Source organism: Exiguobacterium sp. Leaf187 (assembly GCF_001423925.1).
Lineage (GTDB): Bacteria > Bacillota > Bacilli > Exiguobacteriales > Exiguobacteriaceae > Exiguobacterium_A > Exiguobacterium_A indicum.
This window is the reverse complement of the sequence record NZ_LMPR01000009.1, coordinates 558658-613881: the sequence shown is the minus strand read 5'-3', so window position 1 is coordinate 613881 and position 55224 is coordinate 558658. Positions and strand designations below refer to the sequence as shown.

The 55224-nt window shown below is 49.6% G+C and carries 65 protein-coding genes and 1 riboswitch (3 of these 66 running past the window's edge); of the genes, 41 read left to right on the top strand and 24 right to left on the bottom strand.

Annotated elements, in window-relative coordinates:
* On the top strand, positions 1-374 hold the final stretch of the coding sequence (locus tag ASF99_RS07380) for an alpha/beta fold hydrolase (RefSeq protein ID WP_055968227.1). Its footprint begins 472 nt before the window's first position; 374 of the gene's 846 nt are visible here — the last part of the coding sequence; its start codon lies beyond the left edge, outside the window; its stop codon occupies positions 372-374.
* Entirely contained in the window at positions 371-1060 is a 690-nt protein-coding gene (locus ASF99_RS07375; RefSeq protein WP_055968224.1) for an alpha/beta fold hydrolase, read from the top strand. The genes ASF99_RS07380 and ASF99_RS07375 overlap by 4 nt, the downstream gene beginning before the upstream one ends.
* Here the strand turns inward: ASF99_RS07375 and ASF99_RS07370 are convergent.
* The gene (locus ASF99_RS07370) at positions 1022-1885 is read right to left on the bottom strand and encodes a sensor domain-containing diguanylate cyclase (protein WP_023468378.1); all 864 of its coding nucleotides are present in this window, start codon (positions 1883-1885) and stop codon (positions 1022-1024) included. The two genes, ASF99_RS07375 and ASF99_RS07370, sit on opposite strands and share 39 nt — an antisense overlap.
* A gap of 137 nt (positions 1886-2022) precedes the next feature.
* Positions 2023-2541, bottom strand: a complete 519-nt coding sequence (locus ASF99_RS07365; RefSeq protein ID WP_055968221.1) for a DUF4256 domain-containing protein — start codon at positions 2539-2541, stop codon at positions 2023-2025.
* 197 nt (positions 2542-2738) lie between these two features.
* Here ASF99_RS07365 and ASF99_RS07360 point away from each other — a divergent pair, with 197 nt between their 5' ends.
* From ASF99_RS07360 to ASF99_RS07350, 3 genes are all read left to right on the top strand, one after another.
* Positions 2739-3131 (top strand): hypothetical protein, encoded by a 393-nt coding sequence (locus tag ASF99_RS07360; protein ID WP_023468377.1) that lies wholly within the window; start codon positions 2739-2741, stop codon positions 3129-3131.
* 109 nt (positions 3132-3240) lie between these two features.
* A complete protein-coding gene (locus ASF99_RS07355) occupies positions 3241-3930 on the top strand; it encodes an ABC transporter ATP-binding protein (RefSeq protein ID WP_023468376.1) in 690 nt (229 codons plus the stop codon).
* 62 nt (positions 3931-3992) lie between these two features.
* On the top strand, positions 3993-4961 hold the full coding sequence (locus ASF99_RS07350) for an LLM class flavin-dependent oxidoreductase (RefSeq protein WP_055968218.1): 969 nt from the start codon (positions 3993-3995) through the stop codon (positions 4959-4961).
* A 66-nt stretch (positions 4962-5027) separates the two neighbouring features.
* Here ASF99_RS07350 and ASF99_RS07345 read toward each other — a convergent pair whose 3' ends face one another.
* The gene (locus tag ASF99_RS07345) at positions 5028-5756 is read right to left on the bottom strand and encodes an SDR family oxidoreductase (RefSeq protein WP_023468374.1); all 729 of its coding nucleotides are present in this window, start codon (positions 5754-5756) and stop codon (positions 5028-5030) included.
* Between the two features lie 85 nt (positions 5757-5841).
* Here ASF99_RS07345 and ASF99_RS07340 point away from each other — a divergent pair, with 85 nt between their 5' ends.
* The 13 genes from ASF99_RS07340 (at position 5842) to ASF99_RS07280 (ending at position 16315) form a co-directional block, all read left to right on the top strand.
* Positions 5842-6285 carry a hypothetical protein gene (locus ASF99_RS07340; protein ID WP_055968215.1) on the top strand — a complete coding sequence of 148 codons (444 nt, stop codon included), beginning with the start codon at positions 5842-5844 and terminating at the stop codon, positions 6283-6285.
* A 284-nt stretch (positions 6286-6569) separates the two neighbouring features.
* Entirely contained in the window at positions 6570-7112 is a 543-nt protein-coding gene (gene amaP / locus ASF99_RS07335) for an alkaline shock response membrane anchor protein AmaP (RefSeq protein WP_055968212.1), read from the top strand.
* 15 nt (positions 7113-7127) lie between these two features.
* Positions 7128-7334 (top strand): DUF2273 domain-containing protein, encoded by a 207-nt coding sequence (locus tag ASF99_RS07330; RefSeq protein ID WP_023468371.1) that lies wholly within the window; start codon positions 7128-7130, stop codon positions 7332-7334.
* 42 nt (positions 7335-7376) lie between these two features.
* Positions 7377-7814: an Asp23/Gls24 family envelope stress response protein gene (locus tag ASF99_RS07325; protein ID WP_023468370.1), complete on the top strand. Its 438-nt coding sequence runs from the start codon at positions 7377-7379 to the stop codon at positions 7812-7814.
* Between the two features lie 288 nt (positions 7815-8102).
* Positions 8103-8285, top strand: a complete 183-nt coding sequence (locus ASF99_RS17230) for a hypothetical protein (RefSeq protein ID WP_143013614.1) — start codon at positions 8103-8105, stop codon at positions 8283-8285.
* Between the two features lie 107 nt (positions 8286-8392).
* Positions 8393-9151 (top strand): glucose 1-dehydrogenase, encoded by a 759-nt coding sequence (locus ASF99_RS07315; protein ID WP_055968207.1) that lies wholly within the window; start codon positions 8393-8395, stop codon positions 9149-9151.
* 116 nt (positions 9152-9267) lie between these two features.
* Positions 9268-10182 (top strand): methyl-accepting chemotaxis protein, encoded by a 915-nt coding sequence (locus tag ASF99_RS07310; RefSeq protein WP_023468367.1) that lies wholly within the window; start codon positions 9268-9270, stop codon positions 10180-10182.
* Positions 10183-10345: 163 nt separating this feature from the next.
* Entirely contained in the window at positions 10346-11863 is a 1518-nt protein-coding gene (gene nikA / locus ASF99_RS07305) for a nickel ABC transporter substrate-binding protein (protein WP_055968206.1), read from the top strand.
* A complete protein-coding gene (locus ASF99_RS07300; RefSeq protein WP_082487066.1) occupies positions 11863-12798 on the top strand; it encodes an ABC transporter permease in 936 nt (311 codons plus the stop codon). Before nikA ends, ASF99_RS07300 begins: the two co-directional genes overlap by 1 nt.
* Positions 12795-13622, top strand: a complete 828-nt coding sequence (locus tag ASF99_RS07295; RefSeq protein ID WP_055968200.1) for an ABC transporter permease — start codon at positions 12795-12797, stop codon at positions 13620-13622. Before ASF99_RS07300 ends, ASF99_RS07295 begins: the two co-directional genes overlap by 4 nt.
* Positions 13570-14316, top strand: coding sequence for an ABC transporter ATP-binding protein (locus ASF99_RS07290; RefSeq protein ID WP_055968197.1), 747 nt, complete (start codon positions 13570-13572; stop codon positions 14314-14316). The genes ASF99_RS07295 and ASF99_RS07290 overlap by 53 nt, the downstream gene beginning before the upstream one ends.
* On the top strand, positions 14295-15032 hold the full coding sequence (locus tag ASF99_RS07285) for an ABC transporter ATP-binding protein (protein WP_055968194.1): 738 nt from the start codon (positions 14295-14297) through the stop codon (positions 15030-15032). Before ASF99_RS07290 ends, ASF99_RS07285 begins: the two co-directional genes overlap by 22 nt.
* Positions 15026-16315 carry an MATE family efflux transporter gene (locus ASF99_RS07280; RefSeq protein WP_055968191.1) on the top strand — a complete coding sequence of 430 codons (1290 nt, stop codon included), beginning with the start codon at positions 15026-15028 and terminating at the stop codon, positions 16313-16315. Before ASF99_RS07285 ends, ASF99_RS07280 begins: the two co-directional genes overlap by 7 nt.
* Positions 16316-16355: 40 nt before the next feature.
* Here the strand turns inward: ASF99_RS07280 and ASF99_RS07275 are convergent, their stop codons facing one another.
* Positions 16356-16955 (bottom strand): TetR/AcrR family transcriptional regulator, encoded by a 600-nt coding sequence (locus ASF99_RS07275; RefSeq protein WP_055968188.1) that lies wholly within the window; start codon positions 16953-16955, stop codon positions 16356-16358.
* 108 nt (positions 16956-17063) lie between these two features.
* On the opposite strand from ASF99_RS07275, the gene ASF99_RS07270 reads away from it, so the two are divergent.
* Positions 17064-17591 (top strand): hypothetical protein, encoded by a 528-nt coding sequence (locus ASF99_RS07270; RefSeq protein WP_035397269.1) that lies wholly within the window; start codon positions 17064-17066, stop codon positions 17589-17591.
* 18 nt (positions 17592-17609) lie between these two features.
* On the opposite strand, the gene ASF99_RS07265 is transcribed toward ASF99_RS07270, so the two are convergent.
* A complete protein-coding gene (locus tag ASF99_RS07265; RefSeq protein WP_023468358.1) occupies positions 17610-17993 on the bottom strand; it encodes a hypothetical protein in 384 nt (127 codons plus the stop codon).
* A 145-nt stretch (positions 17994-18138) separates the two neighbouring features.
* On the opposite strand from ASF99_RS07265, the gene ASF99_RS07260 reads away from it, so the two are divergent.
* Positions 18139-18546 carry a hypothetical protein gene (locus ASF99_RS07260; protein WP_023468357.1) on the top strand — a complete coding sequence of 136 codons (408 nt, stop codon included), beginning with the start codon at positions 18139-18141 and terminating at the stop codon, positions 18544-18546.
* A 24-nt stretch (positions 18547-18570) separates the two neighbouring features.
* On the opposite strand, the gene ASF99_RS07255 is transcribed toward ASF99_RS07260, so the two are convergent.
* On the bottom strand, positions 18571-19137 hold the full coding sequence (locus ASF99_RS07255) for a recombinase family protein (protein WP_023468356.1): 567 nt from the start codon (positions 19135-19137) through the stop codon (positions 18571-18573).
* 199 nt (positions 19138-19336) lie between these two features.
* Here ASF99_RS07255 and ASF99_RS07250 point away from each other — a divergent pair, with 199 nt between their 5' ends.
* Positions 19337-19810, top strand: a complete 474-nt coding sequence (locus ASF99_RS07250) for a hypothetical protein (RefSeq protein WP_029341746.1) — start codon at positions 19337-19339, stop codon at positions 19808-19810.
* Positions 19692-20519, top strand: coding sequence for a nucleotidyltransferase domain-containing protein (locus ASF99_RS07245; RefSeq protein ID WP_235515882.1), 828 nt, complete (start codon positions 19692-19694; stop codon positions 20517-20519). Before ASF99_RS07250 ends, ASF99_RS07245 begins: the two co-directional genes overlap by 119 nt.
* A 67-nt stretch (positions 20520-20586) precedes the next feature.
* Here ASF99_RS07245 and ASF99_RS07240 read toward each other — a convergent pair whose 3' ends face one another.
* Positions 20587-21372 carry a pentapeptide repeat-containing protein gene (locus ASF99_RS07240; protein ID WP_055968182.1) on the bottom strand — a complete coding sequence of 262 codons (786 nt, stop codon included), beginning with the start codon at positions 21370-21372 and terminating at the stop codon, positions 20587-20589.
* 44 nt (positions 21373-21416) lie between these two features.
* Here ASF99_RS07240 and ASF99_RS07235 point away from each other — a divergent pair, with 44 nt between their 5' ends.
* From ASF99_RS07235 to ASF99_RS07220, 4 genes are all read left to right on the top strand, one after another.
* Positions 21417-21845, top strand: a complete 429-nt coding sequence (locus ASF99_RS07235; protein WP_055968180.1) for a GNAT family N-acetyltransferase — start codon at positions 21417-21419, stop codon at positions 21843-21845.
* Positions 21845-22468, top strand: coding sequence for a hypothetical protein (locus ASF99_RS07230; RefSeq protein ID WP_055968177.1), 624 nt, complete (start codon positions 21845-21847; stop codon positions 22466-22468). Before ASF99_RS07235 ends, ASF99_RS07230 begins: the two co-directional genes overlap by 1 nt.
* A gap of 32 nt (positions 22469-22500) precedes the next feature.
* Entirely contained in the window at positions 22501-22830 is a 330-nt protein-coding gene (locus ASF99_RS07225) for an antibiotic biosynthesis monooxygenase (RefSeq protein ID WP_055968174.1), read from the top strand.
* Between the two features lie 118 nt (positions 22831-22948).
* The gene (locus ASF99_RS07220; RefSeq protein WP_055968171.1) at positions 22949-23185 is read left to right on the top strand and encodes a hypothetical protein; all 237 of its coding nucleotides are present in this window, start codon (positions 22949-22951) and stop codon (positions 23183-23185) included.
* 1 nt (position 23186) lies between these two features.
* Here ASF99_RS07220 and ASF99_RS07215 read toward each other — a convergent pair whose 3' ends face one another.
* Together ASF99_RS07215 and ASF99_RS07210 are read right to left on the bottom strand one after the other, a co-directional pair.
* Positions 23187-24455 carry a hypothetical protein gene (locus tag ASF99_RS07215; RefSeq protein ID WP_055968168.1) on the bottom strand — a complete coding sequence of 423 codons (1269 nt, stop codon included), beginning with the start codon at positions 24453-24455 and terminating at the stop codon, positions 23187-23189.
* Entirely contained in the window at positions 24452-25720 is a 1269-nt protein-coding gene (locus ASF99_RS07210; protein ID WP_055968165.1) for a hypothetical protein, read from the bottom strand. Before ASF99_RS07210 ends, ASF99_RS07215 begins: the two co-directional genes overlap by 4 nt.
* Positions 25721-25874: 154 nt before the next feature.
* Here ASF99_RS07210 and ASF99_RS07205 point away from each other — a divergent pair, with 154 nt between their 5' ends.
* Positions 25875-26693: an alpha/beta fold hydrolase gene (locus ASF99_RS07205; RefSeq protein ID WP_055968162.1), complete on the top strand. Its 819-nt coding sequence runs from the start codon at positions 25875-25877 to the stop codon at positions 26691-26693.
* A gap of 72 nt (positions 26694-26765) precedes the next feature.
* Here ASF99_RS07205 and ASF99_RS07200 read toward each other — a convergent pair whose 3' ends face one another.
* From ASF99_RS07200 to ASF99_RS07160, 9 genes are all read right to left on the bottom strand, one after another.
* The gene (locus tag ASF99_RS07200) at positions 26766-27797 is read right to left on the bottom strand and encodes an NAD(P)/FAD-dependent oxidoreductase (RefSeq protein ID WP_055968159.1); all 1032 of its coding nucleotides are present in this window, start codon (positions 27795-27797) and stop codon (positions 26766-26768) included.
* A 55-nt stretch (positions 27798-27852) separates the two neighbouring features.
* Positions 27853-28575, bottom strand: a complete 723-nt coding sequence (locus tag ASF99_RS07195; RefSeq protein ID WP_082487063.1) for an energy-coupling factor transporter transmembrane component T family protein — start codon at positions 28573-28575, stop codon at positions 27853-27855.
* Positions 28547-30076, bottom strand: coding sequence for an ABC transporter ATP-binding protein (locus ASF99_RS07190; RefSeq protein WP_055968156.1), 1530 nt, complete (start codon positions 30074-30076; stop codon positions 28547-28549). The genes ASF99_RS07195 and ASF99_RS07190 overlap by 29 nt, the downstream gene beginning before the upstream one ends.
* Positions 30073-30645: an ECF transporter S component gene (locus tag ASF99_RS07185; protein ID WP_055968153.1), complete on the bottom strand. Its 573-nt coding sequence runs from the start codon at positions 30643-30645 to the stop codon at positions 30073-30075. The genes ASF99_RS07190 and ASF99_RS07185 overlap by 4 nt, the downstream gene beginning before the upstream one ends.
* Positions 30646-30745: 100 nt before the next feature.
* A riboswitch (TPP riboswitch) is annotated at positions 30746-30845 on the bottom strand.
* A gap of 95 nt (positions 30846-30940) precedes the next feature.
* Positions 30941-31618: a 50S ribosomal protein L25/general stress protein Ctc gene (locus tag ASF99_RS07180; RefSeq protein WP_055968151.1), complete on the bottom strand. Its 678-nt coding sequence runs from the start codon at positions 31616-31618 to the stop codon at positions 30941-30943.
* Positions 31619-31910: 292 nt separating this feature from the next.
* Positions 31911-33461: a GNAT family N-acetyltransferase gene (locus ASF99_RS07175; protein WP_055968148.1), complete on the bottom strand. Its 1551-nt coding sequence runs from the start codon at positions 33459-33461 to the stop codon at positions 31911-31913.
* 12 nt (positions 33462-33473) lie between these two features.
* Positions 33474-34004: a glycerol-3-phosphate acyltransferase gene (locus ASF99_RS07170; RefSeq protein ID WP_055968144.1), complete on the bottom strand. Its 531-nt coding sequence runs from the start codon at positions 34002-34004 to the stop codon at positions 33474-33476.
* A complete protein-coding gene (locus tag ASF99_RS07165) occupies positions 34001-36610 on the bottom strand; it encodes a DEAD/DEAH box helicase (RefSeq protein ID WP_055968142.1) in 2610 nt (869 codons plus the stop codon). Before ASF99_RS07165 ends, ASF99_RS07170 begins: the two co-directional genes overlap by 4 nt.
* 30 nt (positions 36611-36640) lie before the next feature.
* On the bottom strand, positions 36641-37681 hold the full coding sequence (locus ASF99_RS07160; protein WP_055968139.1) for a tyrosine-type recombinase/integrase: 1041 nt from the start codon (positions 37679-37681) through the stop codon (positions 36641-36643).
* Between the two features lie 429 nt (positions 37682-38110).
* Here ASF99_RS07160 and ASF99_RS07155 point away from each other — a divergent pair, with 429 nt between their 5' ends.
* From ASF99_RS07155 to ASF99_RS07115, 9 genes are all read left to right on the top strand, one after another.
* Positions 38111-38512, top strand: a complete 402-nt coding sequence (locus ASF99_RS07155) for a CoA-binding protein (RefSeq protein ID WP_023468336.1) — start codon at positions 38111-38113, stop codon at positions 38510-38512.
* Positions 38513-38690: 178 nt separating this feature from the next.
* On the top strand, positions 38691-40661 hold the full coding sequence (gene parE, locus ASF99_RS07150; protein WP_023468335.1) for a DNA topoisomerase IV subunit B: 1971 nt from the start codon (positions 38691-38693) through the stop codon (positions 40659-40661).
* Positions 40654-43059: a DNA topoisomerase IV subunit A gene (gene parC, locus ASF99_RS07145; RefSeq protein ID WP_055968136.1), complete on the top strand. Its 2406-nt coding sequence runs from the start codon at positions 40654-40656 to the stop codon at positions 43057-43059. Before parE ends, parC begins: the two co-directional genes overlap by 8 nt.
* A gap of 299 nt (positions 43060-43358) precedes the next feature.
* Positions 43359-43829 carry an NUDIX domain-containing protein gene (locus ASF99_RS07140; protein ID WP_231681758.1) on the top strand — a complete coding sequence of 157 codons (471 nt, stop codon included), beginning with the start codon at positions 43359-43361 and terminating at the stop codon, positions 43827-43829.
* A gap of 286 nt (positions 43830-44115) precedes the next feature.
* Entirely contained in the window at positions 44116-44763 is a 648-nt protein-coding gene (locus ASF99_RS07135; RefSeq protein WP_035397351.1) for a hypothetical protein, read from the top strand.
* Entirely contained in the window at positions 44760-45554 is a 795-nt protein-coding gene (locus ASF99_RS07130) for a DUF3307 domain-containing protein (RefSeq protein ID WP_055968134.1), read from the top strand. The genes ASF99_RS07135 and ASF99_RS07130 overlap by 4 nt, the downstream gene beginning before the upstream one ends.
* 28 nt (positions 45555-45582) lie before the next feature.
* Positions 45583-46152 carry a histidine phosphatase family protein gene (locus ASF99_RS07125; protein WP_023468330.1) on the top strand — a complete coding sequence of 190 codons (570 nt, stop codon included), beginning with the start codon at positions 45583-45585 and terminating at the stop codon, positions 46150-46152.
* Positions 46149-47009, top strand: a complete 861-nt coding sequence (locus ASF99_RS07120; protein WP_055969481.1) for a ComEC/Rec2 family competence protein — start codon at positions 46149-46151, stop codon at positions 47007-47009. Before ASF99_RS07125 ends, ASF99_RS07120 begins: the two co-directional genes overlap by 4 nt.
* A gap of 21 nt (positions 47010-47030) precedes the next feature.
* Positions 47031-47246 (top strand): DUF3006 domain-containing protein, encoded by a 216-nt coding sequence (locus tag ASF99_RS07115; RefSeq protein WP_023468328.1) that lies wholly within the window; start codon positions 47031-47033, stop codon positions 47244-47246.
* Positions 47247-47279: 33 nt separating this feature from the next.
* Here ASF99_RS07115 and ASF99_RS07110 read toward each other — a convergent pair whose 3' ends face one another.
* Positions 47280-47507, bottom strand: coding sequence for a hypothetical protein (locus ASF99_RS07110; RefSeq protein WP_023468327.1), 228 nt, complete (start codon positions 47505-47507; stop codon positions 47280-47282).
* Positions 47508-47729: 222 nt separating this feature from the next.
* Here ASF99_RS07110 and ASF99_RS07105 point away from each other — a divergent pair, with 222 nt between their 5' ends.
* Genes ASF99_RS07105 through ASF99_RS07095 form a run of 3 tightly spaced genes read left to right on the top strand, consistent with a single transcriptional unit; the run spans position 47730 to position 50658 of the window.
* Positions 47730-48638, top strand: coding sequence for an AAA family ATPase (locus tag ASF99_RS07105; RefSeq protein WP_023468326.1), 909 nt, complete (start codon positions 47730-47732; stop codon positions 48636-48638).
* A gap of 2 nt (positions 48639-48640) precedes the next feature.
* Complete coding sequence (locus ASF99_RS07100) at positions 48641-49687, top strand: DUF58 domain-containing protein (RefSeq protein WP_055968130.1); 1047 nt, start codon at positions 48641-48643, stop codon at positions 49685-49687.
* Entirely contained in the window at positions 49684-50658 is a 975-nt protein-coding gene (locus tag ASF99_RS07095) for a hypothetical protein (protein ID WP_023468324.1), read from the top strand. Before ASF99_RS07100 ends, ASF99_RS07095 begins: the two co-directional genes overlap by 4 nt.
* A 14-nt stretch (positions 50659-50672) precedes the next feature.
* Here the strand turns inward: ASF99_RS07095 and ASF99_RS07090 are convergent, their stop codons facing one another.
* Positions 50673-51026, bottom strand: coding sequence for a winged helix-turn-helix transcriptional regulator (locus ASF99_RS07090; protein ID WP_023468323.1), 354 nt, complete (start codon positions 51024-51026; stop codon positions 50673-50675).
* A gap of 111 nt (positions 51027-51137) precedes the next feature.
* Between ASF99_RS07090 and ASF99_RS07085 the strand changes: the two genes are divergently transcribed.
* Complete coding sequence (locus tag ASF99_RS07085; RefSeq protein WP_055968128.1) at positions 51138-51860, top strand: SDR family oxidoreductase; 723 nt, start codon at positions 51138-51140, stop codon at positions 51858-51860.
* 69 nt (positions 51861-51929) lie between these two features.
* Here the strand turns inward: ASF99_RS07085 and ASF99_RS07080 are convergent, their stop codons facing one another.
* From ASF99_RS07080 to ASF99_RS07070, 3 genes are all read right to left on the bottom strand, one after another.
* Positions 51930-52448, bottom strand: a complete 519-nt coding sequence (locus ASF99_RS07080; protein WP_162236802.1) for a hypothetical protein — start codon at positions 52446-52448, stop codon at positions 51930-51932.
* A gap of 326 nt (positions 52449-52774) precedes the next feature.
* Positions 52775-53101 (bottom strand): hypothetical protein, encoded by a 327-nt coding sequence (locus ASF99_RS07075; RefSeq protein WP_055968121.1) that lies wholly within the window; start codon positions 53099-53101, stop codon positions 52775-52777.
* A gap of 159 nt (positions 53102-53260) precedes the next feature.
* Positions 53261-54265, bottom strand: coding sequence for a helix-turn-helix transcriptional regulator (locus ASF99_RS07070; RefSeq protein ID WP_035397361.1), 1005 nt, complete (start codon positions 54263-54265; stop codon positions 53261-53263).
* 113 nt (positions 54266-54378) lie between these two features.
* Here ASF99_RS07070 and ASF99_RS07065 point away from each other — a divergent pair, with 113 nt between their 5' ends.
* Positions 54379-55224 carry the 5' portion of an alpha/beta fold hydrolase gene (locus tag ASF99_RS07065; protein ID WP_055968118.1) on the top strand. Its footprint extends 6 nt past the window's final position, so the window shows 846 of its 852 coding nt (coding positions 1-846); the start codon lies at positions 54379-54381; its stop codon lies beyond the right edge, outside the window.
* Positions 55218-55224, bottom strand: partial view of a hypothetical protein gene (locus ASF99_RS07060; RefSeq protein ID WP_023468317.1) — the 3' portion only. Its footprint extends 662 nt past the window's final position; the window shows 7 of its 669 coding nt (coding positions 663-669); its start codon lies off the right edge, out of view; the stop codon is at positions 55218-55220. The genes ASF99_RS07065 and ASF99_RS07060 overlap by 13 nt on opposite strands.

Sequence of the window (55224 nt, the reverse complement as noted above, 5' to 3'; positions counted from 1 at the left end):
GTTTCCCGGACGGGGATGACCGCACGGATTGGAACCCGGCGTATTACCGGTCGATGCATGCGATCATCTCGCAGTGGAAAGCTGATGCGAAAGATCTTCAACCACGCATGCGCGATCTCGGTGTTCCGTTGACCGTTCTTGGACGGGACAAAGCGCAGTCGATCGAAACGATGAGCGCTGCTGGTTTTCCAAAAGACGAACTGGAGCGGATGGAAGGAAAATGGCAGGAATTGATTCAGCGACAGGCGAATCTATCCGATCAGGCGAACGTGACGTTCGTTCCGGGAACATCACACCTGATGCATCGCGATCGTCCGGACGTCATCGTAGACGCGATATTGACACTACATCAATTTAAGGAGTTTACCGTATGACACGTATGTATGTACTACATGGTTTAATGGGAACGGCAGCAACACACTTTGCACCACAGCTATCCGCTTTAGCGGATGATTTTACGTTCATTCCGATTGATCTGCCTGGTCACGGAATGACGACGGGACCGGCAACGGAAGATTACTTATCACAAGCAACACGTGCCATCCGCGAACGGATGGCACAGGAAGGTCCAGGATGGATTCTCGGGTTGTCGCTTGGCGCAACGCTTGCGATGCAACTGGCACTCGATCCACCGGACGAACTCGAAGGGGTATGTATCACGGGTTTTTCACCATTCATTCCTAAAGCGATGGAGCCGCTGATGCGCAAGCAACGAGAGTTCTTCCTCGACCTCGAACAACAAGCACCGGAAATTGCCGACCAGTTCGAACAGTTGCATGGTCCTGCCTGGAAAACGACGGCGCGGGCAGTCCTTGATTTGATGACATTCCGTTTCCCGGCACTGACGGAAACGATGCTGCGGTCGATCACCTTACCGGTCGTCATCCTAAACGGAACGAATGAAACATACGAAGTCGACGCAACCGCGTTCGTTGCGGAACATGTGCCAAACGTCATCGTTTTACCAGTCGAGGGAGCCGGGCATACGGCGAATCTCGATCAACCGGAACGCTTCAACGCCTTATTGCTTCAAGCGCATCAATCCATGCTGACGACTTAAGCGATCATTCATCTTTTCTTGATACATCTGCTCATCTGCCTCATGCAGGACGTCGTCGACACGGCGTCCTGTTGTCGTATGAACGGCGCCGATTGCGAGTCCGATTTCGTGTGTCGCGAACGTCGAGCGAACGTGTTCGACGAATCCCTCGAACAGCTCAATCGACGGACTCTCGTCGATCAAGACGAATTCATCACCACCGATCCGGTAGCCATGGTCTGTCAAGCGGCGGATGCAAAGTCCTGTTTGTTCAAGCAAGGCATCACCGACCGCGTGACCGAACCGGTCGTTGAGCTCTTTTAGTTCATTCAAGTCAAGCAGAATCACCCCATACGCCGTCTTCTCTTGATCGAGTGTGTGGACAGCCTCGTTGAAGGCATGGCGATTCCCTAGACCAGTCAAGGCATCGATCCGGTATTGATCGAGCAATGCCTGTTGTGATTTCAACTGTTCGTCAATGTTACGGATCACCCCTTGGATGGCAACGATCTGCCCATTTTCGCAAATGGGTGTCGCATATTCTTCGAACCAGACGTACGTTCCGTCATTCGTCCGCCAGCGTTGCCGAAACGGCTGATCGTAGTCACAGTCGCCCGAAATCTTCGACATCAAGACTTCGATGTCTTCCGGATGAATCCGCGCGAAACACTCGTCCGGATCCATGTAGCTGGCTGCTGCCACGCCTTTCCCCATATGGTCATCGAGGGAAGGACTGATATAACGAAACCGATATTCCGGCTGCACTTCGAACACGTAGAAGATATCTTTACACAATGCGATTGTATCCGGCTGTTGCTGGCGGAATAACCGGAAACTGATCAACATGATAAGACCACCTACAATCAATCCCAATACAAATATGACGTCCACCTCCTCTATTCATCGACCATCATATCATAATTGGGTTTTATTACCTATAATTTACAAAAAACACTCTACTTCAATCGTAGAGTGTTTTTTGATTAGTCTAGCTCAATGCAGACACGAAATCCTCGGCTCGCATAATAGGAATCCGCTCCGTTGTGATAGATGAATGTCGTCTCATAACGACGATCTCCGAATAAGGCGCCACCTTTTTGACGGATCACGTCCGGCGTCTTAAGCCAGCTGGACGTTTTTTCGTCAAACGAAAACTGCGTCTGTAGTTCTTGATACTGTTCTGGTGTTAAGAGGTGCACCTCTAGCGTCTCAATCATCGACTCGACACTTGCTGCGGACGCATTTTTCTTTCGACCAAGTCGAGCGGATTCGTCCAAACAGACACTTCGACGACCAGCTGGACTCTCTTTGGCAGTGTCGACGATGACGAGTCGTCCAGCAAGGGTTACGACATTCGGCTCGCCGCCTGTTTGTTCCATCCAAGCGAGGGCTGTTCGTTTGGATGACGTCAGGCGAGACTCGACCTCGTCATACGAAAGACCATCGTGGTAATTAGTAGTAGATTCAAAGCGATCACGAAATGTCGTGAGTTGTTCCTCCATCGGTAAAACCTCACTTTCCTAGTTCCTTTTTTCCATTATTCAATGAATATGTTTCCAGTGCAATCGTTTAGTGACTGAATAAGTCAATCTGAAGACAATTGACAAATGAAATCGGACTGCCTACACTAATTGTACATATCCGGTTTCTGTTGCGATCGCGCGTACAGGAACGACATTTAGGAGAGGAGCCCAACCGTATGCGCTGGATCAGTTATGCGGCTGTTGTGACGATTCTTTCGTTCTTAGCGTTCACAGCATATTCGTTCTTGACGACGATCGACTTTGAGATCGTCTATCAGTTCGGAACGTTTGCGATGACGTTATCCTATTTTATCTTTGGTTTACCGATGTTATGGATCGTCCGCCATTATCCATTGACCCTTCGTTTACTCATCTACGTGACGACGAGTAGTGTCGTCCTGTTTCTTTTCATTGGTTTGTATGAAGCATGGCATGATGCATCGCTGTCTCCGCTACCACCAACCGGAAGCATGATTCAGTTCACGGCTCTTGCTTGTCTATTATTCGTTTTACCGTATGAGATCGTCTATCGTAAAAATTTCGTTTCCATTCAACCACGTGTTTCTTGACAGTATTCTTGTTCCTCAAGAGTGCTGTTTTTTATTTCCTTTCTTTTAGAAGGAATTCCCAATAAATTCTTGAATAGTACGTTATCACGAATATATGGAGGGCTTACATATGGAAGGAACATTTCAATGCAAACAGATGGGAAAATCATTTTCGGGAGACGGAGTCGAGACACATGCGTTACAAGACATCGAAGTGACGCTTGAAGCAGGTGACTTCATCTCAATCATCGGTCCATCAGGTTCTGGAAAGTCGACGTTACTCAGTCTAATCGGAACGCTCGATCGTCCGACGAGTGGGGAGTTGCATTACGACGGAAAACCAATCAACAAATTAAACAGTAAAGAACTATCCGACTTCCGTTTCGAGAACATCGGCTTCATCTTCCAGCAGTTTCATTTGATTCCGACGCTGACGGCGCTTGAGAATGTCATGGCGCCTTTGTTCGGTCGAAAAGTACCATACGATAAAAAAGAACGCGCCGAGCAGTTACTCGCACAAGTCGGTCTCGCTGATAAAGCAGGCAGTTTGCCGTCGCAACTTTCCGGTGGACAACAACAACGGGTCGCCGTTGCCCGAGCACTTGTTCATGAACCGAAATGGTTGCTTGCCGATGAGCCGACAGGGAACCTCGATACGGATACGGGAGAAATCATCTTTAATCTCTTACGGTCATTAAACGAAGAGAAGGGATGCGGCGTCTTGTTCGTCACCCACGATCCGGCACTCGCCGAACGGGCGAACCGAACGATCGAGATGCGAGATGGCGTCATCATCGAAGATCGTCTCGTCCGTGTCTGAGCCTCGTTTTTGAACTCCGTTCCTCCACGCTTTACACTGAAAGGGTAGAGGAGGAATGCGTGATGCGACTAGGAATACTGGATCAAGTGCCGTTACACGAGGGCGATACGGTCGAAGCGACGATGGAAGCGACGGAACGACTCGTCTTAGAAGCCGAGCGACTCGGTTACGAACGGTACTGGTTCGCTGAACATCATAATACGAACGGGTTGCTCAGTGCGGCACCGGAACTGTTCATCGCCCGAATGGGTGCGAAGACGTCAAAAATCAAGCTTGGTTCAGGTGGCGTGTTGTTGCCGCAGTATCATCCGCTGAAAGTCGCCGAGAGCTTTGCGACGCTCGATGCGTTTTATCCGGGACGAATCGAACTCGGGATCGGTAATTCGCCGGGCGGGAGCGAACGGACACGACTTGCGTTGACGGATGGAGAAGAAAACCGGGCGGCGGAGTTTAGTCGACTCGTCGATGAGACGGCGGGCTTTTTAACAGACAGTCTATCGAATCGACACCCGTACCGGATCGTCAAGACGACACCACGTGACCGGAAACTGTCACCGATTTCGATCCTAGGTCTGTCACCACGTAGCGCGTGGATTGCAGCTGAACAAGACCGTGGTCTCGTGTTTGGTCACTTCATCAATCCGGATCGTTGGGAAGAGACGCTCTCGACATATCGCGAGGCGGGCGGGAAGAACGTCATCGTCTGTGTTTTCGTTATCTGTGCTCCGACACAAGAAGAAGCAGAACGTCTCGCTCGAACACAGGATGCCTGGATTCAAGGCGTCCGACTCGGGAATTCGATCGTTCCGTCATTTAAGACGACAGAATCAAAGGTCTGGAATGACGTGCAAGTAGAACGGATTCGCAAAGATCGCCGGCGAGCGATTGTTGGGACACCGGATGTCGTTGAGCGTGAGCTAGAGGTATTAGCAACGCGTTATCAAACGGATCAATTTTTACTGATCAACAATGCCTTTGATCAAGAAAAACGATTACAGTCGTACCAGCTCATCGCGGAACGACTACTCTAAACAGAACAGGACCCCTCGTTAGCTGTTTGGCTAATGAGGGGTCCTGTTAATAAATTCTACATTCAATTAACGTTGAGCCGTTGGACGAATCAGGATCTCGTTAATCGCGACATCTTCTGGTTCGTTAACGGCGTAAGCGATGGCACGCGCAATCGCGCTCGCATCGATCGCTTTCAAGTCACCAATCCCTTGTTTGATCTCGTCATCCGAGATATGGTCCTTCAGTTCTGTATCGACCGCTCCCGGTGAGATGATCGTTGCACGGATGTGATTGTCGACCGATTCTTCCTTGCGGAGACCTTCCGTGATCGCGCGAACGGCGAATTTCGTACCGCTATAGACGGCGCTCGACGGCATGACTTCGTGACCTGCGACAGACGAGATGTTGATGACATGTCCGCTTTTTTGTTCGCGCATGTACGGCAAGACGGCTCCGATTCCGTGGAGAACACCTTTAATGTTGACGTCGACCATCGTATTCCATTCATCCTGTTGATTCTTGTGGAGGTGTGATAGTGGCATCAATCCAGCGTTATTGACGATGACATCAACTGAGCCAAACTTGTCTTTCGCAAGCTTAGCGAGTGCATCGACTTGTTCGCGATCCGTGACGTCCGTCACTTGGTAGACGGCTTGACCACCTTCTGCTTCAACGGCTTTGACGAGTTCTTGCAAACGATCTTCCCGGCGTGCAGCAAGAACGAGTTTTGCTCCTTGTTTTGCAAGTTCTTTAGCGGTTGCTTCCCCAATCCCGCTTGATGCTCCTGTAATGATGACGACTTTATCCTGAATCATCTGAACTCCTCCTTTTGAATAACGTACTCCTTGAAAGGTATTGCCGCTTTTATTGATTTGAAAACATTGTGTAGGAGGTTGCCTCGTGAAACAACAAACGTTTATTGGTATAGTGCTGATTAGTTTAGGGTTACTCTTCTCGCTGGATCCTTTCCGCCATCAACCACCAGCACCCGACGTGACGATTGAAAATCGTGAAGCAAAGGTGTACTTAGGAACCTATACGTGGTCGGGTCTCTTTTTAGGAGAGACGGCTGATGCAAAGATCGGACCAGTTGAACAAGTAAAAAAGAAACAAGGTGAACGCGTTGCACCGGAAGAACAGATGTCGATTCTTTTTCGAGATGGTCCGCATCCAAAAAATGTTGCCGTTGAGTTATGGTCCGTTACAAATGGAAAAAAGCTTAGAACGTTTCAGGACGTAGAAAATATCACTTTGCCAACGACCCGTGGAAAATATGTCTATCAGATTAGAGCAGGGTGGGAAGAAGGAAACGGTTATTTTGCCATTCCGATCGAAGTGGAATGATCATTTTCAAAAAACGTGTTGACGAAGTATGCGGGAAATGATAAACGGATTAGATTGTTGACCTCTTTTTAGTTGAAAGAGGTCTTTTTTCGTTAAATATAGTAAAAAATCCACTTGTTTTACTAATTATAGTCTGAAAAATCAGAATATATGAACATTTTAACGAAAGTGTATGTAAATGTTTCGGGTTCGAATGAACGGGAATAAACACACCATGCACATAATAATTCATGTGTTGAATCACCTAGGTGAAAGAAGTTAACAATCGTAAAGGAGAGGTGCAGATGAATGGGTTTAATCGATTCTTACTCGTCATCATAGGCATACTCGGACTCGTCAGTGTCGGGCTGCTTGTGCTCGGTGTGTATGATGTTCCACGGCTCAGTTCGTTAATCGAGCAGTGGCAGGATCAGCAATGGTATAGCTATACCGTTCTATCCATCGGAGGTTTTTTAGCATTCGTATTCGTCATTCTATTATTCACAGGATTGTTCAGCCGCTCGAAAGGTCAACGTCTGTTGATTCAAACGGGTGACGGAACGATTACGATTTCGAAGGAAACAATCGAACGGACGGCACTGGAGTCGATTCGTGGGATTGGTGGCGTACGGACACCGCGTGTCCATGCCGATATCCATTCGAAAAAAGAGACGATTGCTTTAAAAGTCGACTGCTCTGTCTTCGGACAAGAAGGACTGCCGACGATCGCGAAGGATATTCAAGAACGCGCTAAACAAGCCGTCGAATCCTTACTCGAGTTGCCGGTAACGAGTACGAAGGTCACAATCAGTGACACGAAAACAAAAACATCGGAACGTGTCGTCTAAGAGAGGAGAGGGAACATGAAGACAAGGGAAGCACTTTACCCGTATCGGTTCCGACTGATCGGAGGACTTGTCGGTCTAATCCTCGCCATCTTATTCTTGACGATTGGCTTTGGTCCGACAATTCTCATCGTTGCCTTCGCAGCGATCGGATTCTTGCTTGGGAAGTGGCGCGATGGTGCGCTCGATATCGAAGGGTGGATTCAGTTCTTTCAACGGGACTGATTCATATATATTTAACTACACATTCAAAAGGAGAGATTTCAAATGGCAAACGAAGTAAACACAACAACTGAAAACGAAGTGGTACGCGAGAATAAATTGACGTTCGAAGATCAAGTCATCAAAAAAATCGCAGGGATCGCGTCGAATGAAGTGACAGGCATCTTGTCAATGAGTGGTGGATTCATGAGTGGACTGACGGATCGTCTCCGGAGTTCGGAAGACATCACGAAAGGAATCGGTGCGGAAGTCGGCGAACGCCAAGTCGCACTCGATTTGAAAGTCATCGTCGAATACGGTAAAAACATTCCGTCAATCTTCCAAGAGACGGTCGCTAAAATTAAAAAATCGATCAGCGACATGACAGGACTTGAAGTCGTCGAAGTCAACATGCACGTCGAGGACGTTATGACACGCGCTGAATTTGAAGCAAAAAATAAATCGAACAACGAACAAGAAGAAAAGAGCCGCGAACTGCAATAAGCAAGTCCAAAGATCCGACGAACTCGTCGGGTCTTTTTTATGTGGTCATAACATGACTCCATCTCAAAAGTAACGATTAGATAGGGTACGATAGATATAAGAATGATCATTAGCTAAGGAGGCATCGTATCTTTGAAACCAAACGATCCGTATTATATCTGTCCTGTGTGTGGGTGCGATAAACTTGAAGATCTACCATATTATGAACACTTTGCGGGGAGTAACGAAATTTGTCCATGCTGTGGTTTTGAGTTCGGTGTAGATGATTTCGACTGCGTGGAAATAGACATGAAACAGTTGTCAGACGAAGAAATCATAAAACAAGCACACGAAATCTATCGACAAAACTGGATCAATCATCAATTTAAATTATTTGATCCGAGCAAGTTCCGAGAATCGGAGAAATCCGGAAAACGGCTCAACGTTGATGTCGCATTGAAACAATTGCAACGCATTAACTGCAGGACCTGACGAAAATCGTCGGGTCTTTTTTTCATGGAATTGACACGACGTTTGACTAAACTAGAGCCTTTTTCGGGAATAGATTAGTATCACGATAAACGAAAGGATGATTCATGATGCGACTAACAGGTAAAACGATCATCGTCACGGGAGCTGGCTCAGGAATGGGTGAAGCCATGGCCAAATTGTTTGCACAAGAAGGCGCACGGATCGTCGCAGCGGACATTCGGTTGGAAACCGTGGAACGGGTCGTCTCTGACATCAAGGAAGCAGGGGGAGAAGCGATCGCTGTTGCGAGTGATATCGCCAAACCAAAGGCAGCAACAGAACTCGTCCAACAAGCGCTTGAGGCTTACGGCAAACTGGACGTTCTCGTCAACAATGCGGGAATCATGGACGGAATGGAGGGAGTGGAAGACATCTCCGATGAAAGCTGGGATCATGTTCTCGCCGTCAATACGACGGGAACGATGCGTCTGATGCGCGAAGCGGTCAAGCATTTCAAGGAAGTAAAAGGTGGTGTCATTTTGAATAACATCTCGATTGGCGGTCTGAACGGTGCCCGAGCAGGAGCAGCCTATACCGCTTCCAAACATGCCGTCATTGGTTTGACGAAGAATACCGCCTTCTTTTACGCCGGAGAGGGGATCCGCTGTAACGGCATCGCTCCTGGAGCCGTCGAGACGAACATCGGGCAATCGATGACGAACCTGAATGAATTCGGAATGGGACGGGCGATGCTCGGCATGGGACTCAATCCACGTGCCGGTCAGCCGGATGAGGTCGCAAAATTGGCAATGTTCCTCGTGTCTGACGAGGCGAGTTTTGTTAACGGGGCAATCGTCGTCGCCGATGGTGGATGGAGTGCGTATTAAAAATCGTATATTATTTACTAGATTACAGTTTAAAATGGCAGGAACCTGTCGATATAAGGGATAATATGACAATAGGAGCATTATGACCTTGAGTTTGAATCCAGGGAGGAATCGGCATGTCGATGCAGGAACAAGCAGCACACGTCACCGACACACAAGTCATTCGAGCAATCGAGCAAAATCTGGCAATCATTCGCTTCGACGATCGACGGAAAGTCGCATATGTCAACGAGTTGTTTGCCCGGACGATGGGGTATGAAGTGGAAGAGCTAATCGGTAAATACCACCGTGATCTTTGCTTTCCAGCGTACGTCAACAGTCCGGATTATGAGTTGTTTTGGCGCAAATTGATGCAAGGCATCACCTATCAGGACAAGATTGAACGCCGGGCTGCTGATGGGCAACAGAAATGGCTCGAAGCGACCTATATGCCGATCTATTCGGATGACGGGCGCCGGGTCGTCGGTGTCTCAAAAATTGCATCGGACATTACGATTCGCCAACAGGACGTCTTACGGATGGCGGCTGAACTCAACGAGACATCCGCGTTCTTGACGGTCAAATCGGAGAGTGGTCGTCAGGATGGTCTGAACGTGCTGGCGACCGTCCAACAAGTCGAGGCGGAATCCGTCGAGAATCTGTCGAGCCTTGTTGCCTTACGAAAGGATGCGAACTCCATCACCGACATCGTCAAGACGATCCGTGATATTGCAGCGCAGACGAATCTGCTCGCCTTGAATGCGGCGATCGAGGCGGCACGTGCTGGTGAACATGGACGTGGGTTCGATGTCGTCGCGACCGAAGTCCGAAACCTGTCGAACAAAGTGTCGCACTCAATCGGAGAAATCAAGAACAACATTGAAGGGATCGTTGAGCGGATTGAAGATGTTTCACACAGCATCGAGCGGATTTCGTCTAAGGTCAAGGACAGTACGGGGCAACTCGAACATACGGTCAGTGAGTTCGATCAATTGGCTGATTCAGCGAAACAACTCGAGCGTCAGGCAAAACAATTCGTCGACGTCTTATAAGAAATACACCGCTACCGAATCACACGAGCTGTTCGCTTGTAGTTGATTCGGTATTTTTTTTGATGGCAAATTCAATATAGAGAAATAGAAAAGACGCTTGTTAAATCGGAATCGTTACGATATGATGTAAAACGTAATTATTCCGAATTAAAGGTGGAGAACAATGTCTACATATAAAACTGCTAGCCTTATCGGTAGTGTCTTCCTCGGTTTGACACTTGCCGGTTGTGCTGCTTCTGATAAGCCACAAGAGCAAAACCATTTGACGTTCGTCTATAACTTCGCGACACAATCGCTCGATCCGCATCGCGACAGCAGTTATGTTCCGCTTCGCGCAGGGGTGACGGAGACGCTCGTCCGTCTTGATGACGAACGATTGACGGTCGAGCCGTGGCTTGCGAAAAAATGGTCCTACGAAGGAAAGCGAACATGGCGGATCGTCTTACAGGAAGACGTGACGTTCCATAATGGGAAACAACTTGATGCGGCAGCCGTCAAATCGTCTCTCGAACGCTCAATCGACGAAAATCCAGGTGTCAAGAATGCCTTGAATATCGAGACGATCAAAACGGACGGACCCGATTTGCTCATTCAAACGAAGACGACATATCCAGAGTTCATCTCGGAACTCGTCAATCCGAACACAGCAATCATCGACACGAAAGCGAGCGGGGTAAAGAAGGAACCGATGGGAACCGGTCCGTTCCAAGTCGAGCGGTTCGCTCCGGGAACAAAAGTCGAGTTAAAACGTTTCAAGTCCTATTGGCAAGAACAAGCGAAACTTGATTCCGTTGATTTTGTCTTCAACGAAGATGCTGGCGCACGGACGAACGCTTTGCGTGCCGGACAGGCGGATATCGTCTATCGACCGGAAATCGAGAGTGTCAAGCAGTTGAAGTCTGAAGGATTAACAGTCCAAGCGACGGATACGTTCCGTGTCCATCAGTTGACAATGAATGTCGCGAACGGTCCGATGCAATCGCTTGAAGTCCGACAGGCAATGGATGCTTTAATCAATCGAAAGCAACTCGTCGATCACGTCCTCCAAGGATATGCGGTGCCAGCACGTGGTCCGTTCCTATCGTCATTCCCATTTGCTCCGAACTATCCGCAACAAGTGCAGAAGACGCCTGAGGAATGGCTCAAACAAGCCGGTTATACAAAACAAAACGGACGGATGCAAAAGGACGGTCGTCCTTTAAAGCTGACGTTATTGACGTATGCGGCTCGACCAGACCTGCCGTTGATCGCTCAAGTCATTCAAGATGACGCGAAAAAGATTGGTGTCGCGATCACGATTAAACAAATCGATGTCCCAGAAGAATACATGGCAAGTAACCGGGACTGGGATATCGCGACGTACAGCAATCTGACCGCTCCGCGTGGGGATGCTGGATATTATTTGAACGCGACCTATCATCCGAACGGGGGACTGAACTTCAGTCGTGTCGCGGATCCGAAGTTGACGAAACAGATCGAGACGTTAAATGAAACGATTCAGATCGAGGAGCGATCACGGCTTGCGGAGCAGATCGCGCGATATGTCGACGAGAAACGCTACAATAGCTTCTTGCTCCATCCTTCAACACTCGTCGCCTATGACAGCAAACGCGTCAAAGGATGGAAAACGGAAAAGAGTGAATACTACATGATCACGAACACGTTGCAGGTGACCGATTGATGCATTCGATCGTCAAACGACTGCTATCGCTGAGTCTATTCACTCTACTCATCACGTTCAGTTGTTTTGTCTTGTTACGGTTACTGCCGGGTGATCCGGTCTTGACGTTATTGAATATCGATGAATTATCAGCAACGCCCGAACAAATCGAGGCCGCGCGCCGTGAATTAGGATACGATCAGCCGTTGCTCGTCCAGTACGTCCGTTGGCTGCAAGACATACTCACCTTACGTCTCGGAAACTCGTTACAGACGGGGCGACCGGTCATCGAGATGTTGTTAGAGAGTTATCTCGTGACAGCGGAGCTGGCACTTGGCGGTATTTTGATTGCCTTATTGATCGCCTTACCCCTAGGAATCGGTAGCGCCTTGATGACGCGCCGAAGCGTCGTCCGTCTTGCGCACCTTGTCAGCATGAGCGGAGCGACCGTGCCTGGTTTTTGGATCGGTCTGTTTCTCGTCGACCTGTTTGCCGTCCGTCTCGGATGGTTACCTGTGATGGGGCGGGAGGGGATGACGTCACTTGTCCTCCCGGCTCTATCGCTCGGCTTTCCACTTGCGAGCGTTTATATTCCATTGATTCGGCTGAATCTACGCCGTGAATTGAACCAACCGTACATTGAGTTGGCACGGATGCGTGGTATATCCGAGCGGACGATTCTTTGGCGTTATGCGTTACGCGGCAGTTTGCCACCGGTCCTGTCCGTGTTCGGTCTGACGCTCGGCAGTCTTGCCGGGGGTGTCGTCGTCCTCGAAGTCCTGTTCGCGTATCCAGGTGTCGGAAAGTTAATGGTCGATGCGATTTTGCAACGCGATTATCCACTGATTCAAGGCTACATCTTGCTGACGACAGGCATCATTCTTGTCTTGCATCAAGGTATCCGGTCGCTAAACCGGGCGTTACGACCAGATTGGCAGAAGGGAACACACACATGAAAAAAAGATGGCTCATTTTCGGAGGATGTCTCCTATTTTTTATTTCATATACCGCATTTACAAATTCTTTTAATACAAACATAGCGAAAAGACTTGAGCCCGCTTCATTTGAACATTGGCTCGGAACAGACGGTCTAGGACGAGATTTCGCAGCTCGTCTTTTTTTAGCTGGTTTGATATCCTTAGGTTTCAGCCTGCTTACGGTGTTGCTCACAGCGTGCATCGGTACCTGTCTTGGTTGTCTAGCCGGTTTTTATGATGGACGACTCAAGCACTTGATTCATCGATTAGAAGATGGTCTCGTGATTTTCCCTGACACCGTTCTAGCACTTGTCATCGCCGGATTATTTGGTGCCAGTCCTCAAAGTTTGATCTTTGCGATTTTACTCATCAAATGGATTTCCTACGCGCGATTAAGCGAGACACTCGTGACCGAGACGATGCAAAAGCCATACATCAGCATGGCACGCATCAACGGGTTAACAGACAGTATGATCTTACGACGCCATATCTTGCCGCCCATCATCCGACAAGTCGTCGTGTTAATGAGTTTGGATGTCGGCAAAGTCATCTTATTCTTATCGGCATTCTCTTATATCGGGCTTGGTGTCCAAGCACCACTGCCAGAGTGGGGAGCAATGTTGAACGAAGGACGTCCTTATTTCAGTTCCGCACCCCGGCTCATGCTTTTGCCAGGTGCGTGCATCGTCTTGACCGTCGTCGCGACGATGGGATGGACGCGATGGATGAAGAAAAAAGGAGGACACGTAAATGATTCAGATTCGGAACATACACGTTCGGGCGAAACACGTCCTTCTGCATGACATGAATCTATCGTTACCAGCTCATCGATTCATCTGTCTCGTCGGAGCGAGCGGGAGCGGTAAGACGCTCTTGCTTAAACGATTACTGGATCGATTGCCGGACGGGATGTCGTCGAGCGGAGAAGTCATCTCGGACGAACCTCTTCGACGTGGTCTCGATATTGGTTACATACCACAGCAGTATACCGATGCGTTTCTTCCGTTTTTGACGATGCGTCAGATGTTACGGGATACATATCGCGCACATGGACGAAAGATGGATCATCCTTACATCGATGACGTCTTGCGAACGCTTGAGTTGGACCCGACCTGGTTGGACCGATATCCAGGAGAGTTGAGCGGTGGGCAATTGCAACGGTTCGCGATCCTGTTTGCCGTCACCTTAAAACCACGATTGATTTTAGCGGATGAACTAACGACGGCGCTCGATCCTGTGTTGACACGTCGTTTACTCGACTGGTTGACCGAATACCAACACCAGTACGGGGCAACGATTTTGTTCGTCACCCACGAATTAGGACCTGCCTTACATTATGGGGAGCAACTCGTCTTAATGCAGGATGGACGAATCGTCGAGACGGGAACACCACAGATGATCGAGCAAAGTCGTCATCCGTTCACGATGAGCTTGATGCAAGCGCATCGTACATCACCGGAAGAAAGGAAGAGTTCATGTACCCAGTCTTATCCGTAACAGATCTTACTTATCAAATAAAGGATCAGCCCATTTTGTCGAATATCTCCTTTCACGTGACGAAAAAGGCGTCAATTGGCATCATCGGGGAGAGTGGGAGTGGCAAGACGACACTCGGACGATTGATCCTCGGTCTGCTTAAACCCACGCATGGTCTGATTTCCTTACATGGAAAGGTATTTCCGAGTGGGCACCGAAACGAGCGACGAGCTATTCAAGCCGTCTTTCAACATCCTCTCGCTTCCTTTAATCCAGAATGGACGGTGCGGGAATCGATTCTTGAACCGTTTCGTCGGCATCGTCCGATCTTGCGGCATTTCCCAGCGACGTCAGAAGAGGAACTCACGACTGCCCTCTCGCTTGCTGTCGGGGTCGAGGAACGGTTATTCGATCAATTGCCCCATCAATTGAGTGGGGGACAAATACAGCGTGCCGCGATTGCCCGCGCGATTTCGATTGAACCCGACATCATCGTGATGGATGAGCCGACGACGGGACTTGATGTCGTCTCTCGCGCACAGATCATCGAGCTACTAGAACGCTTGCAACAGACACTCGGTGTCAGTCTTGTATTGATTTCGCACGATATCGACTTCATCCGGCGTCTCTGTTCGGAAACACTTGTCTTACGTGACGGTCGCGCTGTTGATTTGATTGATCGATTGGAATCAGGTAGCGCGTATACCCAACGATTCGTCGAGGCCGGAACATGGTGAACGCACAACCGACCCACAAAACGTACTGGTTACTCGCTTATCCGCTGATTCTCTCAAGTATTGCGACACCCTTACTTGGTGTAACCGATACCGTCGTCATCGGTCAATCCGGTGATCCGCGGGCGATCGGCGGCATCGCCGTCGGAGCCGTCTTCTTCAATACGATTTACTGGTTGTTTGGTTTCTTAAAAGTGAGTACGACAGGATTCAGCGCCCAAGCAAGTGGGGCGAATGACGTGCACGCCTTACGGACGTCACTTTACCGACCGCTGTTTCTAGCAGCTTGTATCGGTCTGCTTATCCTGTTGTTTCGACAGCCGCTCGAGCAAATCGGACTGTACTTACTTGCACCACCCGCTGACTTGCTCGGTGCGGTCAAAACGTATATTTCATACCGGATGATTGGCGCACCGTTCGTGTTGATGGGGTATGCGTTACTCGGCTGGTTGATTGGTACCGGTCAGGTCAAGCACGCCTTGTTCGTCCAATTGTTTAGTACAGGAGTCAATGTCGTTCTCGATATCGGATTCGTCTACGGATTGGATGCCGGTGTTGCTGGAATTGCGGTTGCGACCGTCATCGCGGAGATCAGCATCGTCGTCTGTAGTCTGTACCTGATTCGTGGTCATTTATCGATGACGCGTGATGAATGGCGCGCCTTGACGGCATGGCAAGCGTACCGTCAATTCTTTCAAGTCAATCGTGACTTGTTCATTCGCACGATTTTCCTTCTACTGGTCACCGGCTGGTTCACACGTGCTGGTGGACAATTCGGACCGGATGTCCTCGCAGCCAACGCGATCCTGCTACAAATCCAGTATCTGATTTCGTACTGGTTCGGTGGACTCGGTCATGCGTCAACGGTTCTCGTCGGTCGGGCGAGAGGGCATCAAGATCAGGCAGAATACCGGACGAGTGTCCGTTTGGCACGGACGTTTGGATTCTACTCGGTCGTCTTCTGGTCACTGGTGCTCCTCTTCCTTGAGACACCGCTCCTTCAGTTGTTCACTTCAGAAGAGGCAATCCTAGACGCAGCGCGCGATTATTACTTCTGGATCATCATCCTACCGCTCCTCGCCGGTTGGGCGATGATCTATGAAGGCATCTTTGCCGGGCGGGTTGAAGCAACACCCGTTCGGAATTCGATGATTCAAGCAGGAATTGGTTTTGCGGTCGTCCTCCTGCTGACACCGACTTTTGGAAATCAGGGCGTCTGGGCAGCGTTTTTGACGTTCTTCTTGATTCGCTCCTTATCGTTGATTCTCGTAGAAGCAAGACGATGAAAAACCCGCTGTTTCCCTCGCGCGCAAAGGGAACAGCGGGTTATTTGTCGTCGATCGCTAAAGGACGGACGAAGAGGGCGTTCAAGTGATGGACGAGCACATGACGCAGGCGTTCTTTTGGTAATCGTTCTGGTCGAAACAGAGCATGAAAGGCTAACCCGTCAACGAGTGCTGCGAGCCGTTCACTCTCAAGCTCAATGTCTAAGCCCGCGCGGAGTGTACCGTCCGGAATCTGTGTCAACAGTACTTGAACCATATGGTAGATATCGTCCGGATTTTCCGTCGCTTGCGATGAATACGCGGACATCATGAATTGAAACCAGACCTGCATCTCGAGCTGATGCTCGGGTGCATAAGGTAAGACCTCAAGTAAGACGTCACATAACGTTTCTTCCGGGGTTCCTCCTTTCTCGAAAATGGTTGTGATGCGTGCTTGGACCCGTTCTTGGACGAGGTCCATCGAGAAGCGGAGCAACTCGTCATGGGTCGTGAAGTAATACCGCAAGGCACCCAGCGAGAGTCCCGCTTCCTTGGCGATCGTCCGGACACTGGCTTGTTCAATACCGACTTGAGAAATCGTGCGCCACGTCGCTTCCGCGATGAGGCGTTTGCGTTCTTCGTGATTGACTTGTTTTGGCATGTCTCAAGTATATCATCTTTTTAGCACGAATGTATTAAAAAGACTAGTCAAGCTACAAAAGAGGTGTTATCTTTATGATACAGTCGTATTAAAAAGGAGAGGATTGATATGCAACTCGTCGCGTGGGCAATCGTCTGTTGTGAGATTCTATTTTGGGTATTCATCGTCGCTGGACTGATCGTGCGTTATGGATTCAGGCGCGAAAGACTCGGTTTTCGATTGATGGCGATGTCACCGGTCATTGATATTGTCTTACTGGTCTTAACGGTGTTTGACTTAAGTCGCGGCAGTACGGCGACGATCGCGCACGGACTTGCTGCGATCTATATCGGCGTCTCACTCGCCTTCGGGAAACAGATGATTGCCTGGGCGGACGGGATGTATCGCCGGTTCATCCTGAGAGAACAAGTATCACGGGAGCGCATTTCAAAGGCACGTAAAGAGCGAAACGGGTTCTATCGGCACGTGCTGGCATTTTTGATTGGTGGGACGTTACTCGGTGCGATGATTTTGTGGCTGGGAGATGCTGAGCAGACGGAGAGTCTCTTACGGACGTTACAATTGTGGGGACTCGTCCTCGTGATCGATGGGGTCATCTCGATGAGTTATACGGTCTTTCCGGCTCGATCCAAATAAAAAAACGAACCTTGTCTGTCAGCGGTCGACAGTGAAGGTTCGTTCCCGAATCGTATTCGTATGGACTTGTTTGCGGGCGTCGATCGAATCCCGAATGTGGATGATGTAGCGACGTCCTTTTTTATATCCCGTACGTGGCGGTTTAATTCGGATCTCTTTGCCGTCAAGGACTTCAATCTCCGTTTGCATCCGCTCACCGTTCGAATCCGTCACGGTGACTGTTCGGTTTGAGACTTGCTCCTTCCGTAATCCTTTCGCATATTCGATGTCGAAGGTATGGTACGAGGAGATAGAGCGGGCACGCGATTTGAAGTGTGGCTCGTCCGTCCGTTCGTCGAGGGTGCAGTAGCAACCCGTGAACAAAAGACTCGCCGAGAGGAGTATCGAAAATAGATGTTTCACGAAAACGCTCCTTTATGTATTTGGTAATTTTAGTATAAGACAAATTTTGGGTTACGACAATCCTTCTTAAGACCGAGTCGTTGACATCTATTAAATTCAAGCAGCTCCATGCTATAATCGACCGAGAGAAAGGAAGCGATACACCATGCCAGTACAACCAGACCAACGCGAGATCATCGTCTCGATCCGGACGAGTTATGATTTTAAAGCGGATACCGGTCGCGCGATCCGCGTCATCGAGTTTCACGGACGCCGGACAACGCTGTTCGATACGTTCGAAGCGTCATCACCGAAACGGATGATCTTGATCGAGATGATTCGCGCCGTCCAATCGTTCAAGGAACCGTTCCACATCATCTTCAACGTCGAATGTAACTTCGGTTTCAAGTATTTGACGGATCAGCGGAAATGGGAAAACCGGGACGTCGGGAATACGTTCCTCGACTTGATCGAACAAGGCGGTCATACGTATGAATTACGAGACAGCTCGTTCTATGAAGGCGGAAAAGCCCTCCAAAAATGGCTCGGCAACACCTTAAAGCAAAATAGCTAAAAAAAGGCTGATTCCATGATGGAGTCAGCCTTTATCTGTATCGATTGTCTCGCTTTCGAGATATCGGTACAACGTACTTTTACTAATACCGGTCTGTTCGCGGATATCAGCGAGCGAATAGTTTTTACTTTGATACATCGCGATCGCGCGGCGGACATTTTCATCCGGCTTCCGCGGTCGACCGGTCTGCTTTCCTTGTTCTTTTGCTTTTGAGAGTCCGGCACGCGTCGACATGCTAATGACGTCACTTTGCAGCTGGACCAGGTGGCGTGCCGTTTCAAGAAACGACAAGGAAGCACGCTCGCTCGTCCGAATCTGTTCGCGGAGTGACCACAGCGTCGCACCGCGTGTCTCCATGTGCTCGAGCATCTCGATCAAGTGCCTCGTCGAGTCTGCTAAGATGTAGAGATGCGTGACGATGACTTCGTCTCCCGTCTGAAGGGTCTCGAGCATCTGTTCTAATTCCGTCCGTCGTTTCGCTGAATCATGCGTCTCGATGACACGTGTCGTCACATTCATCTTGTCGGCTTCCGCTTGTTGCGTAGAACAGTCTGGATCATCCGGATAGGGTCTCATGTAGAAATATTGCATGGATGGAGCTCCTCTCTGTCGATCACGATCGACTTCAGTTCCTCATCAGTATACCGTATTCTCACCTCCGTGCCGCAGAAAACCGAAAACAAGCCTTTCTTCTCATGTTCGTATCGACTAATTTGTGGTAAATTGAGTGGAAGTAAGTTTCTCGGACTCATCCCGATACCATTCATTCTTTTTAAATGAGGTGCTCATCATGAACAAAGAAGATCATCAACTCGCCCGTCAGCTTTTGACGACCTATTTCATCGGCACACAGTTAGCGACGGTCCATGTCGCAGGCTACGTCACGCTCGAATTCATCAATTTGTTCGATACGACTGCGCCTGAACTACGACTTCGGATCGAGACGGATCGTCTGTTTTATGGCGATGTCGAGACGACACAGGACTGGGTCGTCCGCCATGCGACGAAGGAAGAGATGTTACACTTGATCGTCTCGCTTCACGCGGAACGCATCACCGGTGTCCGGATCGGAAAGACGGCACCCCACTTATTCCTAACGTTTAGCAACGGACAAACGCTCGTCCTGAACGGATCGGATACATATTATGAATCGTGGGCGATCGATATCGGTCTCGCGCCACACCGAGCCGACGCGACGATCGTTGCCGTACCGGGTGACGAACTGGCCGTCTTCTCCGGAATCGGTGAACAAGTTGAAGACTAAGACACGCATGGAGTGGTGCGACTGGATCATGCCGCTCGTTGCGTCACGGTACCCGAATCACTGTGCTGTTTTACTTGCCGGCAGCCATACGCGAGGGCAAGCGACCGCACAATCAGATGTCGATGTGATCATTTTTGAAGCAAGTCGAGGTCAGGCGTACCGGGAGTCGTTCATCCATGACGGTGTCCCGGTCGAAGCATTCGTCCATTCCTTTGAGACGATTCAGTCGTTTTTCGAGAGTGATCGGGAACGTGGTCGCCCGTCCCTGCAACGAATGATTGCTGACAGTTGGACGATCGAGGATCATCCAAACCTTGCATCTATCCGTCAAGAAGCCGTTCAACAATTGGCGGACGGACCTGTTGTGTGGACGACTTCGGAACAAGAGCGCGCACGGTATTTTTTAAGTGATGTGCTCGACGATTTCGAGAGTGTAACGAACCGCGCGGAAGGTTTAGCGATTGCGTCACGTTTATATGAACAGAGCATCGAGTTCGTTCTTCGTGCCAATCGTCGCTTCATCGGACAAGGAAAGTGGGCGATTCGTGCTCTTGCGGAGTTTGACGAAGACTATGCTAGTCGACATACGCTGGCATTCGAGTTGTATTATCAATCGGATGACCGACGAGGGGTCGTCGCGTTAGTCGATGATTATCTCGCACTATTCGGCGGGCGTTATTTTGACGGCTTTACGCTCGGTAAACGATAACAAGCAAAAGGAGGTACGCTTTCGGATCAATCGACCGAAAACGTGCCTCCTTATCGTTCACTTCCGTTTAACGCCAATGGGACGGACGGAGTAAGCGACGCGGTAACTGCGTCGCCGCATTACCGATTGCCGCATTGATTTGTGCTTGTGTCAAAAAGAGCGCGTCCGTCAGATCGGCGTCTTTGACGTTACAGTCTCGCAAATCAGCCCCAAGAAAGTTGACTCCGCGCAGGTCACTGTGCGACAAGTTCGTCGCGAGCAACCACTGGTTCTGAACACTGGCACCTGAGAAATTACGTCCTTGTAGCTGTTTTCCGACCCAGTCGCGTGGTGTCTGGTCGCGTCTTCCGCTATACTGAGCTTGAACACGCGATGCAATCATTTCAAGGAGTGGTCGGACGGTTTGACGAACCGGTATCAAGTCAAGTCGTTCAAATTGATCGGCTGGTAATGCCGCGTACCGAGTCAGTGCAGCAAGCGTCTCATCGAGTTGATTGTGGATGTCACGCGTGACATCACGTTTCCCGTCGGTTATGTACCACATCATTTCAAACAAATGAACCATCTTCGGGAAGGTAGCATAGATCGCTTGGCGTCGCTTAGGTGCATCATCGCCTTCGAATGTCCGCTGTGATAGATGCTGTCCAGCACCGAGACAATCATAGACGGTACAGCCTTTGTAGCCGCTGTCGCGTAACCGGTCATGGATGCGACAGCTGTAGTCCGCGTCAAGATTATGACACGGTGTTGCTTCCGGTTTGTCATGACCAAAATCACTGGATTTCGAAAAAGCGAGTGCGGTACAACATAAACCAAAACACTTCGTACAATCAATCTGGAACGTAGGTTCCATCGGATTCACCTCCACTACTACTATAACAAGAAAGGAGTTTGAACATGCTGCAATTTCAACTCAAGGAAAATGAGGACGGACAGGACTGGCTTAGGCAACAAGTGCGTCAATACAATGTCGAGCGTTCACCGCTTCATGCGACGAAACGCTCCGAGGGAACACAAGCCGTCACATTACTTGCGACGCGTGATGATCAACCGATCGGCGGCATCTCAGGGGAAATGTACTGGGGCTGGTTACATATTGAATGGTTCTTCGTTGCCGAAGAGGAACGGGGAAGTGGGCTCGGTACTCAGTTATTCCGTCAACTGGAGGAATGGGCACGAGCAGCGGGTGTTCAGCGAATCCGCGTCGAGACATTCTCGTTTCAAGCGCTCCCGTTTTATGAGCGACAAGGATTCGTCGAAGTCGGACGAATCGATGACTATCCACCAGGGATGAGCTATCATCTGCTCGTCAAACAGGTCGACTGATGAAACGGCGTCTTTTCCTCATCTTATTGTTCGGTCTCGTGCTCGGAACGCTGACGGGGATGCAGCCACGTCAAGAGACCGCTTCTTTTACGGCGAAGCAAGTCGCCCAGTTATATACACAGATGACGAACACGCCGATTGAAGCGCGCGACGTCTACTTCGTCGAACGACTGTCTGACCATTACGCCGTCGCGTATCTTGAAGCGAAACACGACCGCTTGTTTTTGCTCCTGCAACAAACCGATGAGGCACAACGAATCGACCGAATCATTCGTTCGAAACAGACGAGGGAGTCGGATTGGTTTGAAGGTCGTTTGTTGACGACGGACGAAGGTCGATACCTTGTCGCCTACGGCATGAACGGTTCGAAACAAATGAAATCGATCCGGTTCGAGCCGTATAAGACGACGGCTGATGGCGAAGCGCCGCTTCGTCCGATGCAACGCTCATTGTCGGTAGCAGATCAGGAACGTTTCCATACAGTCCAACCGTTACCGGATGCCTTCCCGCATTCGCTCTATTTCGAGATGATCGCGACGAGCGTAGACGGAAAAGAGACGATCCAACGATTGACGTTACCAAGCGATAACGCATCCGCGTTTTCAACCCGGAATGACTTTTAGTATACTGAAGACGAAAAAAGGGGGGGAAGAACATGTGGATCGTCATGAACCAGTTACACGTCGTCAAAGGTGCAGCAGATCAGGTCGCAGCGCGTTTTAAGACGACGAAAGGAATTGAACGAATGGAAGGGTTCCACCGGATGCAAGTCCTCGTCGATATCAGTCAGGCAGAAGAAGACATCGTCACGATCATGACGACATGGTCGAATCAAGCAGCATTTCATGCATGGCAAGAGAGTCAAGCGTACAAAGGCGTGCATCATAAGCGGGATAGCGGAACATCCGAAGTCAAACCGCTCGTGACGTCGAATACCGTCACGGAATATGCGATCGTCGCTGATCACAGTGCCGTCGTGGAATAAACAACAACACCCCTTGGGAGGATGCCTCTCAAGGGGTGTTGTCTAGTACATTAAAATAGATTGTTTTTCCGTAATCTGGGTATATTCTAACAAACTAGATGAAACGAGGTGACACCGCATGGTCTATCGTAAACCTGTCGTCTCTAGCCTGTCCGTCCTCGGTGGTATGATCCTGCTCTTTGGTTTCTTAACGAGCGGTGGCTTCATTTATCTCTACTTCTTCGTCTTGCTGTTTGCTTGCGTGTCCTTTTTACGTGAACCGTTGACGCGTAAAGAGTGGTTACGCGAGGGGATTGCTTTCATCTTCTGGTGTTCCTTGATTTATTTGCTCCAACATCTCATCTTTATGGTGTGAGTCATTTTTCGTATAGCTCAAATAAGGAGAGAATGATGTCACGACCTGTCGCCGAAAGATGAACCGACACGTCACGTTTCGGATCCTTCAAGTAAATATCGGTCTTTTTGACACGCTTATCGAGATAAACTTCGTATTGTTGTCCTTTCACTCCTTTTCGGAACGTCAAGTATTTCCACTTCGCCCGTTTTCCTCGTACGTCAGCCTGTTCACTTGACTTGATTGCTTTTTGCAATTTCCCGGACTCATCACTTGTCATCATGATCGTATCCTCGACTTTAAGACGATCTTTAGAAGAATCGCTTTGATCATAAAGATAATGCTTGAACTGCTTCTGATGGAAGAGTGTTATGTCATTGATAGTGGATAGAACATCTTCTTCCGATAAGTCCTGTCGAGCAAGCTCAGACGGACGTTCCATCGTGTGCTGAATCGACAATTCGTAGCGGAATTGGTGTCCGTTTTTTTCTGTTGCGATAAGCGTGCCGTAATGTTCCGGTGTGCCGTCACCAGGAATGAAGCGGACTTTTCCGGGCTGTTTCATCGCATGGATCGACGTCTCCATCTGCTGTCCACTGATCAATTGCGGTATGCGTACAAAGGAGTTATACGATATATCGTCATTCTCATTATATTTCTCATTGTACGTCAGATAAAGCTTCGTATCTTCAGTAAAGGGAGTAAGGGCTTCTGCATAGACGACGAATGTCTTTCGTTCGTCTTTTTTCGTTACATCAGTCGCTTTCATCACCAGGTAACCTGATCCAGGTAGCGCTAATTTTCGAACAGAACCGTTTATGATGTTATCATCACGTGAGAACCAGTCCTCTTTTTTAATGGTGTCTGGCTGTACTTCTAACTCGGTCGGATGTTCAACCAGCTTCGTTTTCGCAAAGACATCTTGTTTGGTTGATAAGAGGTGATACTCGCTGTCAGCCATATTCTGACAATACAGATATGTTTGTTCTCCGGACTGGACATAACGAGCCATTTGTCCTAAGTAATCTTCAAATGGTGCCGTCATCACGACGGAGAACGTGTCACCGTAAGAATAATTTTTTGGAGCTTTTACGGGTTTTGATCGACACTCCTCCATGATGACACTCATTTCCTTTTCCGATAACCTCTTCGGAGGTTCTTTGCCTTTAAACCGCGCTCCATCATACAATTTCGATAAGTAATCCCATTTGAAATTCGGAGCGTCACTTTGACAACCGCTTAACGCGAGCGTTGCTGCAAGTGTGAGTCCGATCCAGTAACGTTTGTTCATTTGTTAAGCACCTCACTGAGTGCTTCACTTGTCGTACCCGACAGCTTAGCACCGTTCTTTGTTCCCTTTTTGACGACATAGATTTCAAGCTTTTTGGCGCGTTTGCGTTCAAATAGCTCGAACGTTTGGCTTTTTCCTTGGCGCATCAATGTTAATTTTTTCTGATTTAGTTTCGTGCCCTGTGGCTCCATGACATCGGTCTCTTTTAATTCCTGAGCGATTTTTTTCGCTAATTTATCCGGTATTGCCGAGACAAACTTATAATCGCTCTCGACGAGCTGTTTCGGTGATTGATGGATAAAACCGACATAGCTGGTTGGCGATGTATCAAAGAATACGTATTTGTAATTCGCGGGTTTTTCGTAAGTCGGATTGAGACGCATATAAATCGATGTTTCCTGAATGATTTTGCCTTCTTCTTTCTTCCGAACAGTCGCAAAAGGAACCGTCTGTCCCACTGAAAGTGTATCAGGAAGTTGTTTTCGTTCGATTTGATACGATTGCCCCATCACATGATCTTGAATGACGGATGGAATTCCGATACGATCACCACTGGTCATTAGTTCGATTGATGTATGTTGCAAACCACTATTCGGAATGACACGAAAAGCTAAATTCAATTCGGAACCGGATAGGGATTCGGTCGTCTCAAAGAGTGTTTGTTCGTCGTCCTTACTTTTGTCTTTCATGAAAAGAACGAATTGACCTTCCGGTGGTAAGGACAGCTGGTAGGACGGGAAGAGGTAATGTCCCATCTCTTTCGATTGCTTACTTTCTTCATTTTCCTGTTTTTGCTGATCCATTACTTTTTTTGGTACAGGTTTAAAGCGGACAATCGTCGATTTAGCTTTAACCGGTTGTTTTGACCAATCGACGAATGGATAATCACTTCGCTTGATCTGATGGACCGCATAATCCGCATGGCGAATCGGCTGACACGCCAGATAGTCTTTTTTTTCGTCTGACAGGAAACGGACGTGTTGGAACTCACGCCCTTGGATACTCGGAGGCAGGAAGTATAAGTCAAATCCTTCGTGTTGCACATATCGATCAGGTAAGTGCTTCATGTCTGGTTTTTGCTGGCAAACCTTCAACAAAGCAGCGGTTTGTTTTTTCGGGAGATCCGGTATCTCTTGCCCATCAAAGGTAGTCGAAATACCGCCCCAGTAATTAACATCGTATGTAAGGTCTAAGTATTGTTCTTTACCACATCCGGCAAGTAAGACTACGCCTGCGAGAATACCCGTATGTATATAGCGTCTCATGAAAAACCTCCTTTATCCTAGTGACTATATTTTACCATAATTTCTATAATAGACAGAATTTTCTATAATGCTTTAATATTAAGATGTTTGATATCTCTTGACTCGGGAATAATAGATGCATGCACAGTCAATCTATTTTTATGGGGGTTTTATGATGGGTACATTCATTCAAGCAGTTGATGGCACGAAAATTTATGTCGAGGATGTCGGATCGGGTCAACCGGTCGTCTTTTTACACGGCTGGCCGGCAAACAACAATATGTTCGAGTATCAAAAGAATCTGCTCGTCGAAGAAGGGTACCGTTACGTCGGGATCGATTATCGCGGTTATGGCAAATCAGATGCGCCGGCAACGGGATACGATTATAAGACGATGGCGTCTGACGTCAATGAAGTCATCGAACAGCTGAAATTAACGAATGTCACGTTGCTTGGCTTCTCGATGGGAGGAGGAATCGCCTTGTCCTATCTCTTGCAATACGGAGATTCAAAAGTTAGTAAACTTGTCCTCGCAGGAGCTGCGGCACCTGTCTTTACACAGCGAGATGGCTATCCATACGGGATGACGAAAGAAGAAGTCGATGCGTTGATTGCCGACACGAAACAAGATCGTCCGTCGATGCTCAAAGGATTCGGGGAAATCTTCTTTGCGAAGGAACATCCAGAACCACTTCAACAATGGTTCCATGGTCTTAGCATCGCCGCTTCGTCCCACGGTACGATTCAGTCAGCAATCGCATTACGTGATGAAGACTTACGTGGAAAACTCGAGAACATCAAAGTCGATACGTTGATCATCCACGGTAAAAAAGACCAAGTTTGTCCGTTCGAGTTCGCGGAAGAAATGCAAAAGGGAATCCCACATGCACGACTTGAAGTCTTCGAAGAGAGTGGGCACGGTATGTTGCTTGATGAACAAGAGAAGTTCAACGAAACGTTACTCTCGTACGTTAAAGGAAATCAAACCGTCTAATCCAACAAGCCATGGACACCCGTCCATGGCTTGTTTTTGCGAACAGAAAAAAGCGTGCGCCGGCGCACGCTTTTAAGGGCGATACTTCCGCATGAACCGTTGATCGATCCAGCGCTTCAAGTACCAACCGAACGGGTGAGTCGAATACTGATTGCCATACATTGAAACTGCATGACGTGGTCCCATCGATAAAATCGTCAAATAGTTCGTTTGCGGACGATAGGTTTTCAGTGCCTCTTCCTGGACGTACCGTAAGAGATTTGCTAGTAAGATCGGTGCTTGTCGGACAGCTGTGACGCCATTCTTTGGAATATCGGGATAAGCGACGAGGGTCGCTGCGTCACCCGCAGCAAACAGACTTGGATGATTGAGCGCTTGCAACTGCTCATTGACGAGTAGGAACCCGGCTTCCGTGAAGAGCTTACTGTCTGCAAACAATACCGGTGCTTTCGCACCCGTTAAGCGGATGATGGCATCTGACTCGATTGGTGGATGATGTGAAAAGCGGAGAGGAGACGCCTCGTTCAGTGGCCGTTCTCGAATCCAATGAACATCGAGTTCTTGTAAGCGTCTCGCAATCGCTTCCGCTGCGGGGTGTCCTGAAAGTAACTCTGGATCCGTGATCAGTGTAATCGGCACATCCGCCACTTTCAAGGACGCCGCCATCTCGACGGCCGCTGCGCCGCTTCCGATCACGACCGGACGCTTTGCTTGTTGCAAACGCTTTAATGTATCCGGTAACCGGTAGTTCGGTTTGATCGATAATCGTGTCGTGTCTTCCGACCAATCGAACGAGCCGATATTCGTCGAGACGACGTCATAAGTATAGTGTCTGCCGGATGCACCGAAGACGACCTTTTCATCGGGGTCGATTTTGATGACGGTCTCTTCGATGAACTGTTTATCATTGGCGCGACACAGTGCGGCGACGTCGATACGGATCTCATCGATATCGTACGTTCCGTCAGCAAGTCCGGAGTACATGCCCGAGTAATATTGGTACGTCGAGGCATTTAAAATCAGCCACTCGACGTCTTCTGTTGGTCCATTGGTAATGCAATGCAGGTGAGCGTGTCCTGCACCAATCAAGAGGATTCGTTTCATGTCGTTCTCCTTCAATTTGTCTTGCTAGAGTGTACCCGGATACGGGTGGCGGTAATCATAACCAAAAGACAAGACTGATAAACAGGAGGATGACCCCGAGGTAGATAATATCCTGGCGCTGAACGACTGGCACTTCATAATATGTCCGTTCCGCTGAAAAATGACGGGCTTCGAAAGCGATTGCCATCCGTTCTGCCCGCTGGATTGATCGCGAGAAGAGCGGTAAGCCGATTGATAGGAACGCATCACCAGGAAAGCGACTGTGCACGTTCCGAATCATTCGGACTCGCCGTAAGACGCGGACTTCTTCGACCAGTTGTGGCAGAAAGCGGATCCCGGCAAGGAATCCATACGCGAAGCGAGGGGACACCTTTGCCTGGTGAATCAAGCTCATCACGAACCGGGTCGCATCGGTCGTCGTGACGAAAGCGAAACTTAAGCAGACGAACGTCGCCATCCGTAAGGCAAGTAACCAGCCATGTACGACACTTTCCGACGTGACATGAAACCAACCGAACGACCAGAGCGTGTTCGTACCTTTGCCAAACGCCGCCATCATCCAGAACGTCAATAAGAATAATAGACTGTAAGGTGCGAGCCGTTTCAAGAAATCGACAGGACCCCATCCGGAGAGGAGTAGCAGCGCGATAGCAAAACTCAGAAACACCAACGTCTTGACCCAGTCGTTCGTTGCAATCAAGGCAAACATGATGAAAACCAATCCGCTACCTTTGATGACAGGATTGAGTTTAGCGAACGGTGACGCGTTCGTCTGCATTGCGCTTCACCTCCTGGAATTGGTACGAAAGTGGACGTTGTAGCTGACAGCGTTCGAGTAACGGAACGTCAGCGAATAACTCGCTCGGACGCCCGTCAAAAGCAATCCGCCCTTGCTCCATGACGAGGACACGATCCGCGTATCGGGCGACGAGTTCCATGTCGTGCGTTGCCATGACGAGTGTCGTTCCGTTCTGTTGTTCCGTCAACAACTGTTTCATGAGCCGCCGCGTCGTCAATCCATCCTGTCCGAACGTTGGTTCATCGAGCAACAACAAATCCTTTGCCTGCCCGAGCATCGTCGCGACGCTGAGTCGTCGTTGTTGCCCCGTACTAAGCGCAAGCGGTGACTGCTGTTTGACGGATGCGAGTTCCAGTTGTTCGAGTAATGTTGTGCGCTCGTCACTCGTCGCTGCTCGGTGACTCCAGTCGATTTCCGCTTCGACCGTTAGCTTGAGAAACTGCAGATCCTGTTGTTGAAAGACATAGCCGACGTGCTCATAAAAGCGTCGCCGGGAGTAACGCTGAGCCGGACGTTCCTGGAACCGATATGTTCCACGATGGGGAAGCAACCGACCGAGTGTTGCAAGCAACGTACTTTTCCCGGAGCCGTTTGCCCCGAGCAGCATCACCCATTCTCCCGTCTGCAGGGAAAATGTCGCATCGGTCAGCGGATAAGGTGCTTTCGTCGATAATGCAGCGACGTGTAACAAGGCAGTGCCTGCTGTAGCGACTGAGGGAAGCACGTGAAGTCGCGCCGCTTGTGGTCCATCTATAGGTAACGTCTCTAACGTATACGGATACAAAGAGGGAACAGCGATTCCTTTCGCTTGAAGCTCCGTATACGCCTGCGGGAACAAATCCTGCGGATGTGCCGTTGCAGTCACCGATCCGTCCTCAAGTAAGACGATTTTGTCGATGTAAGGTAAACAGACATCGAGTTGGTGTTCGATCAAGACGATCGTTAAATCATGTTCTTTCTGAATCCGAAAGATCAACGCCATCAGCTCGTGTTGCCCGATCGGGTCAATCTGAGCCGTTGGTTCATCGAGTAATAAGATCGTCGGCTCGAGCGCCAGGACCGCGGCGAGCGCGAGGCGCTGTTTCATCCCCCCGGATAGACTCGCGATTGGTGTCGAGAAGGGGAGAGGGAGACCAACAAGTGTGAGTAAGCGTTCAATTCGTTCCTCCATCTCTTCGCGTGGAATCGACCGGTTTTCTAAACTAAAAGCGATTTCGCGTCCAATCGTTTCCATGCAGAACTGTTCTTCTGGGTTTTGGAATAGCACTCCGACCGAACCGGACCGGGTAACGGTACCAGTCTGTTCGACTTCAATCGTCTCCGGTGTCAGTCCGGCTAGGGCATGAAGCAGTGTCGTCTTGCCACTCCCACTGCGTCCAAGCAAAAGGGTCGTTCCTTGTTCGATCGTCAGCGATACATGATCGAGCACCGATTTCATCTGACCCGGATAGCGGATGCTGAGATCGTCGACAGTAATCATGCGACTTCCCGTTTCGCACGTCCTGCCGCAAACCCGTTCAAGACACCGGTCGCAACAAGGCGACGGACAAGAATCGCTGCAAGCAAGCCGCCGAGTAATGCACCACTAATCAATTGTAAACCTGTTGTCGCAAGCAACGTCGTCGTCGTGTAGTAACCGAATCCGTTCGCGATCAGACTATAGACGATGCTACCAATCGCGGCTCCAACACCCGATAACATCAATGTCCAGGTGTCATAACGGCGATAACGCGTCATCGCAAAGACGAGTTCCGCGCCAAGTCCTTGACAGACCCCGATGAGAAGAGCCGATAAACCAAAGTGACTACCCGTGAACAGCTCGACGGCTGCCGCGACGATTTCCGCGATGAGGGCGGCACCTGGTCTTTGAATGATTGCTGCGACGAGCGGGCTCGCGATGATCCAGATCCCAAACATCCAGTTGGCACCGACAGGTCCGAAGATCGCAGACATCGGTAACCAGAGTGTTGACCAACCAAGATAGATGACCCCGCAAGCGACGGCGAGCATCATCATGACCATGATTTCTTTCATTTTCCAGTTTTGCATTAGGTACGTCCTCCTTAGAATGGGGGAGACGCCAAAAAAGACCGCCCTCCGTAAAAAAGAGAGCGGTCCTCAGAAAAACTGCGCGCAGCAGGAGTCATTGGATGTGATCGCTCCACTTTCCTACGCTAGTATGAACTAGATCAGGTTCGAAGGGTCCGAAGTGAATCGTCTCAGCCAAATGGGCTCCCCTAGTGGATATGGTAATAGATGATACGCTGTTCACTTTAGGCAATCTTCTGTCTATTGTCAAGACACAAAAAAACGATACGCCACGAAGGGCGTATCGATAAACGACTTATTTGTTATCTTCATTCTCTTCTTTTGCTTCTTCTGAAGACTCTTCCGTAGCTTCCGCTTCGTTGTCTTCACCAGCTTCCGCTTGCGCTTCAGCTTCTGCTTCTTCGATTTCCTCAAGATCCTGCTCGAGTGTAGATTCGACGACAGCTGCGACTTGAATGTCGCCTTCTGTGACGATACGGAAATCTTTTTGTTCCGGAAGATCAGCTACAGAAATCGAATCGCCGATTTCGAGGTTCGTGACGTCGACTTCGACGTTCTCTGGTAATTTATCTGGTGTTGCTGCGACTGTTACTTTAAAGAGTGTCTGTGACAGGAATCCGCCGACTTTAGCGCCAGCTGCTTCACCGACGAGTACGACGTCTGCTTCGACTTCTGTCTCTTCATCCATTTTAACGGCGATGAATTCAACGTGATCGACAGTTGGTGTGAAGACATCCATATCACGACGGTTGATCAAGACGTTAATATTTTTACCGTCGAGTTTCAGTGAAATCAAGACGTTCTCACCGTTTTCTCGAACGATTTTAAGCAATTCTTTTTCTTCAAATGCGATTGGTGTACTTTCCACTTTGTAACCATACACGACACCAAGAGCTTTTCCTTCATGACGTAATTGTTTACGGAGTGAGCGTGGACGTACCTCGCGTTTTTCGGCTGTTAATTTAACTGACATGTTCATTTCCCCCTTGAATTTGGTATAGCCCTCAAAAGGTAATGAATGTAGGAGCAGGACAAGTCCTGAACAATATGAAACATGCTAAGACAATCGGTTTCAGACTCGCTTTGAATCTGACGCTTTCGTGACTTTGCATTTCTCTCCCAGGTCATTACGCTGATATTGAGAAACATGTGTGAGTAAGTCACCGGTTTGATGCGGTGCTAGTGAGTTTATACCCCTATGTTTTAAATCCTTAAACCTTTATTTTTTATTTTTTAAAGTCGAAAGACCTCCAAACCGCTTGAAATCAAGGGTTAAGAGGTCTTTCATTTTGTTCATTTTTTATGGTGATGCGTTGGTTTTCACGGACTAATACACGGATGAGACGTTCGATGTGCCGCATCGTCGTCTGTCCCATCGTTGAGATTTGGAGCCATTGATTGCGGACGAGATAGTCGCTTTCATATTGAACATGATAGCCCTGGATCCGGAGAGCGTCTCCTAAAGCCGTTGCCGACGGATGGACGATCGTCAGAATTCCCGGCGCTTGTGCTTCTTGAGTCGCAAGCAGGTTGAAACCAGTCGCCCGAACGGCCTGTTCGAGATAAGTCATCTTGATGGCGGCTTGATCGAGATCAAGGGCATCGAGCGCTGCCTGACAAGCCAGCAACAGATTTGAGGAACCGGAAAAAGCAACCCCTTCCGCATAGAGTCCGAGATCCAGATAACGTGGAATCCGGGAGGAAGGCAATACGCTGGACGTATGCCCGATGAACGCAAGACCCGGTAACCCCCCAATAGCCTTGCCGGAGACGGTCGTGACGAATCTGCAGCCAGCGTATGAGAAACGTCCGGTCCCGACGGCGCTGATCGCATCGACGATGAGTGCGGTTCGTTGATCTAATAGCGCTTTTACCGCATCGAGATCGTAGAGAACGCCCGTAGACGTCTCACAATGCGTCAACCAAATCCAGTCGTACTCCGTTTGATGCAGTTGGCTTGCGAGTTGTTCTAAGTCGATCGGGTGACCGGACGGAAGCAGGTGGATATCAAATGACTTTCCTGCTCGTGCCGCGTGATCGATTAAGCGTTGACCGAACTCGCCACCGTTTAGGATCAATCCATGTCCACTGAGTTGTTGTGCGACGATATCGTTCGCGAGCGTACCACTACCAACAGCCATCGAGACATGTGGCAAATCCAGCAACTGACACATTCGGTCCCGTAAATCTTGATCGAGCTGACGCATCGAGGCCGTCCGATGCGGACGCGGTGCTTGTTGCGCCGCTTGGCGGACTGTTGGTGCAACCTCGACTGGACCGGCTAGAAAATGCAGAGGACGTAAAACGTCCGCGATGACGGATCGTTCATATGTTGCGCGCGACAACAACATCGGTACGAACTGGGCATCGCCACTACCGAGCGTTGCTGCGATTGGTGTGAAGCCGAACCGCGCATATAGTTTAGCTTCCCGTGTCGTACCACTGATATAGACATGATCAATCGTTTCCCGCTCCAAGTAGACCATCAAAAAACGCATCAATTGCATGAACGTACGACTATTGCGGTATTCGGGACGAACGCTGAGTAAGCGGATTTCCGCTGGGTCCGTCAGTGTCTCATCTAGCGTCACGCCCTTTTCTTCAAGCGAAAAAGGACGATGCTTCCGAATAGCAATCATCGCGACGAGTCGATTGTCTTCCTTGCCAATCAGATAGGTGTTTTGATCATGAAACCGGTCAATCCGTTTCCTTTCGATATTCGGTTGATGTTGCGGAATCTCTTCCGTGAAGGTGAGGTAGTTCAGTTCATGGATTGCTTCCGCGTCCGAAGCGGTGGCAATGGAAAAATCGATCATGAGACGTCCTCCTTATGTAATGACTGGCTTGTGAAGTGCATCATGAGCCCACAGGACAAGTAGACTTACGGCAACGGTACACAAGATATTGATGGGTCCCGCGTCAAAGTAGACAGGTAGTAACGGGAGTAAAACGACCGGAATAAGCCCCGCTTTGACGCTATCTTTCGTTACGAGATATGACAAACCGAGTATGCCTAGTCCGGCAAGGTATGCCCACGGCGTGATGGCGAAGACGATTCCGGAAAACACAGCGTACCCTTTGCCGCCGCGTCGCGGATGAAACAACGGAAACAAGTGACCAATAAGCACGGCGAGAGCGACTGGATAAAATGCGTCTGTGATCTGTAGTGCAAGGACCGTCTTCGCGGCATCAAACAGATAAACGAATAAAAAGGCCGGGAGCCCACCGGCGCGATGGGCATTGCGAGCACCGATGTTTCCGGAGCCGACCTGTGCCAAATCGGTACGGCTGATGTACTTCCAGAGCGTACCGCCAAGAATGCTACCGATAAGGTAACCAAGCAGGAGATCAAGGATCACCGATGTTCCTCCTTTGTCGTTACGAGATGAACGAGTTCCTTGACGGTCAAGGCATCACTGTCTGGAGCCGTCAGGACGGCATCGACCATCTGGGCTTTTCGATCTTGTAATTCCGTCATCTTTTCTTCGATTGTCCCGCGTGTCAGCAGTTTGATGACCGTCACGTCAGATTGTTGTCCAAGCCGGTGGGCGCGATCCGCTGCCTGTTGTTCGACAGCCGGATTCCACCAGCTGTCAAACAGGATGACGGTATCAGCAGACGCGAGATTCAGTCCCGTTCCACCGGCTTTAAGGGAAATCAAGAAGAGATCGACTTCACCGTCATTGAACCGGTCGCATAACGCTACCCGGTCTTCAAGCGGTGTCTCACCCGTCAACAGGAAGTGGGGGAGGTGACGTTGCGCGAGATCCGAGCGAATACGCTCGAGCATTTGTGTATACTGCGAGAAAATCAAGATCCGCTTTCCGGCTGCCCGTTTTTCGGCAATCAATGAGAGCAGACGCGTTCGTTTTGTTGCTTCTCCTCTGTATCCCTCGACGAATAATCCCGGATCGTTGCAAATTTGCCGCAACCGCGTTAACCCAGCCAGTAATTTCAGACGATCTTCGCGTTTCGTCTCGTCTAAGTGTTGCAGCGTCTCGAGTTGCAGTTTGGCGAGATACGACGCATATAAGCGTTTTTGGTTTGGACCGAGCTCGACATAATGATGCTCGATCTGTTTCTTCGGTAAGTCCTGTAAGACATCTTGTTTCTCGCGCCGTAATAAGAACGGTTGGATGAACTGTTGCATGTCATCAAACGACCATTTCTCAAATGTCGCTAAATCCGGCAGTAATTCCGGAAACAGGACATGGAAGATCGACCAGATATCACGCGGACGATTCTCAAGTGGTGTTCCCGTTAAGGCGAAACGGCGTTTTGCTTGCAGATGCCGCAGCTGACTGACCGTTTGTGACTGCGGATTTTTCAAATGCTGTGCTTCATCAAAGAAGATGACGTCATATACGGGGTGGCGACGGACGTCGGTCCGAAGCGTCGTATAGGAGACGATCGTCACCGTATCGTCAGGTAAGTGCTCCAGTTCGCGGAGTCGGCTGGATTGAGAACCAGTGACGACATGAACCGGTCGACCGGGTAAAAAGCGCTTCAGTTCTGCCTCCCAGTTGCGGAGCAGTGATGCCGGTGCGACGATGAGCGCGCGGCAATCAGGGATCGTTGCCACATAACCAATTGCTTGAATCGTCTTCCCGAGCCCCATCTCATCGGCTAAAATCCCGTGACATCCTAGCGCGTCTAAATTCTTCAGAAATTGAATGCCCGTTCGTTGATATGGATAGAGTCGTGATTCTAACGAATTCGGCAAGTCGAGCTGGAATCCTTGTCCCGATTTCAATTCAAGCCATTTCTCGAGCAAATCGGCGTGCAGATGGAGGACGGAAGCGCCAATCAGATGCTTCATGTTCCGAACGGCAGGTAAGACGATCCGTCCGTCGCGTAAGTCCCGTTCACTTGCTTCCATCTGGGCGAGAACCCGTTGTAACTGCTGGAAGGCCCGTGTTTCTAGAGAAACGAACTGTCCGGATTTCAAGCGGTGATAGCGTTTTTGTAAGACGAGCGACTTGAGAACACGTTTCAGCTCGTCTTCTGGAATCCCGTCCATTGAAAAGTTGAACACGAGCCAGTCGAGGCGGTCCGTTACGTCGACTTCGATTCGCGGATGGAACGGACCTTTTGGTAACGTCGTCCGGATCGCTTGTGTTGCAAATAACTCCAGTTGACCGAGCGCAACCCGTTCGTCAAGCAGACTCCGCAGAAAGGCATACTGTGCGGCGTCACTCGTGATGATGTAGCGCGTGTCACGTGGCGTTGCTTGGAATTCACGTAAGAAGCGTAAGGTACTTTGCTCCGTTACCTGATCCCGTCCAGCGTAAATCGTCTCATCGAGCGGATTCAGCTGAATCCCTTGATAATCAAACGACACGCGGACTTCGACTTCCTGAGCCGTTCGGTCAAGATGTAACTTGACGATTGGTGTCCCGGAAACGATTCGTTCTTGTAAATCAGGACTGAACGAAACATCGGCGAGTCGCTGCAAATACTCCGTCTGTCCAAGGAGACGATCGAAGTAGGGCAGGGACAGTTGATGCTGCTGATTGTCCGTCAATCGTTTTAGCGTCACGACGGGTCCTGTCAGTTCGAAATGAATCGCCACCCGACGATCCGGTGTGAGACTGCGTAAATAATGGCGCGCGCCAGCGTCATCGACTTGAAACGCCGTGAAGGGACGGATTTGTGGTGACAGCGGCGTCGGTGTGCCGTGCGCCTGTACATGATGCATCGCGAGTAAAACGGCGACGATATGTCCACAAAACGATGTATCCATCGCAAGTGATGGACAATTACAGCCGGCGTCGACACCGTGCGCCTTGACGCGGACGGTCACCGTGAATCGTTCCTCACCGTCGACACTCGCTTCGATCAGCTCGTCGCCCATTCGATAATTATGCAACGTGACCTTTCGAGCGGCGACATACTTCTTTCCCCGTCGAAAAGCATAGGCATCAGACATCTGTTTGATTTTGCGTTCACTGAGCCCGTAATTCATGACAACTCTCCTTTAGTTAACATAATACGATTATCGTTCACCATCAAATAAATCGACGGCGCGTTTTTTCTCCGAATCGCCGATATGGGCATAGACTTGTGTCGTCGCGACGGATTCATGACCAAGTAACTGCTGGATCGTCAGGACATCGACCCCACCGGTCGCAAGACGTGTCGCAAACGTATGCCGCAATTTATGCGGTGTAATTTTTTTGCGCTCTAAAAAGGGCAGGACTGGTTTCAATCGTTCCGTGTGCCGCTGCAAAATATGCTGGACTGCCCGTGGACTGAGTGGTTTTCCGTGTTTTTGAAAGACAGGCACGGCGCCGCTCGTTGGCATCTGATAATGAATCGCGTATTTGCGCAAGGCAATCCGAGCTGGTTTCGCGAGTGGAATCAGTCGTTCTTTGTTACCTTTCCCGATGACGCGAAGCGTGTTTTCGTGAAAATCAACATCGTTCCAGACGAGTTGGGTCATCTCACTGAGGCGCATCCCGCTATAACCGAGCAGTTGGAACAACGTCACGTCGCGGACGCGGTCTCGTTCATAATGTGATGCTTCCCGGGCATTCATCTCAACGTTTGACGGTAACAACTGAATCAATTCGTCCCACTCGCGTTTCGTCAGGTAAACCGGTTCCCGTTTTGCTTGTTTCGGACGATTGACTTTGGCGACCGGATTTTCCGACAACTGCCCTGTATCGACCAAATAACGGAACAACGACTGTAATGCTGATAACTTCCGATTGATGACACTTGATGCATTTTGTTTCGTTAAGGCAAGGTACTCAGCGTAAGCTTCGATTCCTGCTGCATCGATCTCGACAAATGCTTCGAGCGGAATATCCCGCGCTGTTACTTCTTCACCTGACGCTACAGCGACAAATTGAAAGAACGCTTCGTAGTCGTAGACGTAGCGGCGCATCGTTGCTAATGAGAAGTGTTTTGCTGCCAACTGATCCAAATAGGACTGAATGAAGCGTGGCATCCGCTCATAACCCGGAATCGCTGGTGCTGTAGCCGAAACGGTCGTTTTATGTATCGTTTTTCCTAGGTTTTTAAATAAACTCATCCGACAATCACCCCTCTAGTGGTAGTATACCAAACGTTGGTACAGCAGACACTTGTTTGCGTGAAATAGTTATTTCACGCAACGTTAAATTGTCAGACAGGGAGCTCTCAGTTGCATCGACAATGCGCCAGGCGGGTCGTTGATCAACTCGATGCACGTGAGAATTTAACCTATTTTTATCGTTTTTGAGCTACAACATTCTCTTTAATGACAATAATAGTATTATGTAACCTCAGTCATTGAAAAAGAATGAATATTCAATTTCGCTCTCAGTTGCATCGAGAAGTCGTTCGACGGGTCATCGGTCGACTCATTTGATTTCAAGACGATTTCTGAAAAACGTCGAAAACGTGCTCGATTTCGCATACTTCATCTCGGTTCGGGTATAGAGTGTTAGGTAAGAGTTATTTTCATAAGGGGGAGTTCTAGATGATTACCGATCAACAAGCACGTCAATATTTGAAGGATGCGAAACGCATTGCCGTCGTCGGCGTCTCAAGTGATTCCGGAAAGACCGCGAACTGGATTGCTGACTACTTAGTCCAACACGGATACGAAGTCATTCCAGTCAATCCGACATTAAACGAGTGGAACGGTCAAAAAGTCTATCCGAGTGTCGCGAGCATTCCAGGACACATCGATATCGTCGATGTTTTCCGTCGATCTGAATTTTTAGCGGATGTCGCGAAAGATGCTGTTGCTCACGGTGATGTCGGGATGATTTGGAATCAGCTTGGTCTCTCGAGTGTCGAAGCAGAAAGTCTCGCACTCGGTGCTGGAATTCCATATATTGAGAATCGTTGCATCAAAATCGAGCATCAATATCTGTGAGTCATCGCACGATTTCAGGCATCTTCACCCGTTCGTGAAGGTGTCTTTTTTCATGCGCTTTACAGGTTATGCTTGTCAGGAAGCAAGAAGATGCCTACAATTAGAGACAGACTACTCGAAATAACGAACGAACGTTTGTAAAAACGACGTCGTACTTTCGAATTTTGAGGTGAAATGAATGGCGACAGACTTAAATAACTACAATGATGATGCCATACAGGTGCTCGAAGGACTCGAAGCAGTCCGGAAGCGCCCAGGTATGTATATCGGTTCAACCGATCACCGTGGACTTCACCATCTCGTCTACGAGATCGTCGATAACGCGATCGATGAGGCACTCGCAGGGTTCGGGGAACAAATTGACGTTACGATCCATAAAGATAATGCAATCACGGTCCGTGACCATGGACGTGGGATGCCAACGGGGATGCATGCATCGGGAAAGCCGACTGCTGAAGTCATCTTCACGGTCCTTCACGCTGGTGGTAAGTTCGGTCAAGGTGGATATAAGACGTCCGGTGGCTTACACGGCGTCGGGGCGTCGGTCGTTAACGCCTTATCAACGGATTTGAAAGTAACGATCTTCCGTGACGGGAAACAATATGAGCAAACGTTTGAAAACGGTGGGATGCCGAAGACGACGTTGCTGGAAACGGGTACGACGCGTCAAAAAGGAACGAGCGTTTACTTTAAACCAGATGGCTCGATCTTCAGTACGTTGACATACAACTACGATACGCTCGCGGAACGCTTACGCGAATCCGCTTTCTTGCTGAAAGGTCTGAAGATTACGCTGACGGACGAACGGTCTGATAAACAAGATATCTTCCAGTACCAAGACGGTGTCAGCGAATTCGTCCAGTACTTGAATGATGATAAAGATACACTGCATCCGACGGTTGCGTTCGAAGGTACGGAAAACGAGATCGAAGTCGATATCGCCTTCCAGTTCACGGATGCGTACTCGGAAAACGTCCTGTCGTTCGTCAACAACGTCCGGACACGCGACGGTGGAACACACGAAGTCGGTGCGAAGACGGCGATGACACGGGTTATGAATGAATATGCCCGAAAGAACACGCTCTTGAAGGAAAAGGATAAGAACCTTGACGGAAATGATATCCGCGAAGGGTTGACGATGATCGTCTCGATCCGGATTCCGGAAGAGTTCCTCCAGTTCGAAGGACAAACGAAGTCGAAACTCGGTTCGCCGGAAGCGCGGACGAGCTGTGACGCTGTCATCAGCCGTCGTCTCTCGACGTACTTGGAAGAGAACCCGCAAACGGCGACGCTGTTGATCAAAAAAGCGATCCGCGCAGCACAAGCGCGTGAAGCAGCACGGAAAGCCCGCGAAGAAGCACGAAACGGGAAAAAAAAGAAACGCTCGAGCATCTTGAACGGAAAACTGACGCCTGCTGCTTCGAAAAACGCAGACAAGAATGAATTGTTCCTCGTCGAGGGTGATTCTGCCGGTGGTTCTGCGAAACAAGGACGAAACCGGACGTTCCAAGCGATTCTTCCACTCCGTGGTAAGGTCTTGAACACGGAAAAAGCGAAACTCGCTGACATCATGAAAAATGAAGAGATCAACACGATCATTCACGCGATTGGTGGCGGTGTCGGAGCCGATTTCGACCTGTCGGATTGTAATTTCGACAAAGTCATTATCATGACCGATGCCGATACCGATGGCGCGCACATCCAAGTCTTGCTGTTAACGTTCTTCTTCCGCTACATGCGTCCGTTGATCGACGCTGGGAAGGTCTTTGTTGCTTTACCACCGCTTTACCGCGTCTCAAAAGGGAAAGGCAAATCGGAGAAGTTCGAATATGTCTGGGACGAAGAGACGCTCAAGAAAACGACGAAGAAGTTCGGTAAAGGTTATATGATCCAGCGTTACAAAGGACTTGGAGAGATGAATGCACCACAGCTCTGGGAAACAACGATGGATCCTGAGACACGGACGTTGATTCGGGTCACGATCGACGATGCTGCTGTTGCCGAAAAACGCGTCTCTGTCCTGATGGGCGATAACGTCGGGCACCGCCGGACGTGGATCGAGGACAATGTCGCCTTCGGTCTCGCGGAAGACCTCTCGATCATCGAGAATGAGCACGTGACGAAAGAGAGTGTGAACGAACATGTCTAATCTACAAAACATCCTGAACCTGTCGCTCGAGCAAGTCGTCGGCGACCGGTTTGGTCGTTATTCGAAATATATCATCCAAGATCGTGCCTTACCGGATGCCCGGGATGGTCTGAAACCGGTTCAACGCCGAATCTTGTATGCGATGCATACGGAAGGCAACCTGTTCGACCGGGCCTACCGGAAATCGGCGAAGACGGTCGGTGTCGTCATCGGTAACTATCACCCGCACGGTGATTCATCGGTCTATGAAGCAATGGTCCGCTTGAGCCAAGAGTGGAAACTCCGTTACCCGCTGATCGATATGCAAGGAAACAACGGGTCAATCGACGGTGATAGCGCGGCAGCAATGCGGTATACGGAAGCCCGTCTTTCGAAAGTTTCGAGTCTGATTCTCGACGGGATCAACAAACAAACCGTCGATTACACGCTGAACTTCGATGATACGACGGAAGAACCGCTCGTCTTACCGTCGCTCCTGCCGAACTTGTTGATGAACGGTTCGACGGGGATTTCCGCTGGTTACGCAACTGAGATTCCACCGCACCACGCGGGAGAAGTCCTCGATGCTGCGATTGGTCGGATTTCCGGTACGGTCCAGAACGTCGATGACTTGTTGACGCACATGCAAGGTCCTGATTTCCCGACTGGTGGTGTCGTTCAAGGGCTTGACGGCATCAAGAAGGCGTTCGAGACAGGACGCGGGAAAGTCATCATCCGCTCGCGCTCAACGATTGAGACACTGCGGGGTGGTCGTCAGCAAATCGTCATCACGGAGCTCCCGTATGAGGTCAATAAAGCGAATCTCGTTAAACGGATGGAAGAACTCCGTCTTGATAAAAAGGTCGAAGGTGTCGCTGAAGTCCGTGATGAGACCGACCGCGACGGCTTACGGGTCGTCATCGAGTTGAAGAAGGAAGCGGACGCAGAAGGTGTCTTACACTTCTACCTCAAACAGACTGACTTACAAATTGCTTATAACTACAATATGGTCGCGATCCATGAGCGGACACCGCGGCAAATGGGCGTCTTGACACTCCTCGATGCCTATCTCGCACACGTCAAAGAAGTCGTCATCCGCCGGACAGCGTTTGACCTCGAACAAGCGAAACGCCGTCAGGAAGTCGTTTCTGCCTTGATGACAGCAATCTCTGTTCTCGATGAGACGCTTGCCTTGATCCGTTCTGCGTCGAACAAAGCGGACGCGAAAGACAAGCTGATCACGCGTTTCAACTTTACGGACCGTCAAGCGGAAGCCGTCGTTATGCTTCAACTTTACCGGTTAACGAACACCGATATCTTTGAGTTGCAGGAAGAAGCAGCGAAACTCGAGAAGGAGATCGCTCGTCTCGAGAAGATCCTCAACGATGAAAAGACACGGAATCGTCTGATCATCAAGGAATTGACAGTCTTGAAGGAACAAGTCGCGGACAAACGTCGCTCGACGATCGAAGCGGAAGTTGAAGAACTGAAGCTGAAGACGGAAGTCATGATCGCTGTCGAAGAAACGATGGTCTTCCTGTCTAAAAACGGTTACGTCAAACGTTCGTCGCTACGTTCATTCGGTGCCTCGAACGACTTACCGGACTTGAAAGAACAGGATCGTCCGTTGCTCCAAGGGCAAGCGATGACGACGGATCACTTGATCGTCTGGACCGTTCGCGGGAATTACTTGCTGATTCCGGTCCATCAATTGCCGGATACGAAGTGGAAAGATGGCGGTCAACACGTCGCGAACCTCGTTCCACTCGAACCGGGTGACCGGGTTCTCTCAGCGGATCTCGTCCGCTCGTTCGACGAAGCACAGCATTGCTTGTTCGTGACTCGTCAAGGGATGGTCAAACGCTCGAAACTGAGTGACTACAACGCCCAGCGGAAGTCAAAACCACTTCAAGGTGTCCGTTTGAAGGCAGACGACGAAGTCTTGTATGCTCAGGTCTCAACGGGTCAAACGGGGCTGTTCCTTGCAACACAGAACGGTTTCGGTCTCTGGTTCACAGAAGATGACGTTCCTGTCGTTGGTGTCCGGGCTGCTGGTGTTAAAGCGATCAACCTGAAGGATCAGGATGTCGTCGCGGGTGCAATTGGCTTCAAGGAAGCACCACAGATCGTTCTCTTGACGCAACGGGGTGCCTTGAAGAAGATGCGCCTCGCGGATCAGTTCCAAGTCTCGAGCCGTGCGCTCCGTGGCTTACAGTTGCTCCGTGACTTGAAATCGAAACCACACCAAGTCGCAGCATTGATCGACGTCACACAAGCGAAAGAATTGGTCCTCAGCGGAAAAGAGCAGGAAAAAACGATCCAAATCGGTTCGTTATCGTTCCTCGACCGTTTATCGAACGGTTCATTTGCCTACGATGAAGAGAAATTCGGTCCCTTACTCGACTGGTATACACGATAAGACGAGGCTCCTCCGGATAACGGGGGAGCTTTTTTAGATCTAGCGGGGCAGGAGAGGGGGAATTTTGAGACGAATGCTCGGAATTTTGAGATTTATCGCTATAAATATCGTTTACAAATTGAAACACTGACCAATAACGGCTACAATAGAAGAAATAGTCAGGTCACGATTCGTCACGAACAAGCGTCGGGTCACGCGTCTCCGCAGCTTTGCTTATAGCGTCAATTGATCAAGCAGCTACGGGACCGTCCCTTTAGCTGCTTGTTGTGCAATCTGCCGACCTTGGAGAGGTGATGAAGATGAAATTCAGACGTCGCGAAAAAGTAGCAATCTATATCACTCGGGAAAAACCTAACGGATGGGAACTACTTGTTTTTCATCCACAATCGGCTCCTGAGAGTGATTGGCAGATCCCCGCAGGTACGATCGAAGATGCTGAAATCGCAAAAGAAGCGGCTGTCCGTGAGACGCTTGAGGAAAGTGGTCTCTCGTTAGCATCCGTCCAGTACATCGGCGAAGAAGAGATGCGCTATCCGGAGCGAATGCGGGTGCATTACACGTATTTCTACCATGCGCACATCGAATGCCAAGAGAACCGCTGGACGCATTGTGTGGCTGGTGACGGTCAGGATTGCGGTGATTTCTTTGATTTCGCGTGGTTGCCACTTGATCGGATCACGCAACTTGAACGCCGCCATCATATATTCCTGGATCGTTTGATTCATCGATTGGAACGGACACGTCCGTATGATTGTCGAAAACACGGTTAATTCCGTGTTTTTTTGTTTTGTCTCACTATCTTAAGTTTACCTTGATTATGAGACAAAATCTTATAACTATTGATAATATATGTTATGTTAACTTGAATAAAAAAATGATTTTCTGGTCAGATTCATTCATCCCCCCTGTCATCTAAAAATCGGTCTATCGTCCTGTTGGTCTTCTTCTTCATTCTTTGTTACTCTAATAACAGTAACACCGCGAATGTTACCTTTTTAACGGTAACAAATCAAATGTTTCCATGATTGTGGCAACAAATGAACAGGAGGAATCGTCATGCAAGCTGTTGCCTTGTCGTTTGATGTCAAAGGCTCCCGCGATTATCCGAGCAAAGAAGCATTACTTCAAGCGCTCCGAGAACTCGCGAACGATCTGAATACTGCATTTCCTACGAGTATCGTTCCGTTCCAAATCAAATCCGGTGATAGCTTACTGGCGGTATTTGCGGATTATCCGGTCAGTTATCCGGTCATGCTGCACTTATTGAATCAAGAATTACCAGGTTACATCGGGATCGGATTTGGTCAATATGAGACGATTTCAACGACCCAAGCTGAAGAAGCCAATGGCAGTGCGATCATTCATGCCTTTGAAGCACAGGAATTGGCGAAGACGCTTCCGTCACAGATCGCCTTTGCTGGACCGCCCTACTTACCGACCGCCCTGCTGAATGGTTATCTTGAGATGCTCTATCCGGCGTATTTCGGGAAGACGGACCGTCAAATTGAGTTGCACCGGTTGATGGATCAATATCCGGATGATACGTATGAAGAGATCGGTTTAAAGATGGGCTTTAAGGAACAAGATGCTCGCGCGAATGTCGCAAAACTCGTCTCTCGCTCGCAGCGTAAGCAACGCAAGCGACTTGAAGCTGCCTTGGCACAGGCACTGGAGCAATTCCAAGTCTGGGAGGCGATTCGGTGACTGTCTTACTTAGCCTTATCCTTGTCCACTTACTTGCTGATTTTCCATTACAGACGAGACGGATGGCGCAACTGAAACATCGACACCGACGCATCTTGTTCCAACATCTTGCCGTCCATGCGTCTCTGATGCTACTTGTCCTCGCGTTCTTCGTCATCCGAGGGCAGTTGACCCTCGACATCTCCGGATGGCTAGGAGGGAGCATTCTCGTGTTTCACGCCCTACTCGATGCTTCCCCGCTCAAACGTCGCGTCAAGCAAGCAGCGGCGTACTGGATCGATCAAGCGTTACATATCGCTGCCATCATTGCCTTGACATGGGTGTTCGTTCCGATTGATTGGTCATTGTCGTTCGCGCGACCCGAGCAGGTCCTCTGGATTCTGTGCTTTAGTTTAGTGACGACGGAGTTACTCGGTCACGGGATTGCTTTAATGCTCGCACCATTTGCTCCGCGCTTGATCGAAGCGCATTTCGAGCGAAAAGTGACACGTAAGGAGCAACTCGACGGCGTCTCACGGACCGTCACACATGAAGTCGAAGATTCTGCGCGCAGTTATACGACGGAATTAAACGGAATCGGGCGTTATATCGGTCTCGTCGAACGGGCAATCATTACCCTGCTCGTCGTCACGAACGCAACCGGAGCGATTGGCTTCATCATTGCTTTGAAGGCACTGGCCCGTTTTAAACAGTTTGAAGATCGCCGCTTTGCGGAATATTACATCATCGGGAGCTTGCTCAGTATCTTAGGTGCGATTTTATGCGGACTCGCGATTCGCGTCGCACTCTAAACGATGAATGAAAGTGAGGGAGACGGTCTTGACCGTCGCACGAAGTATGAAACAAATTGGATTAGTGAGACATCACCGGGTGACGGAAGGATACCCGACGAAAGGCTGGATCAGCGCCAGCGATATTGAAAAATGGATTGAACGGTATGATACGTCAGACATCGATATTCAACCGGTCGAGCTCGGTCAGATCGACTGGACAGTCTGTTATGCCAGTAGCATGCCACGCGCCGTCCAGACGGCGAAGAGTGTCTACGATAAAGAGATCATCGTGACGGATCTACTACGGGAAGTACCGTTTCCGACGATTCAGTCGAATCTACGGTTACCGTTTCTTGGCTGGGCGGTCCTCGGTCGACTCGCAGCCCCGTTCAGCAAACGGATTCAAGCGGAGATCAAGGAAGCGAATGAACGGATTGAGGTCCTGTTGAATCAACTGATGTTCGAGGATGATGAACGGGTCTTACTCGTCGGGCATGGCGGTATGATGATTTTGATGCGTGCTGCCTTGAAACGGCGCGGTTACCGGGGGCCACGGTTCGGTCATCCGCGTAACGGCATGCTCTATCTGTTCGAGAAAGAGGAACCGACATGTTGAAATGGGGATCAACGATTCTGTTAGCACTCTGCCTGATCGTCATCTTCTATACGACACGGGACGAAGAGCCCCCTGCCCCAACAGAGGGACAAATGGAGGTCTACGGTTTTGACGTCGGTCAAGGAGATAGCACGTTCATCCGGACGAAGGAAGACGCAATCTTGATTGACGGCGGGAATAACGGCAAAGGTGAGGATGTCGTCCGCTACCTGCAAGAATTGGGTGTCAAACGCTTAACAGCAGTCATTGCGACACATCCGGACTCCGATCATATCGGTGGACTTGATACCGTCCTCGATGCCTTTCCAGTCGATAGCGTCTATGCCCCACGTGTCACGCATACGACAGAGACATACCGCGATTTCCTCTTTGCCGTCAAACGCGAAGGGGTGACGATCAAGTCGGTTAAGGCAGGTCTTGAGATACCGAGTGAAGCTGCACGCTTTACGTTCCTTGCTCCCCTAACGGACGGAACGCAGGATCTCAACAGTTGGAGTGCCGTCCTGCGGGTCGAACATGGACAGGACCGGTTCCTCTTCATGGGCGACGCACCGATCCGGACGGAACGACAATTGCTTGAGTCAGATGTCGATCTTAGCGCCGATGTCTTGAAGCTTGGGCATCACGGAGCAGACACATCGTCCTCCCTGCCCTTCCTACAAGCCGTTGATCCGAAGCGTGCCTTGATCTCAGCAGGGCAGGATAATGCCTATCGTCACCCACGTCCCTCCGTTTTACAGGAACTGAAAGCAGAACGGATCACGATTGACCGGACCGATCAAAGTGGAACGATTCAGTATATCTCGACCGGTGACGGCATCAAGGAATCGAACCGGACCGATTTACGACCGGAATAACGAGACGTGGAGGTGCATCAGATGCGATTGACCCTAGCAGATTTTGAAGACGATCTAGCGATTTGCGAAACCGACGAACGCGAGACAATCACGTTACCGAAAAGTCGTTTACCGCGCCAGGCAACGATCGGCGACCGACTTGACTGGACCGGACGTTCGATTCGGATCTTACGCGATGAGACGAACGCACGTAAAAAAGAGATCTCCGAGTTGATGGATGATCTCTTTGAAGAATGATGAGACTCCCTCGGAATGCTGAGGGAGTCTTTTTTAACCGAGTAGACTGATGACGAGTCCAGCGAGGATGCCTGCTGTGAATAAGGAACCGATCGTATACGTCAGCAAACGTAATGCGAATGGGAGCCGACGAATCGCGGCAAAGGCTCGGCGATTCGGAGGTCCTCCAGCAACAATCCGTTGATACTCGTCGATAGGACTGTGAGCAACGTCCTGCTGCTGGTTTAGAGTAGAGTTCGATTCGGTAGTATGTAGTTTCATCTGTCCATCCCCCCTATTCTAATGACTATATCCTTCTATTCGCTAAGTAACTTCATAATCCTGTTTCAATTTTTTTGATATTTCACGAAACTTTTGGATGAAACTGGTAGTATAAAAGATAGACGTATTTCTTTATGCGTGATTCCTGGAAAATCACTAGCAGTTTTTTCTGAATTTTCGTACACTTTAGAAATACGATGCATCTTAAAGGGGGAATCATCTATGTTTCAAACGTTACGTACATCACTCAAACAATCTGTCCTTGGTCAGGACGATGTGATTGATCATTTATTGATGGGCTTGCTCGCAGAAGGTCATGTGTTGCTCGAAGACCGTCCGGGGACCGGTAAGACGACACTAGCAAAAGCACTAGCGCAGACACTCGAAGCGAAGTTCTCACGTATTCAATGTACAGCGGATACGTTACCGACCGATCTACTTGGGATGGAGCTGTTCAACCCGCTGACAGGATCGTTCGAACAACGGTTTGGTCCGCTGTTTGCGAACATCGTCCTCGTCGATGAGATTAACCGGACGACGCCACGGACACAGTCAGCATTGCTCGAGGCAATGGCGGAAGGACAAGTGACGATCGGGGATACCTCCTATACGTTACCGCAACACTTTCTTGTCATCGCGACACAAAATCCATTCGATGGACACGGCACATTCCCACTGCCGCATGCCCAACTCGACCGTTTCTTGTTCAAGTTGTCGTTCGCTCCGCTGACACGTCAGGCGGAGAAGGCATTATTACGTGGAGCACACTTAACAGCAGCCGAACTACAGATTCCGCTCGAACAACTCAATGACTGGAAAGAGGAAGTCATCGCCGTCTCGATCGAAGATAGCGTCGAAAACTACTTACTCGATGTCTGTGACGCACTCCGCGCCCATCGTGACGTTGAGATTGGACCGAGTCCACGAGCGACGCTCGCACTCTTAAAAGCCGCGAAAGCACGGGCCTGGATGCAGGAGCGGACGTACGTCACACCAGAGGACGTCAAGCACTTGGCGACGCCATTGCTTGCCCACCGTCTCGTCTTGACGCTCGAAGCGACGCTGAAGCTATCGAACGAACGTCTCGTCGAGCAAGTCCTCGATTCACTCACTGTTCCAACTGAGGTGTAATCATGCAATTGATCATACCAAAAGGCTTTAACCTCATCATTCTTACGATGACAGGTGCAAGCGGCGTCATCGTCGGTCTCTATGGTCCTGTCTGGATTGCGGCTTTATTACTCGCCTATACATTATATGGCTGGGTGATGCCGTATTATCTCGAATACGTTGCGAAGCGGATTCGCGTCCGCCTCCTTGAGACCGTTCGCGCTTTTCGAGAGGAAACGATCCAGATACCGTTCGAGTTATCGAACCCAACGAAGTTACCACTCGGTCGCATCACGATTTCTGGCTTGCTCGGGGATCAGATCAAGCTTCCTGATGCGAGTAGTCAATTTTGGCGTCAACACTTATATGTCAGCAAACAGACGATTGTGCCGTTTTCAATCGATGTCATTGCCGCTCACCGGGGAACGATTCGAATTCAGTCGTTTGACGTCATGATCTCGGATCCGTTTCATTTGATCACAATCTATGTGACGCTTAATATCCAAGAGCTGGGTCACGTCTTCCCTGACTTTGCACCAGCGTCGGTCGAGTGGAATGAACGGATGATTCCCGGTGAGACGATTGATCGCTCGAGTCCGTTCACCGATCGCTCGAGTTTCCACTCCGTCGTTCCCTACTCCGGAGATGCGAAGTCGATCTACTGGTCCGCTTATGCGAAGACGAATGAACTGTACTCGTATCAATATGACCGGAAACGTAACCATGATTATGCCGTCATCGTCGATGGCTTGTCCGCAGACGGACTCGCTCTCCGCTCGGACTTCGAGAAACTATTATCGCGTGCCGCGACGATCATCCGTGAACTCGAGAAACAAGGGGCTTCCTACAGCCTCTGGATTTCGATGGTCAACCGATCCGGGCAGTGGTACCATGTTCCGTCTGGTATGGGAAAACATCAATTCCTACGGACGATGGAATGCCTTGCTCGGATTTCCGAATACGATCTACCGCTCGAACGCCGGTACTTCACGAAACGATTGCAACGTAGTGTACCGTCGACGACGGCGGAGATCCATCTCGGTCACCGGCAGAAAGGAGTGAGCGCATGATTCTCTGGTGGATATTCCTTGCGAGTCTGTTACCGGTTCCGTTCTATCTCGCGCTCGCTCTTCCGGCACTTGCCTTCGTGCCGCATCGTTCGCTTCGCATCGGATTACAGCTACTCGTAGCGGGGTCCTTATATTTCCTCTCTCCCGTAGCTAGCGTCTTAGCGCTCGTCTTCGTCGCCTGGACCGCGTTTCTTGATACGGTCGATTCGCCGTGGCGATACGCTACGAGTGCGATGGTCATCGGCGTCGTGATGGTATTATTCCCAGGAGTGACACCACCGATTGGCGCATTTTTAATTTTGGTCTTCGTCATTGCGTATCCATTCGTCGTCACGTACATGACAGAATGGCGGCGTATCTTACCGACGATCGCGTTAGTCCTCAGCGCGGGGCTGATCATCGCTGTCGTCTTCCGGCTCACGAAAGAAGCGCTCGTCGGATCCGTCACGAGTGCGATTCGTCCGCTATTTGAAGCATTCGGTTCATTATTCCTTTGGACGGAACCACTTGGTCGAGAAGCGGACACGATGACGAACCGGGCAATGGGGCTAAAGAATATCAAAGGTGTTCAAGACGTGGATCAAGCTGCCGTCCAGGCAGGAACACCGGATTGGATTTGGATCGCAACGACGCTTCTGACCGTGATCTTAGTTGCGGTTACGCTTTATGTCATCCGGAAGCGAAAAGTCATAGCAATCGAAAGAGAACAAACCGTCAAGCACTCCAAGCAGGTACGGGCGCATGCGCCAAAGCGGCATAGTCATCATCCGCTTCTGAAGATTGCCTCTCAACTCGAGCAAGCCTTCCCAAGACGCCATGAAGAGACGACGCTTGAATGGCTGACACGGATCGAGTTCCCGGATGCGTCACCAAACGCGCGTCTGATTGACGGAATCGAGTTCAGTCCAAGTGAACCAGCTTACGACATCCAGACGTTCCGCCGTCAAGTACGGGAACAAATCGAACGTTAACAAAAAGCCCCTGCTCATGGAGCGGGGGCTTCCTCGTCGCATAACGTGCGCATCAATTGGTTGCGTGGTGTCGTCGCAAGACCCCAGTCGCAAATCGCATCAAGTAAGGGAATCAAAGAGATTCCTTTTTCGCTCAAGGCATATTCGACGCGGGGTGGAATCTCCGGGTAAACGGTCCGTGTAATCAAGCCATCTTGTTCGAGTTGTTTCAACTGTTGCGTCAGCGTCTTTGGTGAGACGTCCTGGATATAACGCTCCAGTGTATTAAAACGTACTGTCCCTTCTTCGTGCAGCTCGTACAAGATCATCACTTTCCACTTGCCTTGAATCTGACGCATCGTCGCATCGAACTCATTTAGATACGGCATACCGTCCCCTCCCTTACCAAAAGGTAACCGACTGACCTAAAAGTGCGTACTTCTCGGATTGGTTTCCCTCTGTTATCTTCAATCTATCATATCAAATAAGGAGACGATATCATGAAAACAGGATTCATTGCCATCACAGGTGCCACGTCAGGAATCGGGCATGCGATTGCGCGAACGTTCATTCAGAAAGGGTACCGCGTCTTATTGCTCGGACGACGGATTGACCGTCTGGCGAGCCTTGCTTCAGACGATGTCTTGATTCGCCAAGTCGCAGCCACCGACCGAGTTGCCCTCGATGCTGCTTTAGCAGACGCGACGGAAGCGTTCGGACCGGTCGAAGCGATCATCAACAATGCAGGACGGATGTTACTCGGTCAAATCGAGACGCAAGGAGCGGAAGAATGGGAAGAGATGTTTGACGTCAATGCGCTCGGTGTCTTACACGGGATGCAAGCCGTCCTTCCCTCGATGGTAGAGCGGAAGACCGGTACGATCATCAATATCAGTTCGATTGCCGGTAAAAAGACGTTCGCCGACCATGCCGCATACGTCGGCACGAAATTCGCCGTCCACTCGATGAGTGAGAACGTCCGGGGTGAAGTCGCCTCTCACGGTGTACGCGTCATGACGATCGCACCAGGAGTCGTCGAGACGGAATTACTCGGTCATACGACAAGTGACGCGATTAAGGACGGCTACAACGAATGGAAACAGTCGATTGACGGTGGTCTCGATCCGCAAATCGTCGCGGACACCGTCTTATTCGCCTTCGAGCAACCACAACACGTCAATATTCGAGAAATCGTCTTAGCCCCGACGAAACAAGTCGATTGACGAATAATAGACCGAAGCGCTCGGAAATGGATGTACTTCCGAGCGCTTCGGTCTGTTTTCATGTAAGCGTTACTTTATTAGGTGACTCTGTTCAATCGTTTGAAAGATTGATTGATAGATCTTCAGTTGCTCAGAACGATTCGGTCGTTCGATCCCCTCACCGAACAACCAGGTCGTCTCTTGTGTATCGTCATAGAGCATACCAGCCGCAAACGTCGGATTCGGCACCGAGATGCTTTCCTCATAGGAGAGACTCGGATCAAGAAATGGTTCGACGGATTTTTGAGAGCCGATGAAGAAAAACGGAATCTGTGCTTTCCGGTAGACGGTGGCATAGTCACGTCCCGATGCCTGATGTAAGTACTCCGGCATGATCATGACGGCATCGTAACGTCGTAAATCCCCTTTGATATCCTGCAGATCAATCGAGTGGAAGTCCGGGGATTGCGTAAGTGCTGGAGCCTTTCCGACGACAGCGATGGTGAGATTGATGGTACTGGCCTTTGGCGTCAATGTTGTTTTTTTCATCATACATACGGTAAGCAGTATACTGAGTGCAAGTAAAGTCATGACGGTCCTTTGTCTCATCTGTCCCTCCATGATTTCCTAATATTAGGTCTTTCGCCTAGTTCCTTTATACCATAGAAATGGGTGACATTATGTTTTTTCACAATAGGGAAATCGTGCGAATAAAGTAACAACAGGATCCAATAAAAAAAGACTCCCTGAATGGAGTCTCCTTACTTTTCAGCATCGATTTTTGAAGCCTTACGCGCAATGACGACAATAAAGACGATGGCACCGACAGGAATCACGAGCGGCATCCAGTCGAGGATATACTGTGCGTTCATCGTATCCCCCCTTACCTAGCAAGCTATAAGCGTAGCATATGCCAATTGTTAGGGAGTTGCAAGTCACAGTCGGGGCAGAAGTTCGTTAGCAAGTGAGTAATAAATCAGCACACTTGTCGAAAGGATGTATCCGATCAATAAAAGCGGTGTGAATTTAGGTTTCATGCGTCGTTCGATCAAGCGTAACGAGCCGATGGTGACGACAAGAGCGACGAGCGGACTGAATCCGAATACGACGATATCTAAGGATGTCACGACATCTTCTGGAAACACGAGATGAAAGACAAAAAGTGAGAATAAGTACCACGATGTATAGGATAGACAAACGAAGAAGAGGAAAGTAGCTAGTTTCCGCATCCCGTTTGATTGGCTTTTTTCCATCTGTTGCATGTCGTTCCTCCTACATAAGTATCAGATATCCTTAATAGTAACTGGAACTATTCGCTTAAAATATTCAAATATGAATATCCGACAAAAAACGACAAAAAGTTTTTTTCTCGACAATTAAAAAAAGCAAGATCCACGGTCAAGTGAACCTTGCTTCAACTCTTAAAGAGCAGGTGTTTCGACTTGATACATCGTCGCAAGACCTGCCACCTTGTTCTTGAATGTCTCCCGGCGTTCGACAGGCGCAATGATTTCCGCCTGATTGCCGAATTGAATCAGCCACATCATGAACCCGTCGGAAAAGAGCGCATCGACCTTGACTTCGAACCAGAGGTCATCGAGACGACGGCAGCGGATATCCGTTCCGAACCGGTCGACGACGGTCGGCATTAGACTTTCCTGAAATTTAAGCGTCAATTGCTCGTTCTCTCCCCCATACATGTTGAACATGTTACTTAAGTAACTCGGCTCGACATGGACCGGTTCTTCCATCGGTTCAAACGCTTTACAATTGACGATTCGGTCGACCCGGTACGTCCGAATCTCTTTGATCCGCTCATCACGTCCAATCAAATAGTAATTTCCGTTATCCATCAACAGGTGAGCCGGAGAAACGAGGTAATGCTCGCCATCTTTCCGTAACTCGAACTTTCGCGTCCGTTCGTTAAACTTTCCTTGGTACTGGAAACTGATGACGAACTCATCACTGATAGCTTTCTGGATCGTATCGATCGAGCGCGACGTCATTCCTTTTGGTTTTTTGACAGTATGTAGTACCGGCTGGAGAGACTCCGCCATCTTATCACTCGTCAACGACTGAATCGTCTGAACGAGCGACGTCGTCTCACTTTCCGAGATAAACTTCGCACTGGCGATGGCATCGACCAGCAATCGGAGTTGATGATGCTCAAAGGGACGACTGACGAGATGATACGGAATGGCAAGTCCATTCTTCGTCTCTTCCGCCACGACGTCAAAACCTGATTTGGCAAGTGCCGCAATATCATCCTTCAACGATTTTCGGGATAGCTTCTCGATCAGTCCTCGTTTCGAGAGTTCCGTGCTCAATTGCTCAAGCGTCAACGTATGGTCTTCATCCGACTGACGTTCGAAGATTTCTCGTACAGCAAGTAAGCGGTCACGGTTCGTTAATTTTTCGTTAGACACTACGCATCCTCATTTCCTAAGTCACAATGGTTTGGTTATACTTTACAGTATACATGAAAATAAACACGAGATTAACAATAAAATGGTAAAAATTAAGAGATAGGAGAATTGGGATGCATTATATCGCAGAATGGAACGGTCAGCGTTTTGAATACCGGGATAGCGGGAGTGGTCCCGTCATTTTATTAATTCATGGTACACAATCGGATTACCGAGAAGTCTACCATGTCGAAAAGTTAATCGCGGCAGGATATCGCGTCATCGTACCGTCACGCCCCGGGTACGGACAAACCCCACTTCAGCTCGCTGATAGTCCAGAGGCGCTCGCAACATTCTATTCTAAGTGGCTTGCTTCCCGTCAGATTAAACAGTACACCGTTTATGGCATCTCTGCCGGCGGACCGACGGCAATCGCGCTTGCTGGAATGGATCCAGGCGTCCATGCCCTTGTCTTAGCGTGTGCGATGACGCACCGGATTTCCCTGCCGTACCATCGTCTTCTGATCCAACCGGTCTTACAACGTCCTTTACAGTTCATCCAGTGGGGGCTTTGGACGTATGTGAAGGATAAGATACGCAAGTTTCCTGAAGAAGCAGCAGTTCGGATGGTCGAGATGACGAGTCTGTTACCACGCGAAACGATCCGTACCCACATTAGTGAGACGGATGCGTCGTTATTATATGAAGTTGGTCTTCAAAATGGTCCTGGGCGAGGTGTCTTGTTTGATATCACACAAGACATCGAACGAGAACGGCTTGAAGCCGTCACGTGTCCCGTCTTGATCGTCCATTCGAAGTCAGACCGTGCTGTTCCGTTCGAGCATTCGGAACACGCACGACGGAGCATTCCTCACGCGCAGTTCATTGAATCGAAAAGTCCTGGTCACCTGATTTGGATTGGTCCATCCGCACGTCGAGATGAACGGATGATCGAACGATTCATCGCCTTCAATCAGATG

What these genes read in the sequence shown, in the direction of transcription:
- ASF99_RS07375 (WP_055968224.1), top strand. Translation starts at nt 371, where the DNA reads ATGACACGTATGTATGTACTACATGGTTTAATGGGAACGGCAGCAACA.
- ASF99_RS07370 (WP_023468378.1), bottom strand. Translation starts at nt 1,885, where the DNA reads ATGTTGATCAGTTTCCGGTTATTCCGCCAGCAACAGCCGGATACAATC.
- ASF99_RS07365 (WP_055968221.1), bottom strand. Translation starts at nt 2,541, where the DNA reads ATGGAGGAACAACTCACGACATTTCGTGATCGCTTTGAATCTACTACT.
- ASF99_RS07360 (WP_023468377.1), top strand. Translation starts at nt 2,739, where the DNA reads ATGCGCTGGATCAGTTATGCGGCTGTTGTGACGATTCTTTCGTTCTTA.
- ASF99_RS07355 (WP_023468376.1), top strand. Translation starts at nt 3,241, where the DNA reads ATGGAAGGAACATTTCAATGCAAACAGATGGGAAAATCATTTTCGGGA.
- ASF99_RS07350 (WP_055968218.1), top strand. Translation starts at nt 3,993, where the DNA reads ATGCGACTAGGAATACTGGATCAAGTGCCGTTACACGAGGGCGATACG.
- ASF99_RS07345 (WP_023468374.1), bottom strand. Translation starts at nt 5,756, where the DNA reads ATGATTCAGGATAAAGTCGTCATCATTACAGGAGCATCAAGCGGGATT.
- amaP (WP_055968212.1), top strand. Translation starts at nt 6,570, where the DNA reads ATGAATGGGTTTAATCGATTCTTACTCGTCATCATAGGCATACTCGGA.
- ASF99_RS07330 (WP_023468371.1), top strand. Translation starts at nt 7,128, where the DNA reads ATGAAGACAAGGGAAGCACTTTACCCGTATCGGTTCCGACTGATCGGA.
- ASF99_RS07325 (WP_023468370.1), top strand. Translation starts at nt 7,377, where the DNA reads ATGGCAAACGAAGTAAACACAACAACTGAAAACGAAGTGGTACGCGAG.
- ASF99_RS17230 (WP_143013614.1), top strand. Translation starts at nt 8,103, where the DNA reads ATGAAACAGTTGTCAGACGAAGAAATCATAAAACAAGCACACGAAATC.
- ASF99_RS07315 (WP_055968207.1), top strand. Translation starts at nt 8,393, where the DNA reads ATGCGACTAACAGGTAAAACGATCATCGTCACGGGAGCTGGCTCAGGA.
- ASF99_RS07310 (WP_023468367.1), top strand. Translation starts at nt 9,268, where the DNA reads ATGTCGATGCAGGAACAAGCAGCACACGTCACCGACACACAAGTCATT.
- nikA (WP_055968206.1), top strand. Translation starts at nt 10,346, where the DNA reads ATGTCTACATATAAAACTGCTAGCCTTATCGGTAGTGTCTTCCTCGGT.
- ASF99_RS07300 (WP_082487066.1), top strand. Translation starts at nt 11,863, where the DNA reads ATGCATTCGATCGTCAAACGACTGCTATCGCTGAGTCTATTCACTCTA.
- ASF99_RS07295 (WP_055968200.1), top strand. Translation starts at nt 12,795, where the DNA reads ATGAAAAAAAGATGGCTCATTTTCGGAGGATGTCTCCTATTTTTTATT.
- ASF99_RS07290 (WP_055968197.1), top strand. Translation starts at nt 13,570, where the DNA reads ATGATTCAGATTCGGAACATACACGTTCGGGCGAAACACGTCCTTCTG.
- ASF99_RS07285 (WP_055968194.1), top strand. Translation starts at nt 14,295, where the DNA reads ATGTACCCAGTCTTATCCGTAACAGATCTTACTTATCAAATAAAGGAT.
- ASF99_RS07280 (WP_055968191.1), top strand. Translation starts at nt 15,026, where the DNA reads ATGGTGAACGCACAACCGACCCACAAAACGTACTGGTTACTCGCTTAT.
- ASF99_RS07275 (WP_055968188.1), bottom strand. Translation starts at nt 16,955, where the DNA reads ATGCCAAAACAAGTCAATCACGAAGAACGCAAACGCCTCATCGCGGAA.
- ASF99_RS07270 (WP_035397269.1), top strand. Translation starts at nt 17,064, where the DNA reads ATGCAACTCGTCGCGTGGGCAATCGTCTGTTGTGAGATTCTATTTTGG.
- ASF99_RS07260 (WP_023468357.1), top strand. Translation starts at nt 18,139, where the DNA reads ATGCCAGTACAACCAGACCAACGCGAGATCATCGTCTCGATCCGGACG.
- ASF99_RS07255 (WP_023468356.1), bottom strand. Translation starts at nt 19,137, where the DNA reads ATGCAATATTTCTACATGAGACCCTATCCGGATGATCCAGACTGTTCT.
- ASF99_RS07250 (WP_029341746.1), top strand. Translation starts at nt 19,337, where the DNA reads ATGAACAAAGAAGATCATCAACTCGCCCGTCAGCTTTTGACGACCTAT.
- ASF99_RS07245 (WP_235515882.1), top strand. Translation starts at nt 19,692, where the DNA reads ATGAATCGTGGGCGATCGATATCGGTCTCGCGCCACACCGAGCCGACG.
- ASF99_RS07240 (WP_055968182.1), bottom strand. Translation starts at nt 21,372, where the DNA reads ATGGAACCTACGTTCCAGATTGATTGTACGAAGTGTTTTGGTTTATGT.
- ASF99_RS07235 (WP_055968180.1), top strand. Translation starts at nt 21,417, where the DNA reads ATGCTGCAATTTCAACTCAAGGAAAATGAGGACGGACAGGACTGGCTT.
- ASF99_RS07230 (WP_055968177.1), top strand. Translation starts at nt 21,845, where the DNA reads ATGAAACGGCGTCTTTTCCTCATCTTATTGTTCGGTCTCGTGCTCGGA.
- ASF99_RS07225 (WP_055968174.1), top strand. Translation starts at nt 22,501, where the DNA reads ATGTGGATCGTCATGAACCAGTTACACGTCGTCAAAGGTGCAGCAGAT.
- ASF99_RS07220 (WP_055968171.1), top strand. Translation starts at nt 22,949, where the DNA reads ATGGTCTATCGTAAACCTGTCGTCTCTAGCCTGTCCGTCCTCGGTGGT.
- ASF99_RS07215 (WP_055968168.1), bottom strand. Translation starts at nt 24,455, where the DNA reads ATGAACAAACGTTACTGGATCGGACTCACACTTGCAGCAACGCTCGCG.
- ASF99_RS07210 (WP_055968165.1), bottom strand. Translation starts at nt 25,720, where the DNA reads ATGAGACGCTATATACATACGGGTATTCTCGCAGGCGTAGTCTTACTT.
- ASF99_RS07205 (WP_055968162.1), top strand. Translation starts at nt 25,875, where the DNA reads ATGGGTACATTCATTCAAGCAGTTGATGGCACGAAAATTTATGTCGAG.
- ASF99_RS07200 (WP_055968159.1), bottom strand. Translation starts at nt 27,797, where the DNA reads ATGAAACGAATCCTCTTGATTGGTGCAGGACACGCTCACCTGCATTGC.
- ASF99_RS07195 (WP_082487063.1), bottom strand. Translation starts at nt 28,575, where the DNA reads ATGCAGACGAACGCGTCACCGTTCGCTAAACTCAATCCTGTCATCAAA.
- ASF99_RS07190 (WP_055968156.1), bottom strand. Translation starts at nt 30,076, where the DNA reads ATGATTACTGTCGACGATCTCAGCATCCGCTATCCGGGTCAGATGAAA.
- ASF99_RS07185 (WP_055968153.1), bottom strand. Translation starts at nt 30,645, where the DNA reads ATGCAAAACTGGAAAATGAAAGAAATCATGGTCATGATGATGCTCGCC.
- ASF99_RS07180 (WP_055968151.1), bottom strand. Translation starts at nt 31,618, where the DNA reads ATGTCAGTTAAATTAACAGCCGAAAAACGCGAGGTACGTCCACGCTCA.
- ASF99_RS07175 (WP_055968148.1), bottom strand. Translation starts at nt 33,461, where the DNA reads ATGATCGATTTTTCCATTGCCACCGCTTCGGACGCGGAAGCAATCCAT.
- ASF99_RS07165 (WP_055968142.1), bottom strand. Translation starts at nt 36,610, where the DNA reads ATGAATTACGGGCTCAGTGAACGCAAAATCAAACAGATGTCTGATGCC.
- ASF99_RS07160 (WP_055968139.1), bottom strand. Translation starts at nt 37,681, where the DNA reads ATGAGTTTATTTAAAAACCTAGGAAAAACGATACATAAAACGACCGTT.
- ASF99_RS07155 (WP_023468336.1), top strand. Translation starts at nt 38,111, where the DNA reads ATGATTACCGATCAACAAGCACGTCAATATTTGAAGGATGCGAAACGC.
- parE (WP_023468335.1), top strand. Translation starts at nt 38,691, where the DNA reads ATGGCGACAGACTTAAATAACTACAATGATGATGCCATACAGGTGCTC.
- parC (WP_055968136.1), top strand. Translation starts at nt 40,654, where the DNA reads ATGTCTAATCTACAAAACATCCTGAACCTGTCGCTCGAGCAAGTCGTC.
- ASF99_RS07140 (WP_231681758.1), top strand. Translation starts at nt 43,359, where the DNA reads ATGAAATTCAGACGTCGCGAAAAAGTAGCAATCTATATCACTCGGGAA.
- ASF99_RS07135 (WP_035397351.1), top strand. Translation starts at nt 44,116, where the DNA reads ATGCAAGCTGTTGCCTTGTCGTTTGATGTCAAAGGCTCCCGCGATTAT.
- ASF99_RS07115 (WP_023468328.1), top strand. Translation starts at nt 47,031, where the DNA reads ATGCGATTGACCCTAGCAGATTTTGAAGACGATCTAGCGATTTGCGAA.
- ASF99_RS07110 (WP_023468327.1), bottom strand. Translation starts at nt 47,507, where the DNA reads ATGAAACTACATACTACCGAATCGAACTCTACTCTAAACCAGCAGCAG.
- ASF99_RS07105 (WP_023468326.1), top strand. Translation starts at nt 47,730, where the DNA reads ATGTTTCAAACGTTACGTACATCACTCAAACAATCTGTCCTTGGTCAG.
- ASF99_RS07100 (WP_055968130.1), top strand. Translation starts at nt 48,641, where the DNA reads ATGCAATTGATCATACCAAAAGGCTTTAACCTCATCATTCTTACGATG.
- ASF99_RS07095 (WP_023468324.1), top strand. Translation starts at nt 49,684, where the DNA reads ATGATTCTCTGGTGGATATTCCTTGCGAGTCTGTTACCGGTTCCGTTC.
- ASF99_RS07090 (WP_023468323.1), bottom strand. Translation starts at nt 51,026, where the DNA reads ATGCCGTATCTAAATGAGTTCGATGCGACGATGCGTCAGATTCAAGGC.
- ASF99_RS07085 (WP_055968128.1), top strand. Translation starts at nt 51,138, where the DNA reads ATGAAAACAGGATTCATTGCCATCACAGGTGCCACGTCAGGAATCGGG.
- ASF99_RS07080 (WP_162236802.1), bottom strand. Translation starts at nt 52,448, where the DNA reads ATGAGACAAAGGACCGTCATGACTTTACTTGCACTCAGTATACTGCTT.
- ASF99_RS07075 (WP_055968121.1), bottom strand. Translation starts at nt 53,101, where the DNA reads ATGCAACAGATGGAAAAAAGCCAATCAAACGGGATGCGGAAACTAGCT.